This is a genomic window from Streptomyces netropsis (genome assembly GCF_014203545.1).
Lineage (GTDB): Bacteria > Actinomycetota > Actinomycetes > Streptomycetales > Streptomycetaceae > Streptomyces > Streptomyces netropsis.
In genome coordinates, this window is record NZ_JACHJG010000007.1 from 220,676 (window position 1) to 277,763 (window position 57,088).

General features: G+C 69.8%; 53 protein-coding genes, 3 tRNA genes and 1 pseudogene (2 of these 57 cut by a window edge). 26 read left to right on the plus strand and 31 right to left on the minus strand.

Features of this window, described 5'->3' with window-relative positions; all coding sequences use genetic code 11:
• The 6 genes from paaA to FHS38_RS18500 all read left to right on the plus strand — a co-directional run.
• Positions 1-67, plus strand: the 3' end of a protein-coding gene (gene paaA, locus FHS38_RS18475) for a 1,2-phenylacetyl-CoA epoxidase subunit PaaA (protein ID WP_184734711.1). 896 nt of this gene lie to the left of the window's left edge; only the last 67 of its 963 coding nucleotides appear in the window; its start codon lies off the left edge, out of view; its stop codon occupies positions 65-67.
• Positions 64-351, plus strand: a complete 288-nt coding sequence (gene paaB / locus FHS38_RS18480) for a 1,2-phenylacetyl-CoA epoxidase subunit PaaB (protein ID WP_184734713.1) — start codon at positions 64-66, stop codon at positions 349-351. The genes paaA and paaB overlap by 4 nt, the downstream gene beginning before the upstream one ends.
• 26 nt (positions 352-377) lie before the next feature.
• Positions 378-1,079: a 1,2-phenylacetyl-CoA epoxidase subunit PaaC gene (paaC, locus tag FHS38_RS18485; RefSeq protein WP_184735062.1), complete on the plus strand. Its 702-nt coding sequence runs from the start codon at positions 378-380 to the stop codon at positions 1,077-1,079.
• Positions 1,073-1,588 (plus strand): 1,2-phenylacetyl-CoA epoxidase subunit PaaD, encoded by a 516-nt coding sequence (paaD, locus tag FHS38_RS18490; protein ID WP_184734715.1) that lies wholly within the window; start codon positions 1,073-1,075, stop codon positions 1,586-1,588. Before paaC ends, paaD begins: the two co-directional genes overlap by 7 nt.
• A complete protein-coding gene (locus tag FHS38_RS18495) occupies positions 1,589-2,704 on the plus strand; it encodes a 2Fe-2S iron-sulfur cluster-binding protein (RefSeq protein ID WP_184734717.1) in 1,116 nt (371 codons plus the stop codon).
• A 186-nt stretch (positions 2,705-2,890) separates the two neighbouring features.
• Complete coding sequence (locus FHS38_RS18500; RefSeq protein ID WP_184734719.1) at positions 2,891-4,030, plus strand: acyl-CoA dehydrogenase family protein; 1,140 nt, start codon at positions 2,891-2,893, stop codon at positions 4,028-4,030.
• Between the two features lie 59 nt (positions 4,031-4,089).
• Here FHS38_RS18500 and FHS38_RS18505 read toward each other — a convergent pair whose 3' ends face one another.
• The 4 genes from FHS38_RS18505 to FHS38_RS18520 form a co-directional block, all read right to left on the minus strand.
• Entirely contained in the window at positions 4,090-4,437 is a 348-nt protein-coding gene (locus FHS38_RS18505) for a rhodanese-like domain-containing protein (RefSeq protein ID WP_184734721.1), read from the minus strand.
• Positions 4,438-4,447: 10 nt separating this feature from the next.
• On the minus strand, positions 4,448-5,260 hold the full coding sequence (locus tag FHS38_RS18510) for a J domain-containing protein (protein ID WP_184734723.1): 813 nt from the start codon (positions 5,258-5,260) through the stop codon (positions 4,448-4,450).
• A gap of 123 nt (positions 5,261-5,383) precedes the next feature.
• Positions 5,384-6,811, minus strand: a complete 1,428-nt coding sequence (locus tag FHS38_RS18515) for a DUF2252 domain-containing protein (protein WP_184734725.1) — start codon at positions 6,809-6,811, stop codon at positions 5,384-5,386.
• Between the two features lie 148 nt (positions 6,812-6,959).
• Positions 6,960-7,319, minus strand: coding sequence for a winged helix-turn-helix transcriptional regulator (locus FHS38_RS18520; RefSeq protein ID WP_184734727.1), 360 nt, complete (start codon positions 7,317-7,319; stop codon positions 6,960-6,962).
• 133 nt (positions 7,320-7,452) lie between these two features.
• Here FHS38_RS18520 and FHS38_RS18525 point away from each other — a divergent pair, with 133 nt between their 5' ends.
• Positions 7,453-8,100: an FMN-dependent NADH-azoreductase gene (locus tag FHS38_RS18525; protein WP_184734729.1), complete on the plus strand. Its 648-nt coding sequence runs from the start codon at positions 7,453-7,455 to the stop codon at positions 8,098-8,100.
• A gap of 205 nt (positions 8,101-8,305) precedes the next feature.
• Here the strand turns inward: FHS38_RS18525 and FHS38_RS18530 are convergent.
• Positions 8,306-8,389 (minus strand) — tRNA-Leu (locus tag FHS38_RS18530).
• A 349-nt stretch (positions 8,390-8,738) separates the two neighbouring features.
• On the opposite strand from FHS38_RS18530, the gene FHS38_RS18535 reads away from it, so the two are divergent.
• The 6 genes from FHS38_RS18535 to pknB all read left to right on the plus strand — a co-directional run bounded on the left by FHS38_RS18535 (position 8,739) and on the right by pknB (position 16,828).
• Positions 8,739-9,587: an FHA domain-containing protein gene (locus tag FHS38_RS18535; RefSeq protein WP_184734731.1), complete on the plus strand. Its 849-nt coding sequence runs from the start codon at positions 8,739-8,741 to the stop codon at positions 9,585-9,587.
• 10 nt (positions 9,588-9,597) lie between these two features.
• Complete coding sequence (locus FHS38_RS18540) at positions 9,598-10,128, plus strand: FHA domain-containing protein FhaB/FipA (protein WP_130878628.1); 531 nt, start codon at positions 9,598-9,600, stop codon at positions 10,126-10,128.
• Positions 10,129-10,194: 66 nt separating this feature from the next.
• Positions 10,195-11,739: a PP2C family protein-serine/threonine phosphatase gene (locus tag FHS38_RS18545; RefSeq protein ID WP_221495118.1), complete on the plus strand. Its 1,545-nt coding sequence runs from the start codon at positions 10,195-10,197 to the stop codon at positions 11,737-11,739.
• 50 nt (positions 11,740-11,789) lie between these two features.
• Positions 11,790-13,190 (plus strand): FtsW/RodA/SpoVE family cell cycle protein, encoded by a 1,401-nt coding sequence (locus FHS38_RS18550; RefSeq protein WP_184734735.1) that lies wholly within the window; start codon positions 11,790-11,792, stop codon positions 13,188-13,190.
• Complete coding sequence (locus FHS38_RS18555) at positions 13,187-14,641, plus strand: peptidoglycan D,D-transpeptidase FtsI family protein (protein WP_184734737.1); 1,455 nt, start codon at positions 13,187-13,189, stop codon at positions 14,639-14,641. Before FHS38_RS18550 ends, FHS38_RS18555 begins: the two co-directional genes overlap by 4 nt.
• A 162-nt stretch (positions 14,642-14,803) precedes the next feature.
• Positions 14,804-16,828 (plus strand): Stk1 family PASTA domain-containing Ser/Thr kinase, encoded by a 2,025-nt coding sequence (pknB, locus tag FHS38_RS18560; protein ID WP_184734738.1) that lies wholly within the window; start codon positions 14,804-14,806, stop codon positions 16,826-16,828.
• A 178-nt stretch (positions 16,829-17,006) separates the two neighbouring features.
• On the opposite strand, the gene FHS38_RS18565 is transcribed toward pknB, so the two are convergent.
• From FHS38_RS18565 to FHS38_RS18590, 6 genes are all read right to left on the minus strand, one after another.
• Entirely contained in the window at positions 17,007-17,714 is a 708-nt protein-coding gene (locus FHS38_RS18565; RefSeq protein ID WP_229822695.1) for a class E sortase, read from the minus strand.
• Positions 17,715-17,743: 29 nt separating this feature from the next.
• Positions 17,744-18,721 carry a class E sortase gene (locus FHS38_RS18570; RefSeq protein ID WP_373301835.1) on the minus strand — a complete coding sequence of 326 codons (978 nt, stop codon included), beginning with the start codon at positions 18,719-18,721 and terminating at the stop codon, positions 17,744-17,746.
• Positions 18,718-19,356 (minus strand): aminodeoxychorismate/anthranilate synthase component II, encoded by a 639-nt coding sequence (locus FHS38_RS18575; RefSeq protein WP_184734740.1) that lies wholly within the window; start codon positions 19,354-19,356, stop codon positions 18,718-18,720. Before FHS38_RS18575 ends, FHS38_RS18570 begins: the two co-directional genes overlap by 4 nt.
• Positions 19,353-19,529, minus strand: coding sequence for a hypothetical protein (locus tag FHS38_RS18580; RefSeq protein WP_165451561.1), 177 nt, complete (start codon positions 19,527-19,529; stop codon positions 19,353-19,355). Before FHS38_RS18580 ends, FHS38_RS18575 begins: the two co-directional genes overlap by 4 nt.
• A 70-nt stretch (positions 19,530-19,599) precedes the next feature.
• Entirely contained in the window at positions 19,600-20,295 is a 696-nt protein-coding gene (locus tag FHS38_RS18585) for a class E sortase (RefSeq protein ID WP_184734743.1), read from the minus strand.
• 19 nt (positions 20,296-20,314) lie between these two features.
• Entirely contained in the window at positions 20,315-21,079 is a 765-nt protein-coding gene (locus FHS38_RS18590; RefSeq protein WP_184734745.1) for a DUF881 domain-containing protein, read from the minus strand.
• Positions 21,080-21,221: 142 nt separating this feature from the next.
• Here FHS38_RS18590 and crgA point away from each other — a divergent pair, with 142 nt between their 5' ends.
• Positions 21,222-21,479 carry a cell division protein CrgA gene (crgA, locus tag FHS38_RS35470; RefSeq protein ID WP_184734747.1) on the plus strand — a complete coding sequence of 86 codons (258 nt, stop codon included), beginning with the start codon at positions 21,222-21,224 and terminating at the stop codon, positions 21,477-21,479.
• 333 nt (positions 21,480-21,812) lie between these two features.
• On the opposite strand, the gene FHS38_RS18600 is transcribed toward crgA, so the two are convergent.
• On the minus strand, positions 21,813-22,676 hold the full coding sequence (locus tag FHS38_RS18600) for a rhomboid family intramembrane serine protease (protein ID WP_184734749.1): 864 nt from the start codon (positions 22,674-22,676) through the stop codon (positions 21,813-21,815).
• Between the two features lie 128 nt (positions 22,677-22,804).
• Positions 22,805-23,332 (minus strand): peptidylprolyl isomerase, encoded by a 528-nt coding sequence (locus FHS38_RS18605; protein ID WP_184734752.1) that lies wholly within the window; start codon positions 23,330-23,332, stop codon positions 22,805-22,807.
• Positions 23,333-23,559: 227 nt separating this feature from the next.
• Here FHS38_RS18605 and FHS38_RS18610 point away from each other — a divergent pair, with 227 nt between their 5' ends.
• Positions 23,560-24,219 carry a DUF5324 family protein gene (locus FHS38_RS18610; protein ID WP_184734754.1) on the plus strand — a complete coding sequence of 220 codons (660 nt, stop codon included), beginning with the start codon at positions 23,560-23,562 and terminating at the stop codon, positions 24,217-24,219.
• 90 nt (positions 24,220-24,309) lie between these two features.
• Here the strand turns inward: FHS38_RS18610 and FHS38_RS18615 are convergent.
• A tRNA-Ala gene (locus FHS38_RS18615) sits at positions 24,310-24,382 on the minus strand.
• A gap of 118 nt (positions 24,383-24,500) precedes the next feature.
• Here FHS38_RS18615 and FHS38_RS18620 point away from each other — a divergent pair.
• Positions 24,501-25,046, plus strand: a complete 546-nt coding sequence (locus FHS38_RS18620; RefSeq protein WP_130878594.1) for a helix-turn-helix domain-containing protein — start codon at positions 24,501-24,503, stop codon at positions 25,044-25,046.
• A 50-nt stretch (positions 25,047-25,096) separates the two neighbouring features.
• Positions 25,097-26,338: a serine/threonine-protein kinase gene (locus tag FHS38_RS18625; protein ID WP_184734756.1), complete on the plus strand. Its 1,242-nt coding sequence runs from the start codon at positions 25,097-25,099 to the stop codon at positions 26,336-26,338.
• 140 nt (positions 26,339-26,478) lie between these two features.
• Here FHS38_RS18625 and FHS38_RS18630 read toward each other — a convergent pair whose 3' ends face one another.
• The 10 genes from FHS38_RS18630 to dnaA form a co-directional block, all read right to left on the minus strand.
• Positions 26,479-26,613 (minus strand): DLW-39 family protein, encoded by a 135-nt coding sequence (locus tag FHS38_RS18630; RefSeq protein WP_003958712.1) that lies wholly within the window; start codon positions 26,611-26,613, stop codon positions 26,479-26,481.
• Positions 26,614-26,829: 216 nt separating this feature from the next.
• Positions 26,830-26,903: transfer RNA gene (locus tag FHS38_RS18635), tRNA-Ile, on the minus strand.
• Between the two features lie 71 nt (positions 26,904-26,974).
• Positions 26,975-27,628 (minus strand): DUF3566 domain-containing protein, encoded by a 654-nt coding sequence (locus FHS38_RS36120; RefSeq protein ID WP_184735066.1) that lies wholly within the window; start codon positions 27,626-27,628, stop codon positions 26,975-26,977.
• Positions 27,629-28,012: 384 nt separating this feature from the next.
• Positions 28,013-30,649, minus strand: coding sequence for a DNA gyrase subunit A (gyrA, locus tag FHS38_RS18645; RefSeq protein WP_184734758.1), 2,637 nt, complete (start codon positions 30,647-30,649; stop codon positions 28,013-28,015).
• Positions 30,650-30,700: 51 nt separating this feature from the next.
• Positions 30,701-32,749 carry a DNA topoisomerase (ATP-hydrolyzing) subunit B gene (gyrB, locus tag FHS38_RS18650; protein WP_184734760.1) on the minus strand — a complete coding sequence of 683 codons (2,049 nt, stop codon included), beginning with the start codon at positions 32,747-32,749 and terminating at the stop codon, positions 30,701-30,703.
• Between the two features lie 464 nt (positions 32,750-33,213).
• Entirely contained in the window at positions 33,214-33,780 is a 567-nt protein-coding gene (locus tag FHS38_RS18655) for a DciA family protein (RefSeq protein WP_184734762.1), read from the minus strand.
• Positions 33,777-34,901 carry a DNA replication/repair protein RecF gene (recF, locus tag FHS38_RS18660; protein ID WP_184734764.1) on the minus strand — a complete coding sequence of 375 codons (1,125 nt, stop codon included), beginning with the start codon at positions 34,899-34,901 and terminating at the stop codon, positions 33,777-33,779. The genes FHS38_RS18655 and recF overlap by 4 nt, the downstream gene beginning before the upstream one ends.
• A gap of 30 nt (positions 34,902-34,931) precedes the next feature.
• Positions 34,932-35,810, minus strand: a complete 879-nt coding sequence (gnd, locus tag FHS38_RS18665) for a phosphogluconate dehydrogenase (NAD(+)-dependent, decarboxylating) (RefSeq protein ID WP_184735067.1) — start codon at positions 35,808-35,810, stop codon at positions 34,932-34,934.
• A gap of 272 nt (positions 35,811-36,082) precedes the next feature.
• Positions 36,083-37,213 carry a DNA polymerase III subunit beta gene (gene dnaN / locus FHS38_RS18670; RefSeq protein ID WP_184734766.1) on the minus strand — a complete coding sequence of 377 codons (1,131 nt, stop codon included), beginning with the start codon at positions 37,211-37,213 and terminating at the stop codon, positions 36,083-36,085.
• A 1,070-nt stretch (positions 37,214-38,283) separates the two neighbouring features.
• Positions 38,284-40,197 carry a chromosomal replication initiator protein DnaA gene (gene dnaA / locus FHS38_RS18675; RefSeq protein ID WP_184734768.1) on the minus strand — a complete coding sequence of 638 codons (1,914 nt, stop codon included), beginning with the start codon at positions 40,195-40,197 and terminating at the stop codon, positions 38,284-38,286.
• Positions 40,198-40,644: 447 nt separating this feature from the next.
• On the opposite strand from dnaA, the gene rpmH reads away from it, so the two are divergent.
• The 9 genes and pseudogenes from rpmH (at position 40,645) to FHS38_RS18720 (ending at position 47,513) form a co-directional block, all read left to right on the plus strand.
• On the plus strand, positions 40,645-40,782 hold the full coding sequence (rpmH, locus tag FHS38_RS18680) for a 50S ribosomal protein L34 (protein WP_030059672.1): 138 nt from the start codon (positions 40,645-40,647) through the stop codon (positions 40,780-40,782).
• Positions 40,783-40,807: 25 nt separating this feature from the next.
• Positions 40,808-41,176: pseudogene (gene rnpA / locus FHS38_RS18685) on the plus strand (ribonuclease P protein component); the annotation flags it as partial.
• 59 nt (positions 41,177-41,235) lie between these two features.
• Positions 41,236-41,553, plus strand: a complete 318-nt coding sequence (gene yidD, locus FHS38_RS18690) for a membrane protein insertion efficiency factor YidD (protein WP_184734772.1) — start codon at positions 41,236-41,238, stop codon at positions 41,551-41,553.
• Positions 41,554-41,556: 3 nt separating this feature from the next.
• Positions 41,557-42,645, plus strand: a complete 1,089-nt coding sequence (gene yidC, locus FHS38_RS18695; protein ID WP_184735069.1) for a membrane protein insertase YidC — start codon at positions 41,557-41,559, stop codon at positions 42,643-42,645.
• 68 nt (positions 42,646-42,713) lie between these two features.
• Positions 42,714-43,181 (plus strand): Jag family protein, encoded by a 468-nt coding sequence (locus tag FHS38_RS18700; RefSeq protein ID WP_229822690.1) that lies wholly within the window; start codon positions 42,714-42,716, stop codon positions 43,179-43,181.
• Positions 43,182-43,400: 219 nt separating this feature from the next.
• Positions 43,401-44,117 (plus strand): 16S rRNA (guanine(527)-N(7))-methyltransferase RsmG, encoded by a 717-nt coding sequence (rsmG, locus tag FHS38_RS18705; RefSeq protein ID WP_130878583.1) that lies wholly within the window; start codon positions 43,401-43,403, stop codon positions 44,115-44,117.
• 279 nt (positions 44,118-44,396) lie between these two features.
• The gene (locus FHS38_RS18710) at positions 44,397-45,449 is read left to right on the plus strand and encodes a ParA family protein (RefSeq protein WP_184734776.1); all 1,053 of its coding nucleotides are present in this window, start codon (positions 44,397-44,399) and stop codon (positions 45,447-45,449) included.
• The gene (locus FHS38_RS18715; protein WP_184734778.1) at positions 45,446-46,579 is read left to right on the plus strand and encodes a ParB/RepB/Spo0J family partition protein; all 1,134 of its coding nucleotides are present in this window, start codon (positions 45,446-45,448) and stop codon (positions 46,577-46,579) included. The genes FHS38_RS18710 and FHS38_RS18715 overlap by 4 nt, the downstream gene beginning before the upstream one ends.
• A gap of 316 nt (positions 46,580-46,895) precedes the next feature.
• The gene (locus FHS38_RS18720) at positions 46,896-47,513 is read left to right on the plus strand and encodes a GNAT family N-acetyltransferase (RefSeq protein WP_130878580.1); all 618 of its coding nucleotides are present in this window, start codon (positions 46,896-46,898) and stop codon (positions 47,511-47,513) included.
• 139 nt (positions 47,514-47,652) lie between these two features.
• Here the strand turns inward: FHS38_RS18720 and trxA are convergent, their stop codons facing one another.
• The 7 genes from trxA to FHS38_RS18755 form a co-directional block, all read right to left on the minus strand.
• Positions 47,653-47,982 (minus strand): thioredoxin, encoded by a 330-nt coding sequence (trxA, locus tag FHS38_RS18725; RefSeq protein WP_184734780.1) that lies wholly within the window; start codon positions 47,980-47,982, stop codon positions 47,653-47,655.
• 46 nt (positions 47,983-48,028) lie between these two features.
• The gene (gene trxB / locus FHS38_RS18730) at positions 48,029-48,997 is read right to left on the minus strand and encodes a thioredoxin-disulfide reductase (RefSeq protein WP_184734782.1); all 969 of its coding nucleotides are present in this window, start codon (positions 48,995-48,997) and stop codon (positions 48,029-48,031) included.
• Between the two features lie 117 nt (positions 48,998-49,114).
• On the minus strand, positions 49,115-50,056 hold the full coding sequence (locus FHS38_RS18735) for a zf-HC2 domain-containing protein (RefSeq protein ID WP_184734784.1): 942 nt from the start codon (positions 50,054-50,056) through the stop codon (positions 49,115-49,117).
• Positions 50,053-50,742, minus strand: coding sequence for an RNA polymerase sigma factor SigM (sigM, locus tag FHS38_RS18740; protein ID WP_184734786.1), 690 nt, complete (start codon positions 50,740-50,742; stop codon positions 50,053-50,055). Before sigM ends, FHS38_RS18735 begins: the two co-directional genes overlap by 4 nt.
• Before the next feature lie 30 nt (positions 50,743-50,772).
• Complete coding sequence (locus FHS38_RS18745; RefSeq protein ID WP_184734788.1) at positions 50,773-52,464, minus strand: protein kinase family protein; 1,692 nt, start codon at positions 52,462-52,464, stop codon at positions 50,773-50,775.
• A 109-nt stretch (positions 52,465-52,573) separates the two neighbouring features.
• Positions 52,574-54,802: a murein biosynthesis integral membrane protein MurJ gene (gene murJ, locus FHS38_RS18750; protein WP_184734790.1), complete on the minus strand. Its 2,229-nt coding sequence runs from the start codon at positions 54,800-54,802 to the stop codon at positions 52,574-52,576.
• A 45-nt stretch (positions 54,803-54,847) separates the two neighbouring features.
• Positions 54,848-57,088, minus strand: partial view of a DUF6049 family protein gene (locus FHS38_RS18755; RefSeq protein ID WP_184734792.1) — the 3' portion only. It continues 75 nt past the right edge of the window; the window shows 2,241 of its 2,316 coding nt (coding positions 76-2,316); its start codon lies beyond the right edge, outside the window; it ends in the stop codon at positions 54,848-54,850.

Sequence of the window (57,088 nt, forward strand, 5' to 3'; positions counted from 1 at the left end):
GGTGCGCGAGGCCGCCGCCGCGTACGCGGGGAAGCACAGCGAGGCACACCGGGAGGCACAGGCATGACCAGCGCTGATTGGCCACTGTGGGAGGTGTTCGTGCGCAGCAGGCGCGGCCTGTCGCACACCCACGCCGGCAGCCTGCACGCACCGGACGCGGAGATGGCGCTGCGCAACGCCCGCGATCTCTACACGCGGCGTTCGGAGGGCGTTTCGATCTGGGTGGTGCCCTCCGCCGGGATCACCGCCTCCTCCCCGGACGAGAAGGACCCCTTCTTCGAACCGGCGGCAGACAAGCCCTACCGCCACCCCACCTTCTACGACATCCCGGAAGGGGTGCGGCACCTATGACCGGGGCACCCGTGAGCACCGTGCCGCTGAGCGCCGCGCTGGCCCTCGGCGACGACGCCCTCGTGCTCTCCCACCGGCTGGGGGAGTGGGCCGGGCACGCACCCGTCCTGGAGGAGGAGGTCGCGCTCGCCAACATCGCGCTGGACCTGCTCGGCCAGGCCCGGACCCTGCTCTCGCTCGCCGGCGACGAGGACGAGCTGGCCTATCTCCGCGAAGAGCGCGCCTTCCGCAACGTCCAGCTGGTCGAGCAGCCCAACGGCGACTTCGCCCACACCATTGCCCGCCAGCTCTACTTCGCCACCTACCAGGAGCTGCTGTACGGGCAGTTGGCCGCCGGGGACGGCCCCTTCGCCCCGCTGGCGGCGAAGGCGGTCAAGGAGGTCTCCTACCACCGCGACCACGCCGAGCACTGGACCCTGCGGCTCGGGGACGGCACCGAGGAGAGCCACCGGCGGATGCGCGCGGGCCTCGACGACCTGTGGCGGTTCACGGGCGAGCTCTTCGAGCCGGTCGACGGGCTGGACGTCGACTGGACCGCCCTGCGCGACGGCTGGCTGACCCTCGTCACCAAGACCGTGGACCAGGCCACCCTGGCGCTGCCCACCGGGCCCCAGCTCGGCGCCTGGACGGCGGGCGCCGGCCGCCAGGGCATCCACACCGAGCCGTTCGGGCGGATGATCGCCGAGATGCAGCATCTGCACCGCAGCCACCCGGGGGCGACATGGTGACCGCCCCGACCCCGCTCGAGGAAGAGCTCCGCGCCCTGGCCGGTTCCGTCCCCGACCCGGAGCTCCCCGTCATCACGCTGGCCGAGCTGGGCGTACTGCGCGGGCTGCACCTCGTCGGCCCCGGCCGGGTGGAGGTGGAGCTGACCCCCACCTACACCGGCTGCCCGGCCATAGAGGCCATGTCGGCGGACATCGAGCGTGTCCTGCACGACCACGGCATACCCGAGGTGGAGGTCCGCACGGTCCTCTCCCCGCCCTGGACCACGGACGCGATCAGCGCCGAAGGCCGCCGCAAGCTGGAGGAGTTCGGGGTGGCGCCCCCACGGCCCACCGCCGCCCGGCACGAGCAGCACGCCGGTGGCCCGGTGCTCGTGCAGCTCGCCATCCGCTGCCCGCACTGCGGCTCCACCGACACCACCCTGCTGAGCCGCTTCTCCTCCACCGCCTGCAAGGCTCTGCGCCGCTGCGAAGCGTGCCGCGAACCGTTCGACCACTTCAAGGAGTTGTAGATGGCAGCGGCCCGCCACGGCGCCTTCCACCCGCTACGGGTGGCGGCCGTCGACCCGCTCACCGACGACGCGGTCGCCGTGACCTTCGCCGTGCCCCCCGAGCTGCGCCCGGTCTTCCGCTACACCCCCGGCCAGCACCTCGCCTTCCGCCGGACCGTGGACGGCGCCGAGATACGCCGTACCTACTCCATCTGCGGCCAGGTGCCCGGCGCGGACGGACCGGCGGCGCTGAAGGTGGGGGTCCGGCTCGTGGACGGCGGAGCGTTCTCCACCTACGCGCTCAAGGAACTGGCGGTCGGGGACACGGTGGAGGTGATGGCACCGGCCGGCCGGTTCGTGCTGGAGCCGCGCGCCGGACACTTCGCCGCGATCGTCGGCGGCAGCGGCATCACCCCCGTGCTGAGCATGGTCTCCGCCCTGCTCGCGCGGGAGCCCGACGCCCGCTTCTGCCTGATCCGCAGCGACCGCACCGCCTCTTCCACGATGTTCCTGGAGGAGGTCGCCGACCTCAAGGACCGCCATCCCACGCGCTTCCAGCTCGTGCACGCCCTCTCCCGCGAGGAACAGCAGGCGGGGCTGCCGTCCGGGCGGCTGGACGAGGAGCGGCTGTCCCGGCTGCTGCCGGCACTGCTTCCGGTGGACACCGTCGACGGCTGGTTCCTGTGCGGCCCGTACGGGCTGGTGCGCGGCGCCGAGCGGGCGCTGCACGGGCTCGGGGTCGGCCGCGACCGCGTCCACCAGGAGATCTTCCATGTGGATGAGGAAGCGGACGAGGACGCGGACGAGCAGGTGGGCCTGGGGTCGGAGCCGGGCACGGCGGCCGCGGCAGCCGGGGTGTCGGCCAGCACGGTGACCGCGAAGCTGGACGGGCGCAGCGGCAGCTGGCCGGTGCGGGAGGGGGAGTCGCTGCTGGAGACGGTGCTGCGCAACCGCGCCGACGCGCCCTACGCCTGCAAGGGCGGGGTCTGCGGGACGTGCCGGGCGTTCCTGGTCACGGGCGAGGTGCGGATGGACCGGAACTTCGCGCTGGAGCCGGAGGAGCTGGACGCGGGGTATGTGCTCGCCTGCCAGTCGCATCCGGCCACCGAGGAGGTGGAGTTGGACTTCGACCGCTGACGACCCGGTCGGCAGCCCCACCGCCCGCTCACCCTCCCCTACCGGTTCCCAATTCCTGCAACATGTTCTACCTTGACGCCCCATCAGATGCGTCTCCTCCAGGCAGACGCGTCTCCAAGCAGATGCGTCTCAGGGCGCATCGCCGAACGCGTCTTCAGGTGCCAGCGGCGTGTGGGAGGACCGGCAGTGGACTTCACCTTCACCGAGGAACAGCAGGCCGCCGTCGAAGCGGCCCGGGCGGTCTTCGCCGGGGTCACCCCCGACAGCGTGCCCAGCCCCGCGCTCGCCCGGGGCGCGGTGGCCGAGGACTTCGACCGCGCGCTGTGGCGCAGGCTCGCCGACACCGATCTGTTGAGCCTGACCGTCGCCCCCGAGCACGGCGGCGCGGGGCTCGGACCCATCGCCCTGTGCCTGGTGCTGCGCGAGTCCGCGCGAGTGCTGGCCCGTGTGCCGCTGCTGGAGGCGGGTGGGGTGGCGCTCGTCCTCGGAAGGTACGGCGGGGCCGCGGCGGACCGCTTGCTGCCGCTGATCGGCCGCGGAGAGATCGTCGCCACCGTCGCCGCCAACGGCCGTACCGGTCACGACCGGGCCGAGCTGGCCGTCACCGCACGGCCGGAGAGCGCCCGCGAAGAGCAGTGGTCCCTCGACGGCGTGCAGACGGCCGTGCCCTGGGCCCCGGGCGCCGACCGGATCCTGATCCCCGCCCACACCGGCGAGGGCCGCACCGTCCTCGCACTCGTCCCCCGGGACCGGCCCGGGGTGACCCTCGCCGATCAGGTCTCCACCAACGGCGAGCGGTACGCGGAGGTGCGTCTCGACGGTGTGCGGGTCGAGGGCGACGAGGTCATCACGGCCGAGGGCGCGTGGGAGTGGCTGCGTGGGCTGCTCACCGTCGGCACCTGCGCCCTCGCGCTCGGCCTCGGGGAGGCGGTGTCCCGCATGACGGGCGAATACACGGGGAAGCGGGAGCAGTTCGGCCACCCCATCGCCACGTTCCAGGCGGTCGCCGTCCAGGCCGCCGACCGCTATATCGATCTGCGCGCGATGGAGGCCACCCTGTGGCAGGCGGCGTGGCGCATCGAGTCGGGGGCGGACGCGGCACTCCCGGCCGCGGCGGACATCGCCGTCGCGAAGGTCTGGGCCTCGGAGGGGGTTCGCCGGGTCGTGCAGACCGCGCAGCATCTGCACGGGGGCCTGGGCGCGGACACCGACTACCCCCTGCACCGTTATCACGCCTGGGCCAAGCAGCTGGAGCTCTCCCTGGGCCCCGCCGCCGCCCATGAAGAGGCACTGGGCGACCTGCTGGCCGCCCATCCCCTCGGGTGAGGCCGACGCCGACCGCCCGGCCGGGCCGCCCACCCCTGACGACTGGATTGCGCGATCAGCTAGATGACCGCGCCGGGAGCGCCGTTTCCGTCCACGACCGGACGGCCCGCGGCCTCCCAGACCTGCATGCCGCCGTCGACGTTCACCGCGTCCAGGCCCTGCTGGACGAGGTAGGTGGTGACCTGCGCGGAGCGCCCGCCGGAGCGGCAGATGACGTTGATCCGGCCGCCGTCGGGGGCCTTCTCCGTCAGCTCGCCGAACCGGGCGACGAAGTCGCTCATCGGGATGTGCAGCGCGCCTTCCGCGTGCCCGGCCGCCCACTCGTCGTGCTCGCGGACGTCCAGCAGGAAATCGTCGGACGAGAGCGCGTCGACGCCGACCGTGGGTACCCCAGAACCGAAATGCATGTCCCCGACGCTACCCGACCAGCGTGGCCAGGTAGGCCTCCCGCTCGGCGACCTGGGCGAGCAGCTGCTCGGCGATCTCCTCCAGCAGCCCGTCCGGGTCGTCCGGCGCCATCTTGATCATTGCGCCGATCGCGGAGGCCTCCAGCTCACCGGCCACCGCCGACAGCAGCTCCTTGCGCCGGGCCAGCCACTCCAGCCGCGCGTACAGCTCCTCGCTGGGGCTCGGCAGCGGCTCCTCGGGCACCGGTCCGGCGGCCCACTCCGCGGCCAGCTCGGTCAGCAGCGCCGCGTCACCGCCCGCGTACGCGGCGTTGACCCGCACGATGAATTCCTCGCGCCGCTGCCGGTCCGCCTCGTCCCGCGCCAGGTCGGGGTGTGCCTTGCGGACCAGCTCACGGAAGGCACGCCGGGCCTCGTCGCTCGGGCGCACCCGCTTCGGGGGCTGCACGGGCCTCTCCGTGAGCATGGCCGACGCCTCGGGCGAGAGCCCCTCGGAGTCCATCCAGCCGCCGAACAGCTCCTCCACACCGGGCATCGGCTGCACCAGCGCCCGCGCCTCCCGGGCCCGCCGCAGGTCCTCGGCGTCGCCGGTCCGGGCCGCGACGGCCTCCGCGATCCGCGCGTCCAGCTCGTCGAGCCGCGCGTACATCGGGCCGAGCCGCTGGTGGTGCAGCCGGGAGAAGTTCTCCACCTCCACCCGGAAGGTCTCCACCGCGATCTCGAATTCGATCAGCGCCTGCTCGGCCGTCCGCACGGCCTGTTCCAGGCGCCGCGTGTCCGGCTGCTCGGTGTTCTGACTCTGCTCGGCTTCCGGATTCGTCACCCGCCCAGCCTACGAGTTCCCACGCGCCCCGCGGGCCCCCGCGTGCCCCGACGCCCTGTCCCCGCCCCGACCGTGCCCCTGATCCCGGCCGTATCCCCGATCGCCGCTGCGTCCCCGATCCGGCTATATCCCCGTCTCCGCCGCCAGCCGGCCGCCCCGGACCGCCGCCACCAGCTCCGCGTGGTCCGCCTCCGTACGGTCCGCGTACGCCACCGCGAACCGCGCGACCGCCTCGTCCAGCTCGTCCCCCTTGCCGCAGTACCCGGCGATCAGCCGGGGATCGGCGCTGTGCGCGTGCGCCCGGGCGAGCAGCGCGCCCGTCATCCGCCCGTAGTCGTCCAGTTCGGCGGGGGCCAGTGCGGCGGGGTCGACGCTCCCCTTGCGGTTGCGGAACTGCCGCACCTGGTACTGCCGCCCCTCCACCGTCGCCCAGCCGAGCAGCACGTCACTGACGACCTGCATCCGCTTCTGCCCCAGGACCACGCGCTGCCCCTCGTGGCGGGTCTCCGGCGCCGCGAAGCCCGCCTTCGCCGCGTGGGACAGCAGCGCCGAGGGGCGGGCCTCCTTCACCTGGAGCACCAGCGGCTCGCCCCGGTGGTCGAGCAGCAGCACCACGTAAGAGCGCAGCCCCACGCTCCCCGTCCCCACCACCCGGAACGCCACGTCCTGCACCTCGTAGCGCGCGAGCAGCGGGACCATGTCCTCCGGCAGCGTCCCGAGATACGCGCCGAGGGCCAGGGCGACCGACGCCGCCTCGTCGTGCGGGACCCGCCGCAGGACCGGTGGCGCGTCCAGGAAGCGCAGCCCGCCGTCCTCGGTCCGCTCGGTCGCCTTCGCCGCGAACCGCGCGCTCGTGTTCCGCCGGGCCTTCTCCGACACCCGCTCCAGCGTGCCCAGCAGGTCCTTGGCGTCCGCGTGCGAGACGAGCCGTTCGTCGGCGATCGCGTTCCACGCCTCTATCGCCGGCATCCTGGCCAGCAGGCGCATCGTGCGGCGGTAGGCGCCCACCGCGTCCCGGGTGGCCTCCCGGCAGGTGTCCTCGTCCGCGCCCGTCTCCCGGCCCGCCAGCACCAGCGAGGCGGCGAGCCGCTTCACGTCCCACTCCCAGGGCGCGTGGAGGGTCTCGTCGAAGTCGTTCATGTCGATGACGAGGCCGCCGCGGGCGTCGCCGTAGAGCCCGAAGTTCGCGGCGTGCGCGTCACCGCAGATCTGCGCGCCCACCCCCGTCACGGCCGTGCCCACCAGGTCGTACCCCATGAGCCCGGCCGAGCCGCGCAGGAAGGCGAAGGGGGAGGCCGCCATCCGGCCGACGCGGATCGGCGTCAGCTCGGGCAGTCGGCCCGCGTTGGACGCCTCGACCGTCTCCACCGCGCCGGGCCGCCCCGCACCGGCCTCCCACTCGGCGTGCGCGGAGCGCGGCACCCGCGCCCGCAGCGCCTTCCCGGCGGCCTTGGGCGACGATCCCGAGGCGGACGCCGCACCGGCTCCCGAACCCCCCGCCCCACCCGTCACCGATCGCGCGAAACCCGGCACGTGCGGCAGTCGCGTCATCGCGCGCCACCTCCCCCTCCACCCATGGCGCAGCATCACGCGGCGTCAAGCGGCAAGCGTCAACTGCCCCGACGGTACAGCGCGGTACGGGCGGCAGCCGGTGTCCCGGCGTTTCTCCACAGGACACCCACCGGAGGTGTGCGGGAGGTCAGCTGAACTCACGCGGGCACTGCGCGGCGTCCCCCAGATAGCGCTGCGCCCACCGCCCCAGCTCCTTGAGCGCGGGCTCCATTGCCTGGCCCGCCTCGGTCAGCCGGTAGGAGACACGAAGCGGAGGCCCAGACTCCACTTCCCGTACGAGCAGACCGGCCGCGGCCAGCTCCGTGAGGCGGTCGGAGAGCATCCGCTCGCTGATCCCCGGAATGGCCCGTCGCAAGTCGGCGAAGTGCGCGCGCCCCGGCAGCAGGGTGGCCACGATCAGACCCGTCCAGCGTTTGCCGAACAGCTCGAAGACGCGCGTCATGCCCTCGTCCGCCTTCTTGCACGCCTGCTCGCTGTGGTCCGCCATGCCACCAGGGTACTGCGTTCCCCTTAGGTGCTGCGAAAAAGTAAGTGACTGTGCTAATACTAGTTACATACGGAACTACATCTCCGTTCGCCGCAGGCACCCACGGCGATACAGCCCGTTCTTTGGAGAACCCATGGCCACGCTGCTGCACATCGACTCGTCCGCCCTCCCCCAGGGCTCCGCCTCCCGCGACGTCACCGCCGTCTTCCGCAAGACCTGGGAGGAGCAGCACCCCGAGGGCACGGTCGTCTACCGCGACCTCGCCGCGAACCCGCTGCCCCACATATCGGCCACCGCGCTCAGCGTGGGCTCCGTCGACCCGGCCGAGTTCACCGCCGAGCAGCGCGCCGCCCACGACCTGCGCGTCGAGCTGGCGGAGGAGCTGGAGCGGGCGGACGCGGTGCTGATCGGCACCCCCATGTACAACTTCACGATCCCCTCCAGCCTCAAGGCGTGGCTGGACCAGGTGATCATCATGGGTCGCACGGCCGGCGAGAAGCCCTCCGCCGCCGGCACCCCGGTCACCGTCGTCGCCAGCCGTGGCGGCTCGTACGCGCCGGGCACCCCGCGTGAGTCCTTCGAGTTCGTGACGACCTACCTGGAGAAGGTGCTGACCGGCATGCTCGGCCTGGAGGTCGACTTCATCGTCCCCGAGCTGACCCTCGCCGCCACCGTGCCCGCGATGGCCGAGCTGGTCGGCAAGTCCGAGGCCTCCCGGGCCAAGGCCGACGAGGAAGCCGTCACCAAGGCCAAGGCCCTGGTCGCCCGACTCGCCGGCTGACACCGCACGCCGCGCGCTTCGCGCGATCACCTTCGGGCCCGGACGCCTCGCGCCGGGCCCGATGTCGCATCCGTCCCGTGCCGCATGTCACTTCGGCGACACCGCGATCCCGCCGGGGCATCGCCACACCGGACCGGCACCGGACAACGAGAAACGGGCCCCTCCCGGTGATTCTCATCACCGGGAGAGACCCGTTCCCGCTCTGTGCGCGAGGGGGGAGTTGAACCCCCACGCCCTTTCGGGCACTGGAACCTGAATCCAGCGCGTCTGCCTATTCCGCCACCCGCGCATGGGTGCTGTCTGGGACTCTCGCACTTTCTTCGGACTGTCCGCCCGGGTCTTGTGCGTTCGCCTTTCGACATGCAGAACATTAGCACGCTGTGGAGGGTGCCTTCACACCACTTCCCTGCCGCCCGGTCCGCCGGTCCGGCGGGGACCGCACCGGTTGCGGGACACTGACTCACGGCCGCCTCTACGATCCCTAGTGGAGCGCACAGTGGGCGGCGGTGAAGGCGACACTCGTCACTCCTGGCGCCGAAGGGGAACCAGCCGTTTTCCCGACGCGTGGATACGATCAGTAAGCAGTATCAGGAACGACACTGAGCATCAGGAACGTCACTGAGGGAAGGAGGTGCCCCGTGGGAGTACTGAAGCGCTTCGAGCAGCGACTCGAGGGTCTCGTGAACGGCACCTTCGCCAAGGTGTTCAAGTCCGAGGTGCAGCCTGTCGAGATCGCGGGCGCACTCCAGCGCGAGTGCGACAACAACGCCACCATCTGGAACCGTGACCGGACCGTCGTCCCGAACGACTTCATCGTCGAGCTGAGCGCCCCGGACTTCGAGCGGCTCAGCCCGTACTCCGGGCAGCTCGGGGACGAGCTCTCCGGCATGGTCCGCGACTACGCCAAGCAGCAGCGGTACACCTTCATGGGGACCATCAAGGTCCACCTGGAGAAGGCCGACGACCTCGACACCGGGCTGTACCGGGTGCGCAGCCGCACCCTCGCCTCCAGCGAATCGCAGGATCCGCAGGGCCAGCAGCCCGCCGCACCCCGCGGCGCGGCCGGTGGCGGGATCACGCACGGCGCGGGCTATCCGGCTCAGCCGGCCGGTCCGCCGCCGATGCCCGCGTCCCCGCCGCCCGGCGCTCCCGGCCGTCCCGCGCCCCGTGCGGGCGGCCCCGGGCCGGGCGCCGTCCCCGGCACCCAGACCCGCCGTTGGATCGAGATCAACGGCACACGTCACCAGATTTCCCGGCCCACCCTCGTACTGGGCCGCAGCACCGAAGCGGACGTACGGATCGACGACCCCGGCGTATCCCGCCGGCACTGCGAAATCCGGGTCGGAACCCCCGCGACCATCCAGGACCTGGGTTCGACAAACGGCATCGTGGTGGACGGGCAGCACACCACGCGCGCTACGCTCCGCGACGGCTCGCGCGTCGTCGTGGGCAGCACCACCATCGTTTATCGGCAAGCCGAAGGGTGAAGCGGGGGCAATGTCAGAGCTGACCCTCACGGTCATGCGGTTGGGTTTCCTCGCCGTACTGTGGCTGTTCGTCATCGTGGCCGTCCAGGTCATTCGCAGCGACCTGTTCGGCACGCGTGTCACGCAGCGCGGCTCACGCCGCGGTGGACAGGACCGCCAGCCGCAGCGTGCGCAGCAGACCGCGCCGCCGCAGCAGCGACAGCAGCAACAGTCCGGCGGCCGACGTGCGGAGCGCGGCCGACGCGGCGCCCCCACCAAGCTGGTGGTCTCCGAGGGCACCCTCACCGGGACCACGGTCGCCCTCCAGGGCCAGACCATCTCGCTGGGCCGCGCCCACGACTCGACGATCGTGCTGGACGACGACTACGCCTCCAGCCGGCATGCCAGGATCTACCCCGACCGCGACGGCCAGTGGATCGTCGAGGACCTGGGGTCCACCAACGGCACCTATCTCGACCGGACCCGGCTGACCACCCCGACCCCGATCCCGCTCGGCGCGCCGATCCGCATCGGCAAGACCGTCATCGAGCTGCGGAAGTAGTAGGACCATGACGACCGGAGGGTGGGCACCGTGCGGATGTACCCGGAGCCGTCGGGCGAGGTGCGCATGAGTCTGTCACTGCGCTTCGCCGCCGGATCTCACAAGGGGATGATCCGGGAGGGCAACGAGGACTCCGGTTATGCCGGCCCCCGGCTGCTCGCCATCGCCGACGGCATGGGCGGCCAGGCCGCGGGCGAGGTCGCCAGCTCCGAGGTGATCTCCAACCTCGTGTCGCTGGACGACGACGTCCCCGGCTCGGACATCCTGACCTCCCTCGGCACCGCCGTGCAGCGGGCCAACGACCAGCTGCGCGCCATGGTCGAGGAGGACCCGCAGCTCGAGGGCATGGGCACCACCCTGACCGCGCTGCTGTGGACCGGTCAGCGGCTCGGCCTCGTGCACGTCGGCGACTCGCGCGCGTACCTGCTGCGCGACGGCGTGCTCACCCAGATCACGCAGGACCACACCTGGGTGCAGCGGCTCGTCGACGAGGGCCGGATCACCGAGGAAGAGGCCACCACCCACCCGCAGCGCTCCCTGCTGATGCGCGCGCTGGGCAGCGGTGACCACGTGGAGCCGGATCTGTCGATCCGCGAGGTCCGGGCGGGCGACCGCTACCTCATCTGCTCCGACGGGCTCTCCGGCGTCGTCAGCCATCAGACGATGGAGGAGACGCTCGCCAGCTACCAGGGCCCGCACGAGACCATCCAGGACCTGATCCAGCTCGCCCTGCGCGGCGGTGGCCCCGACAACATCACCTGCATCGTCGCGGACGTGCTGGAGATCGACGGCGGCGACACCCTCACGGCGCAGCTCAACGACACGCCCGTGATCGTGGGCGCGGTCGCCGAGAACCAGCTCCAGCTGGGCGACGACGGCGCCATGCAGACCCCGGCCGGCCGCGCCGCGGAGCTGGGCCGCGCCAACCGGCCCGTGCCGCCGCAGGGCCCCGGCGCTGCCGCGGGCGGCTTCGGCCCGCCCGGCAGCGGCGACCCGGCCATAGGCGGCTCGCCGGACGGTGCCTTCGGCTCGTTCTCCGACGAGGACTTCGTCAAGCCGCCCCGCGGTGGCAAGTGGCTGAAGCGGTCGCTCATCATCGCCGTGGTGCTCGGCGTCGTCGGCGGCGGTCTCTACGCCGGCTACGAATGGACCCAGACGCAGTACTACGTGGGCGCCAAGGACAACGACCACGTGGCCGTCTACCAGGGCATCAACCAGGATCTGGCGTGGGTGGGCCTCAGCAAGGTCTACGAGGACCACCGCGAGATCGAACTCAAGTACCTCCCCGTTGACCAGCGCACCCGTGTCGAGGACACGATCGCGGTCGGCAGCCTCGACCAGGCCCGGCAGAAGATCAAGGACCTGGGCACGCTCGCCGGCGCCTGCAAGAAGGCCGACGAGCGGCGCAAGGCCGAGCAGCAGCAGCGGGAGACCGAGAAGCAGAACGGCGACAAGACGGGCAACGCGCCCGGTGCCGCCCAGGACGACCCGAAGGCCCCGAAGGCCGGGGACCGGACGAACGTCCAGGCCACCCCGGTCCCGTCCCCGGGTCCCACCCTCAGCGAGGAAGAGCAGAAGTTGGTCCCGCAGTGCAGCAGCGCTCAGCAGTAAAGCCGTAGGGGGCCATCAAAGCCATGCCATCAATGCCATCCATGCCATCCATGTCGTCGAACACCACCAACACGACGACGATCAGCACCGCGGGCCCGCCGAGCCGGCGCAACACCGAGCTGGCGCTGCTCGCCTTCTCGGTGCTCATCCCGTGCTTCGCGTACGCCAACGTCGGTCTCGCCCTCGACGGCGAGATGCCCTCCGGCATGCTCGGCTACGGCCTCGGCCTCGGCCTGCTGGCCGGTGTCGGCCATGTGGTGGTGCGGAAGTTCGCCCGCTACGCCGACCCGCTGCTGCTGCCGCTGGCCACCCTCCTCAACGGGATCGGGCTGGTCATCATCTGGCGGCTCGACCAGGCGCCGCGGCTGATGGCGAAGAAGTTCTTCCACCCCAGCGCGCCCAACCAGCTGCTGTTCTCGGCACTCGGCATCGCTCTCTTCGTGGCAGTCCTGATCTTCCTCAAGGACCACCGCATCCTCCAGCGCTACACCTACATCTCCATGGTCGTGGCGCTGATCCTGCTCGTCGCGCCGATGTTCTTCCCCGCGAAGTTCGGTGCGCGCATCTGGATCACGATCCCGGGTCTGGGCTCGCTGCAGCCGGGTGAGTTCGCGAAAATCATCTTGGCGATCTTCTTCGCCGGCTATCTCATGGTGAAACGCGACGCCCTGGCCCTGGCCAGCCGCCGCTTCATGGGGCTCTATCTGCCGCGCGGCCGGGACCTCGGTCCCATCCTGGTCGTCTGGGCGGTCAGCATCCTCATCCTCGTCTTCGAGACCGACCTCGGTACTTCGCTGCTGTTCTTCGGCATGTTCGTCGTGATGCTCTACGTCGCGACCGAGCGCACCAGCTGGATCGTCTTCGGTCTGCTGATGTCGGCCGGCGGCGCGGTCTTCGTGAACACCTTCGAGCCGCACGTCCAGCAGCGCGTCGACGCCTGGCTGCACCCGTTCGACGCGTTCAAGGACGGCTCGTCCGACCAGATCGCCCAGGCGCTGATGGCCTTCGGCTCCGGTGGCGTCTTCGGCACCGGCTGGGGCCAGGGCCACTCCGACCTCATCGGCTTCGCCGCCAACTCCGACTTCATCCTCGCCACCGTCGGCGAGGAGCTGGGGCTGGCGGGCGTCATGGCCATACTGCTGATCTACGGGCTGATCGTGGAGCGCGGTCTGCGCACCGCCCTCGCCGCCCGTGACCCGTTCGGCAAGCTGCTGGCCTGTGGTCTGTCCGCCGCGTTCGGCATCCAGGTCTTCGTCGTCGCCGGCGGTGTCATGGGTCTGATCCCGCTGACCGGTATGACCATGCCGTTCATGGCGCAGGGTGGTTCGTCCGTCCTCGCCAACTGGGCCCTCGTCGCCATCCTCGTCAAGATCAGCGACACCGCGCGCCGCCCGGCCCCGGCCCCCGCACCGTCCCCCGACGCCGAGATGACCCAGGTGGTCCGCCCGTGAACAAGCCCGTGCGCCGGATCGCGATCTTCTGTGGCCTTCTCGTCCTCGCCCTGATGATGCGCGACAACTGGATCCAGTTCGTCCAGGCCGAGGAGCTCAAGACCCACGAGAACAACCGCCGGGTCCTGATCGCCCGCTACAGCCAGCCGCGCGGCAACATCATCGTCGACGGCCAGACGGTCACCGGGTCCAAGGAGACCGACAACACCGACTTCAAGTACAAGCGCACATACAAGAACGGCGAGATGTGGGCCCCGGTCACGGGCTACGCCTCGCAGGTCTACGGCGCGAACCAGCTGGAGAAGCTCGACGACCCGGTGCTGACCGGCGACGACGACCGGCTGTTCTTCAACCGCACGGTCGACATGATCACCGGCAAGGGCAAGAAGGGCGGTGACGTGATCACCACCCTGAACGCCAAGGCCCAGGAGGCCGCCTTCAAGGGCCTGGGCAACAAGCGCGGTGCCGTCGCCGCGCTCGACCCGCGCACCGGCAAGATCCTCGCCCTCGCCTCCACGCCCTCGTACGACCCCTCGCGCATCGCGGGCAGCGACGACGAGAAGGCGTGGAAGGAGCTGACGAGCGACAAGAACCAGCCGATGCTGAACCGGGCGCTCAAGCAGACCTACCCGCCGGGCTCGACCTTCAAGGTCGTCACGGCCGCGGCCGCGCTGCAGAACGGTCTGTACAAGGACGTCGACTCCAAGACCGACTCGCCGCTGCCCTGGACGCTCCCGGACACCCGTGTGCAGCTTCAGAACGAGGGCAACATCCCCTGCAAGGAAGCCTCGCTGCGGGTCGCTCTCCAGTACTCCTGCAACACGGTCTTCGGCAAGGTCAGCGCCGACCTCGGCAACAAGAAGATGATGGACCAGGCGGAGAAGTTCGGCTTCAACAACCCGAAGCTCGACACGCCCGTCCGCGCCGCCGAGAGCGTCTACCCCAAGGACAACCGCCCGCAGAACGCCATGGCGGGCATCGGCCAGGCCTCCAACCGCGCCACGCCGCTGCAGATGGCCATGGTCGCCGCCGCGGTCGCCAACAACGGCAAGCTCATGGAGCCGTACATGGTCGACAAGCTGCGCGCCCCGAACCTCAACGTGATCGAGACGCACACGCCGAAGCAGCTGAACCAGCCGCTCAGCTCGGAGAACGCGCAGAAGCTCCAGTCGATCATGGAGACCGTGGTCGAGAAGGGCACCGGAACCAACGCCCAGATCGACGGCGTCACCGTCGGCGGCAAGACCGGTACCGCCCAGCACGGCGTCGACAACAGCGGCAACCCGTACGCGTGGTTCATCTCCTACGCCAAGGGGAAGGACGGCTCGCCGGTCGCCGTCGCCGTCGTCATCGAGGGCTCGGAGACCACCCGTGACGACATCGCGGGCGGCAAGCTCGCCGCGCCGGTCGCGAAGGGCGTCATGGAGGCGGTACTCAAGACGGAGAAGTGACACCGCTCACCTCCGTAGCCGTCCGGCCTCCGCGACGGTACCGGTCGTATATCAGGTGACGGTGGCGCCCAGGAGGCGCACGGTGCTCCGGGTACGGTATGCCCGGACAGCACACCGCCGGACCCACACCGGTGCGGTCAGGAAAACGGAAGGGCTGGAGCTATGGAAGAGCCGCGTCGCCTCGGCGGCCGGTACGAGCTGGGCTCGGTGCTCGGCCGTGGTGGCATGGCCGAGGTCTACCTCGCCCACGACACCCGGCTCGGCCGCACCGTCGCCGTGAAGACGCTCCGGGTGGACCTCGCCCGGGACCCGTCCTTCCAGGCCCGGTTCCGCCGTGAGGCCCAGTCGGCCGCCTCGCTCAACCACCCGTCGATCGTCGCCGTCTACGACACCGGCGAGGACTACGTCGACGGGGTCTCGATCCCGTACATCGTCATGGAGTACGTGGACGGGTCCACGCTGCGCGAGCTGCTGCACTCCGGCCGGAAGCTGCTTCCCGAGCGCTCGCTGGAGATGACCATCGGCGTCCTCCAGGCGCTCGAGTACTCCCACCGCGCCGGCATCGTCCACCGCGACATCAAGCCGGCGAACGTCATGCTGACGCGCACCGGCCAGGTCAAGGTCATGGACTTCGGCATCGCCCGTGCGATGGGCGACTCCGGCATGACCATGACGCAGACCGCGGCCGTCATCGGCACCGCCCAGTACCTCTCCCCCGAGCAGGCCAAGGGCGAGCAGGTCGACGCGCGGTCCGACCTGTACTCCACCGGCTGTCTGCTGTACGAACTGCTGACGGTCCGGCCCCCGTTCGTCGGCGACTCGCCCGTGGCCGTCGCCTATCAGCACGTACGGGAAGAGCCGAACCCGCCGAGCACCCACGACCCCGAGATCACGCCCGAGATGGACGCCATCGTCCTCAAGGCGCTGACCAAGGACCCGGACTACCGCTACCAGTCGGCCGACGAGATGCGCGCCGACATCGAGGCGGCCCTCGACGGCCAGCCCGTGGCCGCCACGGCCTCGCACGCCGCGGGTGGCTACGGCGCCCCCGGTGGCTACGGCGACGACCAGCCGACCACGATGCTCCGCCCGCAGGACCCGGCGGGGCAGACCTCCATGCTGCCGCCCGTGCGCGACGACGACGGCGGCTACGGCTACGACGACCGCGACGGCCGGCGCGGCGGTGGCAAGAAGAGCAACCTCTCGACGATCCTGCTGGTCGTCGCGGGCATCCTGGTGCTCGTCGGGGCGATCTTCATCGGCAAGTCGCTCTTCAGCGGCGGTGGCAACAACGATCGGGTGACGGTGCCGACCCTGACCGGCGAGTCGCTGGCCTCCGCCCAGAAGATGGGGGAGAACGGCGACTTCAAGGTCACCCAGGACGGCGAGACGTTCTGCGACCAGCCCAAGGGCAAGGTCTGCGACCAGAACCCCAAGGCCAACGCCAAGGTGGACCGCGGTTCCGAGGTCAAGGTCGTGCTGTCCAAGGGCACGGAGAAGGTCTCCGTGCCGGATGTCCGGGGATCCAAGTTCGAAGAGGCCGAGGCGGAGCTCAAGGCCAAGGGCTTCACGGTCCGGCAGAAGCAGGTGGAGTCCGACCGGACCGCCGGCATCGTGATCGACCAGGACCCCAAGGGCAGCACGAAGGCCGAGAAGGGCACGGAGATCACCCTCTCCGTCGCCTCGACCCCGGCGTCCAAGACCGTCCCGTCCGTCGTCGGCCAGCCCTTCGACGCCGCGAAGAAGCAGCTCACCGACCTCGGCTTCAAGGTCGTGAAGGACGAGGAGGAGTCGGACCAGCCACCGGGCAACGTCGTCCGGCAGAGCCCCGACGGCAACACCACCGCGCAGCCGAACTCCACGGTCACGCTCTTCGTCGCCAAGGCGGGCCAGAAGACCAGCGTGCCGGGTGTGGTCGGCCAGAAGCTCAAGGACGTCAAGAAGACGCTGACGGACGCGGGTCTGAAGGTCGGCAACATCACCGGTCCGCAGGACGACAACGCCATGGTGATGATCTCCGACCCGGTGGGCGGCACGCAGGTCCCGAAGGACACGCCGGTCAACCTCACCACCATCGCCGGCGCCCCCGGCGACACCGGCACCCCGGGCAACCCCGGTACGCCGGGCACCACCGGCGGTGACACCGGAGGCGGCCTCTTCGGCGGCCCGTTCGGCCGACGCCACTGACGCTCCGCGGGATGTCTGCCACCCCTACGGCGGCGGGCGCCCTGCGGGCGCGTCCTCAATCGCCGGACGGGCTGCATTTGCAGCCCGTCCGGCGTTTGAGGACACAGCACAGCAGCCCGTCCGGCGATTGAGGACACCACCGCGCAGCGGAGGTGTACACGCCACGGCCGGCCAGGCCCTAGCTCAGTTCCTTGGGCCGGGTGCGCTTGCTGTCGACCTTCTCGGTGCGCTCCAGCTCCGCCCAGACGATGTAGCGGTAGTCGGAGGTGTAGACGGGCGTGCAGGTCGTCAGGGTGAGGAAGCGGCCGGGCTTCTTCGCGCCGGACTCCTTCGGCAGCGGGTCCAGGACCTCGACGTTGTACTTCGAGGTCTCCCGCAGCTCGGAGTAGACCTTGTAGACGTACCAGGTGTCGCGCGTCTCGAAGACGACCGCGTCGCCGGCCTTGACCTTGTGGATGTTGTGGAACTTCGCGCCGTGGCCGTCCCGGTGGGCGGCCAGGGTGAAGTTGCCCTTCGCGTCCCACGGCATCGCGGACTTCACCGGCGCGCGGTAGAACCCCGCCACGCCCTCGTTGAGGATCTTGCTGCCGGTGCCGCTCTTGACGAGCACCTCGCCGTTCTTCATCGACGGCACGTGCAGGAAGCCGATGCCGTCCTTGGTGTCGAGGGCGCCCGGGCCCTTGGCCCAGTTCTCGCGCACGTGGTTGCCCTGCTTCTTCGACTCGCGGTCGGCCAGCACGTTCGTCCACCACAGGGAGTAGACGACGAACAGCGCCAGCAGGACGCCCAACGTGATCAGCAGTTCACCGAAGAGGCTGACGGCGGCGGCGATCTTCCCCCGTGGGCGGGTCAGGCGTTCGGGCTCGTCGTCGTCGATCCGTGCCACCGCGTCGTACCCCGATTCGCTCTGCTGTTTCACCCGACGAGGGCGTCCGGCCTTCCCTTGCTCCGGGGCCGCTCGTCGACCATCTTGCCCCAGACGATCATTCGATACGTACTGGTGAATTCCGGGGTGCAGGTGGTGAGAGTGAGGTAGCGGCCGGGCCCCTGGAAGCCGGATCCCACCGGCACAGGGGCGATGACCCCGACGTTCGCCGGCGGCGTCTGATCCAGGCGGCTCGTCATCTCATACGTGTAGAAGGTGCTGCTGGTCTCCACGACGATCTTGTCGCCGGGACGCAGCCGGTTGACGTAGCGGAACGGCTCGCCGTGGGTGTTGCGGTGCCCGGCGAGCGAGAAGTTGCCCTTCGCGTCCCAGGGCATCGCGGTCTTGAGCGGGCCCTCGGCGTAGTGCCCGACCATGCCCCGGTCGAGCACCTTGTGCTTGCCGATGCCCTCGGCGATGGGGGCCTTCACGTCCAGCTTCGGGATGTAGATGATCGCGAAGCCCTGGCCGGGTGAGAACGCCCCGGCGGCCCGGTCCTCCCCGCCGCTCTCCTCCCAGGCGTGCTGGAGGTTGTTCGCGGCTCCGCCCGCCTGGCGCTGGGCGATCACGTTCGTCCACCACAGCTGGTAGGCGACGAACAGCAGCATCAGCGCGCCCACGGTGATGAACAGCTCGCCCGTCAGCCGGCTCACGATCACCCCGACGCTGTCCTTGCGCGCCCGCTGCGCCCGCCGGGCCGCTTTGCGCCGCTCCGCGCGCCCCCCGGTGGGCGGCCCCGCGGCCGGCTCCCGGACCCGGCGCAGCGTCATCGTCGCGTGGTCCTCGGGGGGCAGCGGCTGTGACACCGCCCGTGCGGGGCCCTCCGCGCCCGCTACGGGCTCTGTGGGGCCCATCGGGGCCGCCGGGTACCAGGAGGGCTCCTGGTGCTGTTGTGGCGTCAGCCACGGGCTCTGCTCGGTGTCTTGTGGCGTCAGCCACGGGTCCCGCTCGGGGCGGAGCGAGGTCACGCCCCGGCCTTGCCCACCACCGGGGCGAGCCCCGCCGAGCGGTCCACCGCCCCCGCGTCACCACAGGCGACCAGCCAGTTGGCGAGCATCCGGTGCCCCCACTCCGTGAGCACCGACTCGGGGTGGAACTGCACCCCTTCGACCGGCAGATCGCGGTGTCTGAGCCCCATCGCGACGCCGCTCTCGGTCCAGGCGGTGATCTCCAGCTCGTCCGGCCAGGTCTCCCGCTCGACCGCGAGGGAGTGATAGCGGGTGGCGGTGAACGGCGACGGCAGCCCCCGGAAGACGCCCGTCCCCTCGTGGGTCACCAGGGAGGTCTTGCCGTGCAGCAGCTCGGGCGCCCGCCCGACCACCCCGCCGTACGCGACCGCCATCGACTGCATCCCCAGGCACACCCCGAAGACCGGCACCCCGGTCTCCGCGCAGTGCCGCACCATGTCGATGCAGACGCCCGCCTGCTCCGGCGCGCCCGGGCCGGGGGACAGCAGCACCCCGTCGAAGCCGTCCTGCGCGTGGCGCAGCTCGACCTCGTCGTTGCGCAGCACCTCGCATTCGGCGCCCAGTTGATAGAGGTACTGGACGAGGTTGAAGACGAAGCTGTCGTAGTTGTCCACGACGAGGATGCGTGCGCTCATCGGTTCACCGCCATTCCGTTGTCGACCGTCACATCGTTGAACGGCAGCAGCGGTTCCGCCCAGGGGAAGACGTACTGGAAGAGGACGTACACGATCGCCAGCACGAGCAGCAGCGAGATCAGCGCCCGCACCCATGCGTTGCCCGGCAGATGACGCCAGATCCAGACGTACATGCTGTCCCTACTCGCCGATGACGTAGTCGATTGCAGCACCAGACTAAAGGGCGGCACCGCCGGTGGGTGGTCAGCCGGACAAAGCCGTCGGCCTGCCGTCGGCGATGGGCGAGGTGGCGTCCAAGTGCGCCCAGACGATCAGCCGGTGGCTGTGTCCCCACTCGGGTTCACAGGTCGTGAGGGTCAGATAGCGGCCCGGTCCGCGGTAGCCCGCCTTCGCCGGCACCGGGTCGATGACGCCGAGGTCGTCGGGCCGGGTGCGGTACGGGGGGCGGTCGACGCGGTAGGTGAACCAGGTGGTCCCGTCCGTCAGCACCACCGCGTCGCCGGGCCGCAGCCGGGGGACGTCCTTGAAGGGGTCGCCGTGCGTGCGACGGTGGCCGGCGACGGCGAAGTTGCCCGTCGCGCCGAGGCGCGCGGTGCGCTCGTAGTGCCCGAGGCCCTTCTTGAGCAGCTCGGGCCCGGTGCCCTCCAGCACGGGCTTGGCCCAGCCGGCGCCGAAGCGCGGGACGTACATGACGGCGAAGGACGCGCCGGGCGGGCGGGCCTTCGCCGGGGGCGGCGGCGCTCCGGCGGCGGCCTCGCCGGCGCGCCCGGCGACCGGCCCCGTCGACCACGCGTCCTGGAGCCGGCCGATCTCGTCGTTCATGGCGCTGTCGGCGCGGACTCCGGTCCAGTACAGGACGTAGACGACGAACAGGACGATCAGCGTGCCGACGGTGACGCAGAGCTCGCTGAGCGTTCGGACGACCAGTCGTACCCTCACCGGCCGGCCCCCTCCCGGGTCACCCCATGGGCTTCGCGTAGTGGAGATCCACTGTGCCCGAGTAGCCGGGAAGAGTCACCGCGTCGTGCTGGTCGACTTTCCAGCCGAGCCCGTAGGCGTTCACGTACTGGAGGTAGTTCTGGATCGTGGGGGAGGTGTCGAGGGCCCTGCGCAGCAGCCCGCGGTCGCCGACGGCCGTCACCTTGTACGGCGGAGAGTAGACGCGGCCCTGGAGGATGAGCGTGTTGCCGACGCAGCGCACCGCGCTGGTGGAGATCAGCCGCTGGTCCATGACCTCGATGCCCTTGGCACCGCCGCGCCACAGGGCGTTGACGACGGCTTGGAGGTCCTGCTGATGGATCACCAGGTCGTTGGGCTGGGGCTGGGGGATGCCGGGGATCCGGGCGGTGGCGTTGGGCGGCGCGTCGGTGAGGGTCACCGTCAGGCCCGTACCGCTGAGCTCGGTGGTGCCGGCGGCGTGCTCCAGGGCGTTGAGTTTCTTGTCCTGGGCGGCGGTGTTGCCGTTGTCGCGGCGGGCGAGCGCGTCGACCTTGGAACGCATGCCCGCGGCGCTGTCGTCGAGGTCGGCGTTCTTGCGGCTGCGCTCCTGAATGAGGTCGGAGAGTCGCAGCATCGAGTCGTCGGTGCGGATGTTGGTGCCGCGGGCCGTATTGAAGCTGGTGAAGAAGAGAAGCCCGGCGAGCGCAAAGACTCCGGCGGTCAGCAGCCGCACCGGTCGGAATCGCCGGGAAGGCGTGCTGGTGGAGTCCGCAGAATTACTCAACGTACCCTTATCCTCTCCGACGCCGCGGAAGCACTACGCTAACGGACGCCCGGGGGAACGAAGCGCTCCCGTCGCTCCCGCCCCGGCAGCCAGCCTTGTATCCCCCGCGCGGTTACGCAGCGCATCGACAGGAGAGTTCCTCGTGCCGAAGTCACGGATCCGCAAGAAGGACGACTTCACTCCACCGCCGGTGAAGACACAGAATCTGAAGCTGGGCAGCAGCGGACGCGGCTGGGTGGCCCCACTGATGCTGGCCATGTTCCTGATCGGGCTGGCCTGGATCGTGCTCTTCTACGTGACGAGCGGCGACATGCCGGTGGAGTCCCTGCGCAACTGGAACATCGTGGTGGGCTTCGGCTTCATCGCGGCGGGGTTCGTGGTCTCCACGCAGTGGAAGTAGCGCCGGGACCGCACCCGGGGGAGACCGTGGCGCGACCCGTCGGGAACGCCTCGGCGCAAGCCATCCCCTGAGCCTTCCAGCGAGTTATCCACATCCTCGTCCACAGTGGGGAAAACTCAGAAGATCTGTGGATAACTTCCTCGGCGTTGACGCCGGTGTGACTGATCGCAAGCACTGCGTATCGTCGTCGCACCGGCGTCTTCCAGCGGAAACACGGCCCCGCACGGCCGGGAACACGCGTTCCCCACATCGTGCACAAGATCCGACGCTCGCTGTGGACAACCGCCGCTCATCTGTGCCGCCGCTGCCCGATCCGGTGGTCCCGGGACCCGCTCAGCCCGCGAGCTGGAGCGTCCGTACGGCCACCACCGCGACGATCACCAGCAGCGCCGCTCCACAGGTCGCGTACTGCACCAGCGCCCGTTTGTCCCGGGGGGCGTGCACCAGGCCGAAGGCCACCGCCGTGCCCACCACCAGGCCGCCGACGTGCGCCTCCCAGGAGATGTTCGACCAGGTGAAGGTGAAGATCAGATTGAGCACGAGCAGCGCGACGACCGGGCGCATGTCGTAGTTCAGCCGCCGCAGCAGCACGGCCGTCGCGCCCAGCAGACCGAAGATCGCACCGGAGGCACCGAGCGAGGGCTGGTTCGGCGCGGCGACGAGATAGGCCAGCGCGCTGCCGCCCAGACCGGACAGCACGTACAGCGCCAGATAGCGGACCCGGCCGAGCGCGGCCTCCAGCGGCGGGCCGAGGAACCACAGCGAGAGCATGTTGAAGGCGATGTGCATCGGCTCCTGGTGCAGGAACGTCGCCGTCAGCAGGCGGTACCACTGCCCCTCGGCGACCCCTTCCAGCGGGGTGAAGGGCGTGAGCGCCGCCCGGCCGAAGAGCTCCAAGTCGTCGACGACCCGGTCGCCGACGCTCAGCACCACGATCCACAGGGCGACGTTCATCCCCAGCAGGATCTTGGTCACCAGTCGCGGATCCGCGACATGGGTGCCGCCGGCGATCGTGCGCGGCGTCTGCGCCCGCGGGTGGTGGCCCGTGCCGGAACCGCCGGCCACGCACTCCGGGCACTGGAACCCGACCGAGGCGCTGACCATGCAATCCGGGCAGATCGGCCGCTCGCAGCGGACGCAGCGGATACCGGTCTCCCGGTCCGGATGCCGGTAACAACCGACAGCCTGGTCGTTCATGCTCTCCCCTTGCCCCGGTCGGCGGACCGGTATGCGAGACACGGCCCCGCCCGTCATACGGACGGGCGGGACACGGGGTTCCCGTACGGGAGCGAGCCCTCGCGACGAGACCCGGCGGGTGACGAGACCTAGCGGGTCTCGATCACGACCGACTCGATGACGACGTCGTTGACCGGGCGGTCGGTGCGCGGGTTGGTCTGGGCGGCGGCGATCGCGTCCACGACCTTCTTGCCGGCCTCGCTGACGACCTCGCCGAAGATGGTGTGCTTGCCGGTCAGCCACGTGGTGGGCGACACGGTGATGAAGAACTGCGAGCCGTTGGTGCCCGGGCCGGCGTTGGCCATGGCCAGCAGGTACGGCTTGTTGAAGGACAGGTCCGGGTGGAACTCGTCCGCGAACTTGTAGCCGGGACCGCCGGTGCCGTTGCCGAGCGGGTCGCCGCCCTGGATCATGAATCCCTCGATGACGCGGTGGAAGACCGTGCCGTCGTACAGCTTGTCCGTGGTCTTCTGGCCCGTCTCCGGGTTCACCCACTCGCGCTCACCCTTGGCGAGCTCGACGAAGTTCTTGACCGTCTTCGGCGCGTGGTTCGGCAGGAGCCGCACCTCGATGTCCCCGTTGTTGGTCTTCAGGGTGGCGTAGAGCTGCTCGGCCACGATCTACCTTCCATAGTCTTCGCTGACAGCCACCGATCCTCGCACGGACGGGATCGCGGCGAGTAGCCACCAAACCGCCGCGCGCGGCGGCAAAAGGTGGCATTGTCGAACGAAGCTCCCCCATGACCCGAATGCCCGCCCTCACATGCCGGACCACGCACGTCCAGGCATGATTTTCCACTGGGTGGAAAGGCGAAAAACCGTACGCCACCGAGGAGGAGGTTCTCGTGACCCGCAAGGACAGCGTGCTCGCCGCGACCAGCACGGCGAAGGACAGCGTGCGGCACGCCGCGGAGGTGGTGGCGCCCTACGCCGGCACGGCCAAGGACGCGGCCGTGCACTTCGCGCACGAAGCTCGTGCCCAGCTCGCGCCGAAGGTGGAGGCCGCCGCGCGGCAGGCCAGGATCAGCGCCGGCGAGCAGTACCACGCCCACCTGGCACCGCGGCTCGAACATGCCCGTGGCTCCCTCCCGCCGAAGGTGGACCAGGCCGCCGTGCGCGCCCGCGCCGCCGCCGAGCCGGTCCGGGACGAGGCGGTCTCCCGGGGCGCGGCCACCCTCGCCGCGCTGCGCGGCCAGGTGTCGGCGGCCGACGTCGAGCGGCTCGTGAGGCGGCGCGACCGGCGCTGCCGGATGGGCCGGGCGGCCAAGCGGCTCGCGGTGCTCGGGCTGCTCGCGGGCGGCGCGTTCGCCGTATGGAAGTGGTGGGACAAGCAGGCCAACCCCGACTGGCTGGTCGAGCCCCCGGCCCCCACCGAGATCGCCGACCGCGCCCCGCTGAGCTCGGTCGACGGCAGCGGCGCGGCCCTGGACCCCGAGGTGCAGGCCAAGCAGGCGGAGGCCGAAGCAGGCAACGGCCCGGCCGAGGAGCGCGGCGACCAGCGCTGACCTGCCATAACGGCGCGGGAACCCCGCGCGGGCGACAAAAAGCCGCGAGGCGGAAGACCCTAAGGTCTTCCGCCTCGCGGCTTGTGTTTGTGGAGCCTAGGAGAGTCGAACTCCTGACATCCGCCATGCAAAGACGGCGCTCTACCAACTGAGCTAAGGCCCCTTCGCCGATCAGGATACCCGGTACCGGCGCTCTTTCCCGACCGGGTATCGCCGGGGCCTACCGCTCTCCGTAGGATGCACCGCAAGATTCGCGGCAGCGAAGCGAAGGGGAGAGCGAGATGGACGCAGCACAGCAGGAAGCCACCGCCCGTGCACGGGAGCTACAGCGCAGCTGGTACGGGGAGCCTTTGGGGGCGCTCTTCCGCCGTCTCATCGACGATCTCGGCCTGAACCAGGCCCGTCTCGCCTCCGTCCTCGGCCTGTCCGCGCCCATGCTCTCGCAGCTGATGAGCGGTCAGCGGGCGAAGATCGGCAACCCGGCCGTGGTGCAGCGGGTCCAGGCGCTGCAGGAGCTTTCCAGCCAGGTCGCGGACGGCAGCGTGAGCGCCGCCGAGGCCGCGGAGCGCATGGAGGAGGTCAAGAAGACCTCCGGCGGATCGGTCCTCAACTCCACCCAGACGACGGCCAGCAGCGGCGCGCCGACCGTCCGCCGGGTGGTGCGCGAGATCCAGTCGCTGCTGCGGTCCGTGGCCGGTGCCGGGGACATCATCGACGCCGCCGGGACGCTCGCCCCCACCCACCCCGAACTCGCCGAGTTCCTCCGGGTCTACGGCGCCGGACGGACCGCCGAAGCCGTCGCGCACTACGAGGCGCACCAGAGCTGACCGTGCCGGGGTGGGACTGAGCGGGGCTGGGGCGGGGGCGAAGCGGCGCGATGGGTGAGGTCTTCGCCGGTCGGTACGAGCTGGTGGACCCGATCGGACGCGGCGGCGTGGGGGCCGTGTGGCGGGCGTGGGACCAGCGCCGACGGCGATATGTGGCGGCCAAGGTGCTCCAGCAGAGCGACGCCCACACGCTGCTGAGATTCGTCCGGGAACAGGCACTGCGGATCGACCATCCCCATGTGCTGGCGCCGATGAGCTGGGCGGCGGACGACGACAAGGTGCTGTTCACCATGGACGTGGTGAGCGGTGGCTCGCTCGCCCATCTCATCGGTGACTACGGGCCGTTACCGCCGCGGTTCGTGTGCGTGCTGCTCGACCAATTGCTGTCCGGGCTCACGGCGGTGCACGCGGAGGGCGTGGTGCACCGGGACATCAAACCGGCCAATATCCTCCTGGAGGCGACCGGGACGGGACGTCCGCATTTGCGGCTCTCCGATTTCGGGATCGCCATGCGCAAGGGCGAGCCGCGGCTGACGGACACCAACTATGTGATGGGCACGCCCGGTTACTTCGCCCCGGAGCAAATGCTGGGCGAGGAACCGGATTTCCCCGCCGACCTCTTCGCCGTCGGCCTGGTGACCCTGTATCTCATCACGGGCCGCAAACCCGACGCCGAGGCGCTCGTACGACGCTTCACCGAGCACGGCACGCCGAACGCGCCCGAGGACGTGCCGGAGCCGCTCTGGCAGGTGATCGCGAATCTGCTGCAACCCGATCCGTACGCGCGCTTCCGCACGGCCACGGGGGCCCGGAAGGCCCTCGCGGCCGCGGTGGAGCTGCTCCCCGAGCCCGCCCCGGACGAGGAGCCCATCGAGGTCTTCGACCAGCTCGGCCCGCTGCCTCCGGGCTTCGGCCCGAACGGCCCCTGCCCGGGGCGGGATCCGGCGCCCGACGCGGACGAGGAACCCCCTCCGGCAGCCCCCGCGGAGCCCGATCCGGAATCCGGTGCGGAACCCGGTACGGAATCCCGGCCCGCACCCCGCTCGGAGCCCGAGCCCGCGGCCCTGGCGCCCCCTCAGCCCGCCTATCCGCCCACGCGGCCCTACACCGCCCCGCAGCCGCTCCCGCGGCCCGTTCCCCCGCCTCCCGGCACCCCGGCCGGCGGGGCCGTCCCCGCACCCCCGCCGGGGCGGCCGAAGCGGCCGGGACCGCCCCCGAAGGTGGCGGTCCCGGTGTTGGTCTTCGCGCTGCTCTGCCTGGCGGTCGGCATCTGGGCGCTCACCGTCAGCTGATTCACTTTCGCAATCATTTTATTTGCGTTAGCGAATATCTGTCGTGTCGCCGGGGACGCCGGACGCGTATCGCGGGGACCCCGAAAGACGAAGGGGCCCGGCCGCTTCAGCGGCCGGGCCCCTTCGAGGACTCGTTTGTCTCACACACCCGAACCTGCGGGCACGGAGTCGGTCGCCTCCGTCCACAGATCCTGCTCGGCGCGATCCGCCTGGATCTGGCGGTACACGAGGAGTCCGCCGATGGCGGCCAGTGCGACCAGGAGCAGCTTCTTCACCGCGCGACCTCGTCTTTCCTTGACGTAAGGGGACCTCTGGTGGCCGATGATACACACCGGCCGATACCGATCGGTTACCTGTGCCGGACCCTTGCCGGGTCCTCTGTGACCTGAAACACCATCCCCGACACCATCGCCGCGACGGCCCCAACTCCCCCTCCGGGGAAAACAGATCGGCCCGGGCGGAGAATTCTCCGTCCGGGCCGATCGTGCCGGTGGGGCTAACAGGACTTGAACCTGTGGCCTCTTCCTTATCAGGGAAGCGCTCTAACCGTCTGAGCTATAGCCCCGCGCTGCACCGAAAGATTAGCGCACCTTGGGCCCAGTCCCAAAATCGGCCGGGCCCAGGTCCGGGTGGACGTTATTCGTCCTCGGCGAGCGTCAGCTCCACGCCGCCGACGAAACCGGCGGAGAGGTTGTAGATGAAGGCGCCCAGCGTCGCCAGGGCGGTCGCCAGCACCACGTTGATGACCGCGATCACGGAGGTGAACAGCAGGACGCGGGGCAGCGACAGGAAGGACTGGAGGTCGAAGCCGCCGCCCTCGCTGGAGTCCGTGGCGTCGCTGATGGTGCCGCCGACGGCCGAGAAGACGCCCATGGCGTCCATGACCCCCCACAGCACCGCCGCCGCCACGATCGTGCAGATGCCCAGCGCGATCGACAGCAGGAAGCTGACCTTCATCACCGACCACGGGTCGGCCTTGGCCACCCGCAGCCGTGCCTTGCGCGTACGCGGCGCCGGACGGGGCGCGGAGCGCTGCTGCGGGACCGAGGCGCCCGGCTGCGGCCCGGCGGGCCGCTCGGCCTTCACAGGGGCCTTGGCGGGGTTCTTGGCGGCCTTGGCCGCGCTCTTGGGGGCAGTGCCCTTGGGAGCGGAGCCCTTGGGGGCCGGCGCGGCCCCCTCGGCGCCCCCGGCAGCGCCCGCGGCGGAAGCGGAAGCAGAAGCGGAACGCTCCGCCGGAGGCTCGTAGGCCTTCGGCGGGTGGTAGGGCTTCGGGTCCTTGGTGTCCGTCACAGGGCCCCCCTTGGTCTCGGCGGTGGTGCCGCCCTTGGCCGCGGGTGTCTCCCCGCCCTCGGCGGCGGACGCGGTCCCGCCCTTGGCGACGGTGCCGGCGTCCTTGGCAGCGGTGTCAGCAGCTTTGGCAGCGGTATCCGCAGCCTTGGGAGCGGCGTCCGCCCCCTTGGCCGCGGTGTCGGCACCCTTGGCGCCGGTGTCAGCGCCCTTGGCCGCGGTGCCCGCGACCCTGGGGTCGGGGACGGCCGCCCCGCCCTTGGCCCCGGAAGTATCCGCGGATACGCCGGAGCCACGGGCGCCGGCTTTATCGGTTGCGGGTCCGGCGGGACTGCGCCGCTTGGCACCCGCACCGCCTGCCGCGGCGCCCGTGGCTCGACTCACGAATTACTCCTCGGTGTCCTCGGCCGGGGGCTCCGTGCCCTCGGCCACCTCGGGCCCGTCGCCTGCGGCTGCGTCGGCCAACTCTTCGACCTCTTCAGCCTCGCGACCGGCCTCGGCGTTCCTGGCGATACCCACAACGGCATCGCGCTTGCCCAAGTTGATCAGCTGGACGCCCATGGTGTCACGGCCCGTTTCCCTGACCTCGTTGACCCGGGTGCGGATGACACCGCCCCCGAGCGTGATGGCCAGGATCTCGTCGGTCTCCTCGACCACCAGGGCACCGACCAGCGAGCCACGATCCTCCACGATCTTGGCGGCCTTGATACCGAGGCCACCTCGACCCTGAACGCGGTACTCGTCGACGTTCGTCCGCTTCGCGTATCCACCGTCGGTGGCGGTGAAGACGAAAGTACCGGCCCGGACGACATTCATCGAGAGCAGCTCGTCACCCTCGCGGAAGCTCATGCCCTTGACGCCGGAGGTGGCGCGGCCCATCGGGCGGAGCGCTTCGTCCGTGGCGGTGAACCGGATCGACTGGGCCTTCTTGCTGACCAGCAGCAGATCGTCCTCGGCCGAGACCAGCTCCGCGCCGATCAGCTCGTCCTCGGCACCGCTGTCCGTCTCGCGGAGGTTGATCGCGATGACACCGCCGGAGCGGGGCGAGTCGTAGTCCTTGAGCGGGGTCTTCTTCACCAGACCGGACTTGGTGGCCAGCACCAGGTACGGGGCGACGTCGTAGTCGCGGACGGCGAGGATCTGGGCGATCTTCTCGTCCGGCTGGAAAGCCAGCAGGTTCGCCACGTGCTGACCGCGCGCGTCCCGGCCGGCGTCCGGCAGCTCGTACGCCTTGGCGCGGTAGACCCGGCCCTTGTTGGTGAAGAAGAGCAGCCAGTGGTGCGTGGTGGAGACGAAGAAGTGGTCGACGATGTCGTCCTGCTTCAGCTTCGTGCCCCGGACGCCCTTGCCGCCGCGCTTCTGCGAGCGGTAGTCCTCGGTCTTGGTGCGCTTGACGTAGCCACCGTTGGTGATGGTGACGACGATGTCCTCCTCGGCGATCAGGTCCTCGATGGACATGTCACCGTCGAAGGGGATCAGCTTGGAGCGCCGGTCGTCGCCGAACTTCTCGACGATCGCGTTGAGTTCCTCGCTGATGATCATCCGCTGCCGCTCGGGCGAGGCGAGGATCGCGTTGTACTCGTTGATCTTCGCCTGGAGCTCGTCGTGCTCGGCGGTGATCTTCTGGTGCTCCAGGGCCGCCAGACGGCGCAGCTGCATCTCCAGGATCGCGTTCGCCTGGATCTCGTCGATCTCCAGCAGGCCCATCAGGCCCTCACGCGCGATCTCGACCGTGTTGCTGCGTCGGATCAGCGCGATGACCTCGTCGATCGCGTCGAGCGCCTTGAGCAGACCGCGCAGGATGTGGGCGCGCTCCTCGGCCTTGCGCAGCCGGAAGCGGGTGCGCCGGACGATGACCTCGACCTGGTGGGTGACCCAGTTGCGGATGAAGGCGTCGATCGAGAGGGTGCGCGGCACCCCGTCGACGAGCGCCAGCATGTTCGCGCCGAAGTTCGTCTGGAGGTCGGTGTGCTTGTAGAGGTTGTTGAGCACGACCTTCGCGACGGCGTCACGCTTGAGCACGACGACCAGGCGCTGGCCCGTACGGGAGGAGGTCTCGTCGCGGACGTCGGCGATGCCGCCGACCTTGCCGTCCTTCACCAGGTCGGCGATCTTCTGCGCGAGGTTGTCCGGGTTGACCTGGTAGGGCAGCTCGGTGACGACCAGGCACTGACGGCCCTGGATCTCCTCGACGGCGACGACCGCGCGCATGGTGATCGAGCCACGGCCGGTGCGGTAGGCCTCCTCGATGCCCTTGCGGCCGACCACGAGGGCGCCGGTCGGGAAGTCGGGGCCCTTGATCCGCTCGATGAGCGCCTCGAGCAGCTCCTCGGAGCTCGCCTCGGGGTTGGCCAGGAACCACTGGGCTCCCTCGGCCACCTCGCGCAGGTTGTGCGGCGGGATGTTGGTGGCCATACCGACCGCGATGCCCGCCGAACCGTTGATCAGCAGGTTCGGGAAGCGGGCCGGCAGGACCGTCGGCTCCTGGTTGCGGCCGTCGTAGTTGTCCTGGAAGTCGACGGTCTCCTCGTCGATGTCCCGGAGCATCTCCATCGACAGCGGCATCATCTTGCACTCGGTGTACCGCATGGCGGCGGCCGGGTCGTTGCCCGGGGAACCGAAGTTGCCGTTGGAGTCCACCAGCGGCATGCGCATCGACCAGTGCTGGGCGAGGCGCACGAGCGCGTCGTAGATCGAGGAGTCGCCGTGCGGGTGGTACGTACCCATGACGTCACCGACGACGCGGGCGCACTTGTAGAAGCCCTTCTCGGGCCGGTAGCCGCCGTCGTACATCGCGTAGAGCACCCGGCGGTGGACCGGCTTGAGGCCGTCCCGCACATCGGGGAGCGCACGCGAGACGATCACGCTCATCGCGTAGTCGAGGTACGAGCGCTGCATCTCGGTCTCGAGCCCGACGGGCTCGACGCGCATCCCCACGCCCTCGAGGGGGGCGGGCGCGCCCTCGGGCGTCACCTCGGGGATCACGGGAGCGGGGGCAGGGGTATCGGGAGTCTCGTCGGCCATTGCTGTTCAAAGTCCTTTCGCGCTGCGGCTGTTTCTCGTGGGCCGACAGGCTCAGATGTCGAGGAAGCGGACGTCCTTGGCGTTGCGCTGGATGAAGGAGCGCCGTGCCTCGACGTCCTCGCCCATGAGCACCGAGAACAGGTCGTCCGCCTGGGCCGCGTCGTCCAGGGTGACCTGGCCGAGCACGCGGTGGTCGACGTCCATCGTGGTGATGCGCAGCTCCTCGGCGTTCATCTCGCCGAGACCCTTGAAGCGCTGGACCGAGTCGTCCTTGATCCGCTTGCCGTTCTCCCGGCCGAGCTGGATGAGCGCGTCGCGCTCGCGGTCGGAGTAGGCGTACTCGAAGTCGTCCCGGCCCCACTTGATCTTGTACAGCGGGGGGCGCGAGAGATAGACGTGCCCGGCCTCGACCAGCGGCCGCATAAAGCGGAAGAGGAAGGTGAGCAGCAGGGTGTTGATGTGCTGGCCGTCGACGTCGGCGTCCGCCATCAGAATGATCTTGTGATAGCGGAGCTTCGAGATGTCGAAGTCCTCGTGCACACCGGTGCCGAAGGCGGAGATCAGCGCCTGGACCTCGGTGTTCTGCAGGATCTTGTCGATCCGCGCCTTCTCGACGTTGAGGATCTTGCCGCGGATCGGGAGGATCGCCTGGTACTGCGGGTTGCGGCCGGACTTGGCCGAGCCGCCGGCGGAGTCACCCTCGACGATGAAGATCTCGCACTTCGTCGGGTCGTTGGACTGGCAGTCGCTGAGCTTGCCCGGCAGCGACGCCGACTCCAGCAGCCCCTTGCGGCGGGTCAGATCGCGGGCCTTGCGGGCCGCCACACGGGCGGTCGCGGCCTGGATCGACTTGCGGATGATGTCCGCGGCCTCGTTGGGGTTGCGGTCGAGCCAGTCCGTGAGGTGCTCGTGTGCGACCTTCTGGACGAAGGTCTTCGCCTCGGTGTTGCCGAGCTTCGTCTTCGTCTGGCCCTCGAACTGCGGCTCACCGAGCTTGACGGAGATGATCGCGGTCAGACCCTCGCGGATGTCCTCACCCGTGAGGTTGTCGTCCTTCTCGCGGAGCAGCTTCTTGTCGCGGGCGTACCGGTTGATCAGACCGGTCAGGGCCGCGCGGAAGCCCTCCTCGTGCGTACCGCCCTCGTGGGTGTGGATGGTGTTGGCGAAGCTGTAGACGCCTTCGCTGTACTGGCTGTTCCACTGCATCGCGATCTCGACCGAGAGCATGCGCTCCTTGTCCTCGGCCTCGATGTCGATGACGGTCGGGTGGATCAGCTCGCCCTTGCGCGAGTTGAGGTACTTCACGAAGTCGACGATGCCGCCCTCGTAGTGGTAGTCCACCATGAGGGGCTTGCCCTCTTCGTCGACGTGATCGGCGCGGGTGTCCGTCAGCGCGATCCGCAGGCCCTTGTTGAGGAACGCCATCTCCTGGAAGCGCCGCGACAGCGTCTCGAAGGAGTACTCGGTGGTCTCGAAGATGTCGCCGTCGGCCCAGAAGGTGACGGAGGTGCCCGTCTCGTCGGTCGCCTCGTTCTTCTGGAGGGGGGCCGTGGGGACGCCGAGCTTGTAGTCCTGCGTCCAGCGGTAGCCGTCGGTCTTGACCTCGACCGCGACGCGCGTCGACAGGGCGTTGACGACCGAGACGCCGACGCCGTGCAGACCACCGGAGACGGCGTAGCCGCCGCCGCCGAACTTGCCGCCCGCGTGCAGGACTGTCAGCACGACCTCGACGGCGGGCTTTCCCTCGGAGGGGACGATGCCGACCGGGATGCCTCGGCCGTTGTCCACGACGCGCACACCGCCGTCGGGAAGGATCGTCACATCGATGGTGTCCGCGTGACCGGCCAGCGCCTCGTCGACGGAGTTGTCCACTACCTCGTACACAAGGTGGTGCAGGCCGCGCTCACCGGTCGAGCCGATGTACATACCGGGCCGCTTGCGGACCGCGTCCAAGCCTTCCAGGACGGTGATCGCGCTGGCGTCGTACGACGCCGTCTCACCGCCGGGGGCGCCCGTTGGGGCGCCCTCGCTCTGAGAAGGGGTGGTGTTCTCGTTGGGGTTGCCGGAATCGGCCACGAAGCGCCCTTTCTGGCACAGCACAGGCCTTCCCCGGTCTACGGCGGGGAGACCCCACCCTGGGCAGGCAGGAGAGGCTGCGTCGTTCTGCGTTGGTCGGCATGTCCCGCGAGCCGGCGGGATTGCTACCAGTCTACCGGTAGCGCTGACATGAATGGGGGTTTGGCGGTGCCTGAGTCCGCATGTGCCGCCCTGAACCGGCATCAGCCGACTCCCTATATGGGCCCTGGGGCTCCAAGAGGCTCACAGCGGCACTCAGCGCTTCCGAGTGTCAACCACCCGCTACCGTGAGCGCAGTCTCAGGTCGGGGTGCGGCGGTTCGGCCGGGGACGGGCAGTGACGGCATCCCCCGGACACCGCTCGCCCCGCCCGATATCAGGGGCCTCAAGCGTCAACGCGGACGTCAATACGGCTCGCCGCCCCACCCGTCCGGGCGGCGGCGGCCGACGGCTGAATACAGCGGGTCCGGCAGTGGTCCGGTGGCCCCGTCAGCCGTACGTGTCGCCCGGGCCGGTGCTCCCGGGGGCGCGCAGCGGCCCGTACCGGCGGGCGGGACCGCCCGGCCCCAGCACCTTGATCATCTTGACCGTGCCCTGCCCCAGATCGGCGTTGAGCCGGGCCACCAGCTGCGGGGCCAGCAGCCGCAGCTGCGTCGCCCACGCCGTCGAGTCGCACTGGACGGTCAGCACCCGGGCGTCCTCGTCGTACTTCTGCGGCTCGCAGTGCAGCGCCACCTCCGGGCCCACGATCTGCGGCCAGCGGCCCATCACGCCGCCCACCGCCGCAGGTGTCTCCCAGCCGCGCTCGGTGATAAGCCGGTTGATCGCGGCGCCCAGCGACAGCGGGTCCCGGCCGTCGGCGCGGGCGCCGGAACGCAAGCCCCCGCGGCGCGCCTGCTTCTTCTGCTGGGCCGCGTTGCCGCGCGCCCGTGCCTGTTCCTTGGCGGCGCGCAGCGCCACCCGCGCCAGATCGACGCCGGAGTGCTCCGGTGTCTTCGGCTGCTGCGGCGACGGATCCCCCGCCGTCCCCGGCGCCTCGGGTCGCTGCTCGCTCATACCCGCTCGACCGAACCTTCCGAGACCGCGTACCGCGCGCCCACCAGGACACCCGGCACGTCGTCGTCCACCGCGGCCGTCACCAGCACCTGCTCGCCCTGGGCGACCAGCTCGGCCAGCCGCTCCCGGCGTCTGGCGTCCAGCTCCGCGAAGACGTCGTCCAGTACCAGGATGGGCTCATTGCCCTCGGAGCGCAGCAGCTCGTACGAGGCGAGCCGCAGCGCCAGGGCGTACGACCAGGACTCGCCGTGGCTCGCGTACCCCTTGGCGGGCAGTTGCCCCAGGCGCAGCAGCAGATCGTCGCGGTGCGGGCCGACGAGCGTGACCCCGCGCTCGATCTCCTGCTTGCGGGACTCGGCGAGCGCGGCGAGCAGCACCTCGTACAGCTCCTCGCGGCTGTGCGCGCCCTCGCTGCCGGCCGGACCGCGGTAGTCGAACGCGACCGGGCCGCCGCCGGGCGCCAGCTGCTCGTACGCCTTGTCGGCGAGCGGGCGCAGCGTGGCGATCAGGTCGAGCCGCTGTGCCAGCAGTTCCCCGCCGACGCGGGCGAGGTGCTGGTCCCAGATGTCGAGCGTGGAGAGGTCCAGTCCGCGGCCGCCGTGCCGACGGGCCATGGCCGCGGACTTCAGCAGGGTGTTGCGCTGCTTGAGGACGCGCTCGTAGTCGGAGCGCACGCCCGCCATCCGCGGGGAGCGCGCGGTGATCAGCTCGTCGAGGAAGCGGCGGCGTTCGCCGGGGTCGCCCTTGACCAGTGCGAGGTCCTCGGGCGCGAACAGCACCGTGCGCACGATGCCGAGCACGTCACGGGGTCTGACCTGCGAGGATCGGTTGATGCGGGCCCGGTTGGCCTTGCCCGGGTTCAGTTCCAGCTCGATCAGCTGCTGCCGCTCGCCCTGGGTGACGGCGGCCCGGATGATCGCCCGCTCGGCCCCCATCCGCACCAGCGGCGCGTCGGAGGAGACCCGGTGGCTGCCGAGGGTCGCCAGATAGCCGACGGCCTCGACGAGATTCGTCTTGCCCTGGCCGTTGGGCCCCACGAAAGCGGTGACGCCCGGGTCGAGCGGGACCTCGACCCGGGCGTACGAGCGGAAGTCGGCCAGCGACAGATGCGATACGTGCATGGTTGCGAGCCGACCTCCCCCGGCTACCGCTTACTTCTTGTTCTCGACCGCGTGGCCGCCGAACTGGTTGCGCAGCGCGGCGATCATCTTCATCTGCGGGGAGTCGTCCTGGCGGGACGCGAAACGGGCGAAGAGCGACGCGGTGATCGCGGGCAGCGGCACCGCGTTGTCGATCGCGGCCTCCACCGTCCAGCGGCCCTCGCCGGAGTCCTGCGCGAAGCCGCGCAGCTGGTCCAGGTGCTCGTCGTCGTCCAGGGCGCGGACGGCCAGGTCGAGCAGCCAGGAACGGATGACCGTGCCCTCCTGCCAGTTGCGGAAGACCTCGCGCACGTCGGTGACGGAGTCCACCGCCTCCAGCAGCTCCCAGCCCTCGGCGAAGGCCTGCATCATCGCGTACTCGATGCCGTTGTGGACCATCTTGGCGAAGTGGCCCGCGCCGACCTTGCCCGCGTGGACGGCGCCGAGGTCGCCCGCCGGCTTGAGCGCGTCGAAGATCGGCTGAGCCTTCGCCACGTCCTCGGCGTCGCCGCCGTACATCAGGGCGTAGCCGTTCTCCAGGCCCCAGACGCCGCCGGAGACACCGCAGTCCACGAAGCCGATGCCCTTGGCGCGGAGCTCCTCGGCGTGCTTCTCGTCGTCCGTCCAGCGGGAGTTCCCGCCGTCGACGACGACGTCGCCGGGCGACAGCAGCTCGCCGAGCTCGTCGATGGTGGACTGGGTCGCGGCACCGGCCGGGACCATGACCCAGACGACGCGCGGACCCTTCAGCGAATCCACAAGCTCCTTGAGGCTGTGGACATCCGCGAGGTCCGCGTTGCGGTCGTATCCGATGACGGTGTGGCCTGCACGGCGAATGCGCTCGCGCATGTTGCCGCCCATCTTGCCGAGACCGACGAGACCGAGCTCCATCATGATCCTCTATGCCGTAGTCGTTGCGTTTCGTACCTGACCTGAGCCCGAGCCTACGCCCGAGGGTTCGTGCACACCTGTGGGCTCAACCGCTCACCGGATGGAACGGGCCGGTGGTGACGGTAGGCCCCGTCACCACCGGCCCGAAAAGCATCCGCGCCGAGCTTATGACCCGGCTCAGCCGGGGAGTGGCACCGGCATTCTGCGGCACTGCGAGGGGCGACCCTCGCGCTCCCCACCGGTGGGCCACCGCGCCGGGCGCGTCACCCGGCTCAGCCGGAGAGGCGCACCGGCATGATCAGGTACTTGTACGCCTCGTCCGCCTCGGCGTCCAGCGCGGGCTTGCCGCTGAGCAGCGCCGGCTTGGTGGAGGTGGTGAAGGACAGCTGGGCGACCGGCGAGTCGATCGCGGACAGGCCCTCGAGCAGGAAGCCCGGGTTGAAGGCGATCGAGATGTCGTCGCCCTCGAGCCGCGCGTCGACCCGCTCCACAGCCTGTGCATCGTCGCTGGAACCGGCTTCCAGGATCAGCACGCCCTGCTCGAAGCTGAGCCGCACCGGGGTGTTCCGCTCGGCGACGAGGGCCACGCGCTTGACGGCCTCGACGAAGGGGGCCGTCTCGATCACCGCGACGGAGTTGAACTCGGTCGGGAAGAGCGTGCGGTACTTCGGCAGGTCGCCCTCGAGCAGTCGCGTGGTCGTACGGCGACCGGCGCCCTCGAAGCCGATGAGGCCCTCGCCCGCGCCGGAGCCGGACAGGGCGATCGAGACCGTGTCGCCGCCGCTGAGCGACTTGGCGGTGTCGAGCAGCGTCTTGGCGGGCACCAGGGCGACAGCGGAGATGTCCGGGGTCTCGGGCTTCCACATGAACTCGCGGACCGCGAAGCGGTAGCGGTCGGTGGAGGCCAGCGTGACGGTGTCGCCCTCGATCTCGATCCGCACACCCGTGAGCACCGGCAGGGTGTCGTCACGGCCGGCCGCGATGGCGACCTGGGCGGCGGCGGAGGCGAAGACCTCGCCCGGGACGGTGCCCGTGGCGGTCGGCATCTGCGGCAGCGCCGGGTATTCCTCCACAGGCAGTGTGTGGAGTGTGAATCGCGAGGAGCCACAGACGACGGTGACCCGCACGCCGTCCGTGGAGATCTCCACAGGCCTGTTGGGAAGTGCGCGGCAGATGTCGGCGAGCAGCCGGCCGGAGACGAGGACGGTGCCGTCCTCCTCCACATCCGCCTCGACCGAGACGCGGGCCGAGACCTCGTAGTCGAAGCCGGAGAGGCTCAGGGAGCCCTCCTCCGCCTTCAGCAGCAGGCCCGCGAGGACGGGCACCGGCGGACGGGCCGGGAGGCTGCGGGCCGCCCAGGCCACTGCCTCCGCGAGTACATCGCGCTCCACCCGGATCTTCACCGGAACCGCCTCCTGCTTGTTGCTGGCTCGCCCTGCTGGCGTCGTTCGTCGGCTGAGTTGCCGGAGACCAGTCTGACGCACGCCACCGACAGTCGGTGCGGCTCGGGGTCAAGTCGAGCCGAGGGCCGGGCCACGGTCCGCGGCCGAGTTGTGCACAGGACCCACTTCGAAACCATTTCCCCGCTAGAACTCTGTGGTCGTAGTAGTAGGGGCTGTGGAAACGGTGGAAAACTGCCTTTGCCCAGGTCAGCACCGTTTTTTTGTCCACCGGGCCTGTGGGTGGAGGCGGTGGATAAACAGGGTCTTCTGTGGACCGCGGAAAGTTCTGCACACCCGGTGCACAGGCAGGGCCCACTTCTCCCCAGGGCCGTCCCCAGTTTTACCCACGTTCCCCACAGCCCAACCCGGCACCTTGGTGTGACGCCTTTCACTCGGCGCGGTGACCTCGGGCGTTTCGTTGCCGAACAGTGGACAGGGGTGTGGAAACCCTGTGTACAACAGTGATCTTCCTGTGGGCGGTCGGTGGACAACGGTCGGGACCCCTGTGGGTGATCCCGTCGTCCACAGGCTGTGGAATCCCGTCGGCCACAAATCCACACCCCTCTGACCTCCCCTGATGGCCTATCAACAGGGCTGCCTGTGGACATGATCTGGATAACTCATGAGTCCCCAGGGTGTGGACGGTGGGTCGGGCGCGAATCTGTGGAGAACCGGCACCCGAGGGTCCGTATTCGAACAGGTCGATGGGTGCGGAGGGCCTCCGGACGGCTTCCGGAGGCCCTCGAGAGGGCTCCCGGCAGGGCGAAACGGCGCTTCGGGCACCCTCCGAGGGTGCTTCCGGGCGCGATTTCCGGGTGCGTCGGCGTTCGGCTGAGGGCCTCTGACAGAACTCCACACAGCACTTCCCCACAGAACATTCACCGTCGGCTCGTCGGCTCGTCGGCTCGTCGGCTCGTCGGCTCGTCGCGCTGTCGCGCCCGGGACCGTCCGCCACAGCGCGAAGGGCCCGCTGACGCCCCCGTAGATGCCTACGGGCGCGTCAGCGGGCCCTCGTGCGGCTGTGGTTCCGGTCAGCCGTTCTTGATGCGGTTGGTCAGCTCGGTGACCTGGTTGTAGATCGAGCGCCGCTCGGCCATGAGCGCACGGATCTTGCGGTCCGCGTGCATCACGGTCGTGTGGTCACGACCGCCGAACTGCGCGCCGATCTTCGGCAGCGACAGGTCCGTCAGCTCTCGGCAGAGGTACATCGCGATCTGCCGCGCCGTCACCAGCACCCGGCTGCGCGAGGCTCCGCACAGGTCCTCGACCGTGTGCCCGAAGTAATCGGCGGTCGCGGCCATGATGGCGGGGGCCGTGATCTCCGGCGAGGCGTCCTCGCCGCCCGGGATCAGGTCCTTGAGGACGATCTCGGTGAGCCCGAGGTCGACGGGCTGCCGGTTGAGGCTCGCGAAGGCGGTGACGCGGATCAGCGCCCCCTCCAGCTCCCGGATGTTGCGCGAGATCCGGGAGGCGATGAACTCCAGGACCTCCGGCGGGGCGTTCAGCTGCTCCTGCACGGCCTTCTTGCGCAGGATCGCGATCCGGGTCTCCAGCTCCGGTGGCTGGACGTCCGTGATCAGGCCCCACTCGAAGCGGTTGCGGAGCCGGTCCTCCAGGGTCACCAGCTGCTTGGGCGGCCGGTCCGAGGACAGCACGATCTGCTTGTTGGCGTTGTGGAGGGTGTTGAACGTGTGGAAGAACTCCTCCTGCGTCGACTCCTTGCTCGCGAGGAACTGGATGTCGTCGACCAGCAGGATGTCCATGTCGCGGTAGCGCTTGCGGAACGCGTCCGCCTTGCCGTCGCGGATGGAGTTGATGAACTCGTTGGTGAACTCCTCGGAGCTCACGTAGCGCACCCGCGTGCCCGGGTAGAGGCTGCGTGCGTAGTGCCCGATGGCGTGCAGCAGGTGGGTCTTGCCCAGTCCCGACTCCCCGTAGATGAACAGGGGGTTGTACGCCTTGGCCGGCGCCTCGGCCACGGCCACCGCGGCCGCGTGCGCGAAGCGGTTGGACGCGCCGATGACGAAGGTGTCGAAGAGGTACTTCGGATTCAGCCGCGCGGTCGGCTCGCCGGGGCCCGACGCGGGCGCGGGCTGGGCGGAGAGCGGACCGGGCTTGGGCGGGCCGCCCTGGCCGCCGCCGCGGGAGTGGCTGTCGGGCAGCTCACGGCGCTGCTGCTCGTACGGGCGCTCGGGCGCACCGGAGCGGTAGTCCGACTGCTGCTCGTACGGCTTCTGCTGCTCGTAGGGGGACGGGGAGTGCTGCTGGCCGTGCTGCGAGGCGTACGGGTCGCGCTCGCCCTCCTGGAAACCGCCGAGCCGGGGCTGCTGCCAGCCGTAGTCGCCGCGGTCCTGCGCCGGCGGGCCGGGCGGGGCCGAGTGACGCGGCCAGGCGCCCGGGTCGGTGCGCTGCTGCTGGTAGTCCGGGTAGGCGGGGCGGACGGACGGCAGCTCCTCGGCGGGGGACTGGCGGCCGTAGCTCTCACGGCCGTCGTAGCCGCCGTGGTTGTCGTAGTTCTCGTAGGCGTCGCGGCTGTCACGGCTGTCACGGCCGTCGTACGCGTCGCGGACGCGGTCCGCGGAGTCGTCGTAGCGCGACTGCTGTCGGTCCTGCCGGTCCTGGTGCTGGGGGGCGGGCGCCTGGGCGGGCGGCTCGCCGGCGGAGTCGTCGACGGTGATCGCGATCCGGATGGGGCGGCCGCACTCGCGGCTGAGGGTTTCGCTGACGATCGGGGCGAGCCGGCCCTCGAGGACGCCCTTGGCGAATTCATTGGGCACGGCGAGCAGCGCGGTGTCGGCCACCAGCGCGAGCGGCTGACACCGCTTGATCCAGTGCTCGTCCTTGCTCTCCACGCCCCCTTGGCCGCCTTGGCCCCGCCCCTCTCCGAGGAGCTGTTCGAGCACGCGCGGCCACACTGCGGCAAGATCGGCAGGCAGGTCAGCCACAGGGCACGCTCTCTCAGTCACTGGGGGCGCCCCTGGAGTCCCACGAATGTGTGGTTCTCGGGACGGGCGGGAAGGATTCGGAGTTCAGTCACGGTAGTCAGGGCGAGGCGCACGGTTCAAGTCGTTGTCCACAGGGTGTGTACAAATGTGCCATGAGGAGGGGCCTCGCGCGGCATGAGGCCTGCCTGGCGACTTCCCGGCCCGCGGGAGGCTACGGTGTATCCCTGGTGCGCTGCCGGTTTGACCGGATGGCGTAACCGCGCGTACCGTGACCAGGTCGAGTTGTCGATGGCTGCTGCCGCCTGCCTCCGATGGGCAAGGGCCGCGTTCTTATCGGGATCGTGGTCATGAAGCGGTGCACTTGGGCGTATTGCGAGCTTCTCGTGGGCGCACGGTGACAGCCAGGCGGTGTCCCGCCATCACACGATTCATTTCTGGAGCCCCCGAGTGAGCAAGCGCACCTTCCAGCCGAACAACCGCCGCCGCGCGAAGACCCACGGTTTCCGCCTGCGCATGCGTACCCGTGCCGGCCGCGCGATCCTCGCGGCTCGCCGTGGCAAGGGTCGCGCAAGCCTGTCGGCCTGATCAGCCTGACGTCAAGGTCCATGACGTGCTGCCTTCCGAGTCTCGGCTGAGGCGGCGCGAGGACTTTGCGACCGCGGTTCGCCGAGGACGCAGGGCCGGGCGCCCGCTCCTCGTCGTCCACCTTCGTAGCGGTACAACGGACCCGCACACGCCTGAGGAGAATCCTCCTCAGGCGCGTGCGGGTTTCGTCGTGAGCAAGGCCGTCGGCGGTGCCGTCGTCCGCAATCTGGTCAAGCGGCGTCTGCGCCACCTCATGCGTGACCGGCTGGATCTTTTGCCCGCCGGTAGCCTGGTGGTGGTGCGGGCCCTGCCAGGTGCGGGTGAAGCGGACCACAGCCAATTGGCCCGTGATCTCGACACTGCGCTGCAGCGGCTGCTGGGAGGGGCACCGCGAAGCAATCCCCCGGGGGGCGACCCCCGGAGCCCCGGACGAGAACCGGGAGGGAGCGCACAGTGAAGTACCCGCTGCTCTGGTTGATCAAGATTTACCAGTGGACCATCAGCCCGCTGCTGGGCCCGGTCTGCAAGTACTACCCATCGTGCTCGCACTACGGCTATACGGCCATCGACGTGCATGGCGCGGTCAAAGGGACGGTGCTGACGGCCTGGCGCATCCTGCGCTGCAACCCGTGGTCGCTCGGTGGCGTCGACCACGTCCCTCCCCGGAAGCGTCCGGTCTGGCATCAGCGGCTGAGGGGCCGCCTGGGTGGGCATCCCGCTGTGGATCCCGCCGCACAGCCCGAGACTCAGCCCAACGCCCAAGGAGCCTGAATGTTGGACACGATCCTCGGTCCTCTTTATTACGTTGTTTCCTGGATCATCGTCCAGTTCCACACGCTGTACAGCCTTGTCTTCGACAAGGACAGCGGCTGGGCGTGGGGTCTGTCCATCGTCTCGCTGGTGGTACTGATCCGTATCTGCCTGATCCCGCTCTTCGTGAAGCAGATCAAGGCGACGCGGAACATGCAGGCGCTCCAGCCGAAGATGAAGGCGATCCAGGAGCGCTACAAGAGCGACAAGCAGCGCCAGTCCGAAGAGATGATGAAGCTCTACAAGGAGACGGGCACCAACCCGCTCTCGAGCTGTCTCCCGATTCTGGCCCAGTCGCCCTTCTTCATCGCGCTGTACCAGGTGCTGAACCACATCGCGCAGGGCAAGGTCGTCGGTGTCATCGACGCCGAGCTGCTGGAGAGCGCCCGTAACGCGCACATCTTCGGCGCCCCGCTCTCCGTGAAGTTCATGGACAGCGCGGCCAAGGTCGAGGCCCTCGGCGCCTCCCTCACCGATGTCCGCGTGGTCACGGTCATCATGATCGTGCTGATGTCGGCCTCGCAGTTCTTCACCCAGCGCCAGCTGATGACGAAGAACGTCGACCTCACGGTGAAGACGCCGTTCATGCAGCAGCAGAAGATGCTGATGTATGTCTTCCCGATCATGTTCGCCGTCTTCGGTATCAACTTCCCGGTCGGTGTCCTGGTCTACTGGCTGACCACCAACGTGTGGACCCTGGGCCAGCAGATGTTCGTCATCCGCCGTAACCCCACTCCGGGCAGCATCGCCTTCACCCAGCGCCAGGAGCGGCTGCGGGCCAAGGGCAAGATCGTTGAGGCCCCGGAGGAGATCGAGGCGAAGAAGGCCGCCGAGGCCGCGCGCGCCAACCGTCAGCAGCCCAAGCGGCAGCCGAAGGCCAAGCGCCAGCTCGCGGGCACCGGCACGCAGACGTCCACCGGAGACGAGAAGACTTCGCTGGAGAAGAAGCAGCCCGAGGGCACCAAGCCCAAGCCGGCCGGCGGCTCGCGCAGCGCCAAGTCCGGGCAGCGCAAGGGCGGCCCGCAGCGGCCCAAGCACCCGACCAAGAAGTGATGAAGGAGTCCACTGTGACGGACACACAGCGTGAGACCGGTGCGGCCGCTGCTGAGGGCACCGACACCATGTCCCGCCTGGAGCAGGAAGGCGAGATCGCGGCCGATTACCTCGAGGGTCTGCTGGACATCGCCGACCTCGACGGGGACATCGACATGGACGTCGAGGCCGATCGCGCCTCGGTGTCGATCATCAGCGACTCGACCAGCCGTGACCTCCAGAAGCTGGTGGGCCGTGACGGTGAGGTGCTGGAGGCGCTCCAGGAGCTGACGCGTCTCGCGGTGAACCGGGAGACCGGTGACCGCAGCCGTCTCATGCTCGACATCGGGGGCTTCCGCGCCCGTAAGCGCGAGGAGCTCTCCGAGCTGGGTGCCAAGGCCGCCGACGAGGCCAAGAGCACCGGTGAGCCGGTGAAGCTCGACCCGATGACTCCTTTCGAGCGCAAGGTCGTCCACGACGCGGTGGCCGCCGCCGGACTGCGCAGCGAGTCCGAGGGCGAGGAGCCCCAGCGCCGAGTGGTTGTACTCCCGGCCTGACCCGGTTCCCACTTCCAGGTGTGTACGGCCCCGTCTGCTCGCAGGCGGGGCCGATCCTTGTCAGGCTGATAGTCAGACTCTGATCTTCTCGTCAGACACTGATCTTCAGAGACTTTCGCTGCGCAGCCACCATGGGTGTGCGGCAGCTTTTGGTGTGCAGGGGCTTCCCGACCGTGTGCGGGGCCTCTTAGACAACGTCGTACGGAAGGACGGTTCCCCGTGGAAGAGGCAGCGGAGCTCCCCCCCGCGCCCCCCGAGGCGCAGGCGGTATTCGGCGACCGCTTCCCGGAGGCCGTCCGCTACGCGGAACTGCTTGCCGACGCGGGCGTGAAGCGCGGCTTGATCGGCCCCCGTGAGGTCCCGCGACTCTGGGAGCGGCACCTGCTGAACTGCGCGGTGCTCTCCGAGGCCGTGCCGGACGGCGTCTCGGTGTGCGACGTGGGCTCGGGTGCCGGGCTGCCGGGCATCCCGCTGGCGCTGGTCCGCCCCGACCTCCAGATCACGCTTCTGGAGCCGCTGCTGCGCCGTACGACCTTCCTCCAGGAAGTCGTCGAGCTGCTGGGCCTGGACCATGTCACGGTCGTGCGTGGCCGGGCCGAGGAGATGCTCGGCAAGGTGCAGCCGGTGCATGTGGTGACGGCGCGTGCCGTGGCCCCGCTGGACCGGCTGGCCGGCTGGGGAGTGCCGCTGCTGCGTCCGTACGGCGAGATGCTCGCCCTCAAGGGCGATACGGCCGAGGAGGAGCTCAAGGGCGCCCGGGCGGCGCTGAGCAAGCTCGGGGTCGTCCGTACGTCGGTGCTGCAGGTCGGTGAGGGCATCGTGGATCCGCTGTCCACCGTGGTGCGGGTCGAGGTCGGGGAGAGCCCGGGCGGTGTGCGCTTCGCGGCCAAGCGCGCCAAGGCGGCGCGGGTCAGCCGGACGCGTCGCCGTCGCTGATCCGAGGTAGCTGTTGCCCGGGTCGCCAGGCCGGTGACTCGGGCAATGCTCCATACAAGCTGCCAAAACTACGCATAACGGAGTGTCGTCGCGGGGTAGCGGTGTGTGCGGTGCATCGTGTTTCACGTGAAACGCCGCTCCCTGCTCAAAGGAATCATCGGCCGTGGCCGTGCGGCCGCACCGCGCGACCGCCGTCCGGCCCACGACGCGGGTTTGTCCACAGGTGACGTGGATTCATCCACAGGAGAACGGGCCTCGCTGGTTCACGACCCCGAAAGCATGGCAGGCTCTGTTTATTGCGAGCCTGATGTCGAGGAGAGTGAATCCTTGCGGTCCGACGCCAACATCGCGGGGCCGATGGCCGACCCGGTCCCCGGTCCCCGTCCCGCCGACTCCGAGCTAGGGGCTGCCCCCGGTCCCCTGGCTGCCGGGGAGGTCGTTTCACGTGAAACGCCACCTCCCCCGATGCCCAGGCCGGAGCAGACCCGGGTGATGGTGGTCGCCAACCAGAAGGGCGGGGTGGGCAAGACCACCACCACCGTCAATCTGGCGGCCTCTCTGGCGCTGCACGGCAACCGGGTGCTGGTCGTCGACCTCGACCCCCAGGGGAATGCCTCCACGGCGCTGGGGATCGACCACCATGCCGATGTGCCCTCGATCTACGACGTCCTCGTGGACAGCAAGGCACTCTCCGATGTGGTGCAGCCGGTCGCCGATGTGGAGGGCCTGTTCTGCGCGCCCGCCACGATCGACCTCGCCGGTGCCGAGATCGAGCTCGTCTCGCTCGTAGCCCGGGAGAGCCGCCTGGACCGGGCGATCAAGGCCTATGAGCAGCCGCTGGACTACATCCTTATCGACTGCCCGCCCTCGCTGGGCCTGCTGACGGTCAACGCACTGGTCGCCGGAGCCGAGGTGCTGATCCCGATCCAGTGCGAGTACTACGCGCTGGAGGGCCTGGGCCAGCTGCTGCGCAACGTCGAGCTGGTGCGGGGGCATCTCAACCCCAAGCTCCATGTGTCGACGATCCTGCTCACCATGTACGACGGCCGGACGAGGCTCGCCTCGCAGGTGGCCGACGAGGTGCGGACCCACTTCGGCAAGGAGGTGCTGCGTACGAGCATCCCGCGCTCGGTCCGTATCTCCGAGGCGCCCAGCTATGGGCAGACGGTTCTGACGTATGACCCGGGTTCCAGTGGTGCGCTGTCCTATCTGGAAGCGGCCCGGGAGATCGCGCTGCGGGGGATCGGCGTGCACTACGACGGCAGCAGGGCCCATCTGGTGGGCCGCCAACATCAGCAAGACCAGCACAGCATGTCGGAGGGGCTTCAGTGAGTGAGCGACGTAGGGGACTGGGCAGAGGGCTCGGTGCCTTGATTCCGCCGGCGCCGAAGGGATCGGACAACGGCGGTTCCGCTGTGGTGTCCGGCGCGACGTCGTCGACCGTGGTGCCGGTGCTGACGGCCGAGCGGGGGGTGGCCGCCGCGAAGGTGACCACGCTTCCGATGGATGAGGTCTCCGGCGGGTCCGCGAGGGGGGCGTCCGTTTCACGTGAAACGGAGAATCGGGTCCCTGCGGCAGCCGATGTGCCCGCAGTGGAGGAAGCGGCCGGGGCGCACTTCGCCGAGCTGCCCCTCGACTCCATCACGCCCAACCCTCGCCAGCCCCGGGAGGTCTTCGACGAGGACGCTCTCGCCGAACTGGTCACCTCGATCCGTGAGGTCGGGCTCCTCCAGCCGGTGGTCGTACGGCAGCTGGCGCCGGAGCGCTACGAGCTCATCATGGGTGAGCGCAGATGGCGGGCGTGCCGTGAGGCCGGACTGGAGAAGATCCCCTCCATCATTCGGGCGACCGACGACGAGAAGCTGCTGCTCGACGCGCTCCTGGAGAATCTGCACCGGGCCCAGCTGAATCCGCTGGAAGAGGCCGCCGCCTACGACCAGCTGCTCAAGGACTTCAACTGCACCCACGACCAGCTGGCGGACCGGATCGGTCGTTCGCGTCCGCAGGTCTCCAATACGCTGCGGCTCCTTCGGCTGTCTCCGGCCGTGCAGCGTCGGGTCGCGGCCGGGGTGCTGTCCGCCGGACACGCCCGGGCACTCCTCTCGGTCGATGACTCGGAGGAGCAGGACCAGCTCGCCCACCGCATCGTCGCCGAAGGGCTTTCGGTCCGCGCGGTCGAGGAGATCGTGACCCTGATGGGCTCGCGGTCGAAGGGCTCGGCGAAGTCGAAGGGCCCTCGGGCAGGGGGCCGGGTTTCCCCGGCGCTGACCGATCTTGCTTCTCGGCTGTCGGACCGCTTCGAGACCCGGGTGAAGGTGGACCTCGGGCAGAAGAAGGGAAAGATCGTCGTCGAGTTCGCCTCGATGGACGATCTGGAGCGGATCCTCGGGACGCTGGCCCCGGGTGAGGGACGCGTCCTGGAGCAGAAGCTCACGGGTACGGAAGAGGGCGACGCGGAGTAGAGCACCTTCGCGGGCGTCGCTTCGGCGATCGTTTCAAGGGCGGGTCGTGTTTCACGTGGAACACGACCCGCCCTTTGCCATGTCCAGCTATCCGGTCAATCGCCGCGCGGATACCATGCGTTGAGGTATGGCACATCCACGTTGGACACAGTTCACGGAGGGACGGCGCCATGCGAACGGTGAACCGGGCCGGACTGGTGGCAACAGGATTGGGCCTGGGGGCAGTCGGCGGCTTCGTCGGCAGCCTCTTCAGGGAACGCAGTGCGTTGCACGCAGCCCGGGGTATGGCTCGCGAAGGAAGTGAGGTTCTGGCTCCATGGGGCGTCGGCTCGTACCGCTCACGCTGGACAATCTCCCGGATCTCCCCAAGCGCTGTCGCGCCTGTGTCTTCTGGGAGTTGGACCCCGTCAGCGGTGAGGCCGCGCTGAGGGCCGGACGTCCGGAGCTGGAGAAGGAAGCCTGGATCTCCGCCGTGCTGCTGGAGTGGGGCTCCTGCGGTCGGGTGGTGTACGTCGACGATGTGGCCGTGGGCTTCGTCCTCTACGCACCGCCGGCCTATGTGCCCCGGTCGACGGCCTTCCCCACGAGCCCGGTCGCGGCGGACGCCGTTCAGTTGATGACCGCGTGGCTGATGCCGGGCTATCAGGGCCAGGGGCTGGGCCGTGTGATGGTGCAGACCGCGGCCAAGGACGCGCTCAGGCGTGGCTTCAAGGCGATCGAGGCCTTCGGCGACGCCCATTGGTCGGAGCCGGCGTGTGTGCTGCCCGCCGACCATCTGCTGGCCGTGGGCTTCAAGACGGTACGGCCGCACCCGCGCTATCCCCGGCTGCGGCTGGAGCTACGAACGGCGCTCTCCTGGAAGGAGGACGTCGAGCTGGCACTGGACCGGCTGCTCGGGGCGGTCCAGAAGGAACCCGCACTGCGGCCGCTCTAGAGCTGACCGCCCGCGAGCTCGACGAAGACGCCGATGGGCCCGCACCTCGGAGGAGGTATGGGCCCATCGGCGTGCTGCTGCTGTTTCACGTGAACCGCTGTTTCACGGCAGTGGCTGTTTCACGTGAAACAGCCACTGCTTACTTGGCGCTGATGAAAGCGTCGAGGTCGCGCTCGAGGGCGACCTTCGGCTTGGCACCGACGATCGTCTGGACGACCTCGCCGCCCTGGTAGACGTTGAGCGTCGGGATCGACATGACGCCGTACTTCGCGGCCGTGGCCGGGTTCTGGTCGATGTTCAGCTTGACGATCTCGATCTTGTCACCGTGCTCGGCGGCAATCGCCTCCAGGGACGGGGCGATCTGGCGGCACGGGCCGCACCACTCGGCCCAGAAGTCCACGAGGACGGGCTTGTCGCTCTTGAGGACGTCCTCGTCGAAGGTGGCGTCGGTAACGGTCTTGAGAGCCACGGAGGTCTCCTTACATCTTCTCTGCGTGGGGCGGGGTGGGGGCGGGTCAGGCGGTCTGCTCGGGCTCTCGGACGCTGTCGCCGTCCGAGAGGGAGGCGAGGTACCGCTCGGCATCCAGGGCGGAGGAGCAGCCCGTGCCGGCAGCGGTGATCGCCTGGCGGTAAGTGTGGTCCACGACGTCGCCCGCGGCGAACACGCCGGTGAGGTTCGTGCGCGTCGAGGGGGCCGAGACCTTGAGGTAGCCCTCGTCGTCCAGGTCCAGCTGGCCCTTGAACAGCTCGGTGCGCGGGTCGTGACCGATCGCGATGAACAGACCGGTCACCGGCAGCTCGGAGGTCTCACCGGTCTTGAGGTTGCGCAGCGTCAGCCCGGAGAGCTTGTTCTCACCGTGGATCTCCGCGACCTCGCTGTCCCAGACGAAGGAGATCTTGGGGTCTGCGAAGGCACGCTCCTGCATCGCCTTGCTGGCGCGCAGGGCGTCACGGCGGTGCACGACGGTGACGGACTTGGCGAAGCGGGAGAGGAAGGTGGCCTCCTCCATCGCCGTGTCGCCGCCGCCGATGACGGCGATGTCCTGGTCCTTGAAGAAGAACCCGTCACAGGTGGCGCACCAGGAGACACCGCGGCCGGAGAGCTCGTCCTCGCGGGGCAGACCGAGCTTGCGGTGCTGGGAGCCGGTGGTGACGATCACGGCCTTGGCACGGTGGACGGTGCCGGCGGAGTCGGTGACCGTCTTGATCTCGTCACTGAGGTCGACCGCGATGACGTCGTCCGGGATCAGCTCGGCGCCGAAGCGCTCGGCCTGGGCCCGCATGTTGTCCATCAGGTCGGGGCCCATGATGCCGTCACGGAAGCCGGGGAAGTTCTCCACATCGGTCGTGTTCATCAGCGCGCCACCGGCCGTCACGGCGCCCTCGAAGACCAGCGGCTTCAGCGAGGCACGGGCGGTGTAGAGCGCGGCCGTATAGCCCGCAGGCCCGGAACCGATGATGATCACGTTGCGGACGTCGCTCACGGGTGTCTTCCTTGTCTCTGCCGACTGCTGTCTGGGGTCCTGATGGGGTTCACCCCACCCAACGGATCCTACGGGGCGAGCATTCCCGTCAGGCGACAGCTCACGTGGAGAGACGGCTCAACTACGCGGCACGGTCTGGTTCGCCAGCACCTTTCCGGGCGACGAGGGCGAGGCAGTGACGCAGGTGGCGGAGACCACATAAGCGTCGACGAGTGCCTCGTTCTCGGGGTGCGGGAGGACGAGGAGGTAGGCCTCTTCGCCCTTGTACCGCTCCGGATGCGCGGCCAGGATCGCCTCCGAGCGCTTGGTGCCCTGCTGTACACAGGCAGGGGCGGTGGTGCCGGAACCGAACAGCGTCGTGTTGGGGGAGTTCGGAGCGCTCATCCCCCGCGTCTCGGCGTTCTCCGTGCCCTTTTGCGTCTCCAGCAGTTCGCTGACGCGCGTCTTCAGTTCACCGGAGCCGAGGACGATCGCCGTCGGGGACGGCGCGGCCTTGGGGGCGTCCGCTTGATCGTCGCTCCCACTGTTGAGCACGAAGAAGCTGCCCGCGCCGAGCACGGCCGCCGCACAGGCGGAGCCGAGCAGTACCTTCGGCCAGCGGCGGGCCCGACGGCCGCGCGGCCCGGAGGACGGGGGCGTCTGCCGACCGGGGCCGGTCGTGGCGCGAGGCCGGGCCGGGGGGCGGTCGTCCGTTTCACGTGAAACGGACACGGGACCACTCATCACGGTTTCACGTGAAACGAGGTCCCCCACGCTCTCCGTGTTGTCCACACCCTCCACGGTGGACGGGGTCGCAGGAACGGTGGCCGCGAGGAGCGCTTCGGCCGCAAGTGCCGCGTCGATCCGGCCGGCGACATCCGCCGGCATCCGGAGCGGGCCGGGGAGGGTCCCGAGCAGCCCGCGGATCTCGTCCAGCGAGTTCCGGACGTCGTCGCACAGCTCGCAGTCGGCCAAGTGCTCCCGCACATCCGCGGTCCGTGAGGGGGAGAGGACACCCTCGGCGAGTGCGGAGATCTCCGCGACCTCCGGGTGCTCATCCGTGCCGGTCGTTGAAGTCACGCTCGCCCACCTCCGCCCTTCACTGGATCCGCGTCGTTCTGTCCTGCCGGTGGTGGGACGGATGTCCCCTGCGACCGGTTCCTTCCCCCCTTGATGGGTGGGCTACCCCTGCCATCAGGGCGCAGATGGGTGAGCATCGGCAGCAACCGGGCCCGTCCCCGGGCGCATCTGCTCTTCACCGTGCCGGTGGGGACGTCCAGGACCTTTGCCGCCTCGGCGACGGGATAGCCCTGCATATCGACGAGAACGAGGGCGGCACGCTGCTCGGGGGGCAGCGTTGCCAGGGCCTGGAGCAGTTCGCGGTGCAGATCGCCGCGCTCCGCGGGCGCGGCCGCGGACTCATGGGGTTCGAGGAGTTGCTCGAGCCGCTCGGTCTCGGCGAGCGGCGAGGTACGTCGCGAGGCGGCCTTGCGGGCCCGGTCCAGGCAGGCGTTGACGGTGATGCGGTGCAGCCAGGTGGTCACGGCGGACTGCCCACGGAAGGTGTGAGCGGCCCGGTAGGCGGAGACCAGTGCGTCCTGAACGGCGTCGGCGGCCTCTTCCCGGTCGCCGAGCGTACGCAGCGCCACCGCCCAGAGCCGGTCGCGGTGGCGCCGCACTATCTCGCTGAAGGCGTCGGGGTCGCCTTTGACATGCATGGTGAGGAGATCGGCGTCGCTCGCACCGCCATGTGTGACGTCGTCCAACGTCGAGTCCCTCCCCCTGGGGCCTGGCGGCTAACTGGTCACCTTGATTTCCGAGATCTTGCCGCGGTAATCGCCGTCACTGGTCTGCGGAAGGTTCGTCAGCCAGACCAAAACGTACCGCGCCTTGAGGCCCTTGCCCGCCTTGAGATTGACTTCGCTACCGGATCCCTTGGCGACCTTCTTGAAGTCGTCGAGGGAATCGGGCAGGACGTCATCGGAGGAAGCGGACGCCCTCAACTCGACGGACGTGTCACCGCCGAGGAAGGTCACCTTCACATTCCCGACCTGTCGCATCTTGCCCAGGTCCAGAATGATGCCGGCGCCGGGCTTGAGATTGCCGAAGGTGGAGTAGCCCCTGTAGGCGTCGGTCGACCAAGCGGTGTTCGGGTCGCCGTCGTACGCCTTGGGGAGGTCGCGCGGCTTTTCTTGACCATCGCCCCGTGGGTCGAAGTCCTTGGCTCGCTGAATGTCGATCGGCTTGCCGGCATTCCCCTTCGGCATGCCGTCACCCGTCGACTGCGAGTGCTGGTCGTCCTTCGACTCGTCTCCGTCCTTCAGGAGCGTGTCCGCGAGCTGCCAGCTGCCGAGGCCCAGGGCCGCGATGAGAAGGGCCGAGACGCTCCACTTGAGCGCCCTGCCCGTGCGGCTCTGGAGCGGGGGCGGGGGGACGGGCACGGCCTGGGTGGCGCGGCCGGAGTGCTGCGGCGGCTGCCCGTAGGTGCCGCGCTGATAGTTCGTGCGCTGATAGGCCGGAGGAGTGGCGAAGGCCGATTCCGGCGGCCGGATGCGCGGCATCGCGGCGACCGCCTTGGCCAGTTCTTCCGGAGTCGTGCACGGCTGTTCCTGCCGTGACGCGGTGGCCCCGTCATTGACGAGTGCGCGCATCGCGAGCTCGGAGAGGCCTCGGTGGACGCCGGCGCGGACCTGGTCGGGGGCGATGAGGCCGACGCCCTTGGGTAGCCCGGACAGCCCGTGGGCGTTGCTCTCGTAGGGCCAGCGCTGGGTGAGGGCGGCGTACAGCAGGGCGCCGATGGCCTCGGTGTCGGTGCGCTGGGGGTGCTCGGACGTGATCCCCCGGAGGGCAGCCATCACGGCGAGGCCGCGGATCCGGTACTGACCGGACTCGGTACGCAGGACCGAGCCGGGGTGGAGACGCAGATGGGCGAGGCCCTCACGGTGGGCGGCCGCCATGGCCTGGGACACCTGGCTCACGAGCTGGTAGGCGTCGTGCGGCTCCATCGGGCCCGAGGCGAGGAGGGGGGTCAGTTCGGTGGCGTCGGGCAGCCACTCGTGGACGACGTAGACGAGGTCGTTCTCCTCGACGGCGTCGAGGACCTGGACGAAGCGGGGGTCGCCGAGCAGTGCGGCCGAGCGGGCTGCGGCGAGCACCGGGCGGGCCCGCGGGTGGTCCGCCGGCAGCAGGTGGACGCCGACGGCGCGGCGCAGTTTCTCGTCGACCGCACGCCAGCTGCTGAATCCCTCCAGACGGGTGACGCACTCCTCCAAGCGGTACCGCTTGGCGAGCTTGTGACCGCTGTGCAGCTCGGGCGGTTGTGCGGCGCGTGCGGGGCTCTCGGGCTCCGCACGCTCGGTGTCCTTGTGTGTGCCGACCTTGTTCTCGGCCTCCACCCCGTCGGTCGTGGCCTTGTCCGCCTTGGCGGTCAACGGCTTGTCACCGTTGTTGTCAGCCACGTCGACGGCAGCCGTGCTCCGTTCCGCCACCGTCGTTCCTGCCTCCCCATCCGTTGCACGCTGTCCACAGCCACGACAATTGTGCCCACAGTCCGGCGCTATGCACGACACGCGGCGGCGGGCGATGGTTGTGCTCCCGTCAGCGGCCGAGCCGTCCACGGACCATACCGACCATGGCAGTCAGCTCCTCGATGCGCATCCGCTTCGCGGCGATGTAGAACACGATGATCAGGATGAGACCACCACCGGCCAAGGCGGCGAGCGATCCGAGAGCACCGCTGCCGAGAACCTGACCGATTCCGTACGCGATGGCTCCGCCGATCAGGGCGGCGGGGATGCACGCGCCGATGAGGCGGGCGTAGGTACGGACGACGTGCGAGCCGTCCAGGTCGCCGCCCAGGCGGGTACGCAGTCGGCGCCAGGCGACACCGACACCGATGGCGTACCCCAGACCGTAGGCCGCGGCCATGCCGGCCACGGCCCAGCGGGCGGGCAGTACGAAGTAGGCCAGGGTCGAGGCGGCGGCGTTGACCGCGGCGACGATCACCGTGTTGTAGAAGGGGGTCCGGGTGTCCTCGTAGGCGTAGAAGCCGCGCAGGATCACGTACTGGATCGAGTACGGGATGAGCCCGAGGCCGAAGGCCATCAGCACGTAGCCGATGTTGGTGGCGCCGTCCGATCCGGAGCCGGAGAACATCAGCGTGGCCATGGGGAGGCCGAGCGCGAGGAACGCGAACGCGCAGGGCACGATGGCGACGGCCGAGGTGCGCAGACCGTAGGAGATGTCGTCCCGGACGGCGCTGACCTCCCCGTCGTGCGCGGCGCGGGAGATACGGGGCAGGACCGCGGTCATCACCGAGACCGTGATGATGGCCTGCGGCATCTGCCAGAGCTGTAGGGCGAAGTTGTACGCGGTGATGCCGGTGCCGGGGTGGCCGGCCTTGTCGGCGATGTCACCGGCGCGGGTGGCGAGCTGGGTGACGACCACCATGCCGAGCTGGTTGGCGAGGACGAAGAAGAACGTCCACTTGGCGAGGCCCGCGGCCTTGCCGAGGCCGTGGCCGCGCCAGTCGAAGCGGGGCCGGATCCGGAACCCCGCGTCACGCAGGTACGGGATCATCGCCAGCGCCTGGACGGCGAGCCCCAGCAGGGTGCCGATACCGATCAGCCGGACGGCCTCGGGGGAGATGGAGGCGGTGCCGATGCCGCTGGCGGAGGCGGTGCCGAAGACCCAGATGAAGGATCCGAAGGTGGCGATGATGACGATGTTGTTGAGGACCGGGGTCCACATCATCGCGCCGAAGTGGCCGCGCGCGTTGAGGATCTGGCCCAGGACCACGTGCAGGCCCATGAAGAACATGGTCGGGAGGCAGTAGCGGGCGAACGCCACGGCGACGTCCATCTGGTCCGGGTGGGACGCGATGCTCGGCGACATCATCCGGATGAAGAGCGGTGCACCGAGGACACAGATGGTGGTCACGGCACCCAGGAGGACCACGACCAGGGTGAGGAGACGGTTGGCGTAGGCCTCGCCGCCGTCCTCGTCGTTCTTCATCGCCCGCACGAGCTGCGGAATGAAGACCGCGTTCAGCGCGCCGCCGCCGACGAGGATGTAGATCATCGTCGGCAGGGTGTTGGCGACCTGGTAGGTGTCGCTGAGGGTGGCCACGCCGATCGCGGCCGCCATGACGAGGTTGCGGACGAAGCCCAGGATCCGGGAGACCAGGCTGCCCGCCGCCATCAGCGCGCTCGACTTCAGCAGGCTGGAGGCCTTGCCGCCGCCCTTCGGCTTGGCCGCGGGCGTCACCGCCGGTTCCGGCTCGGGGTCCGGGGCGGGGGCCTGCGGGGGCGTCGAGGGGTACTGACCGGGGGACGGGATCTGCTGCCCGGACGGGCGCTGCGGCTCGTACGGCTGCTGCTGGTCGCGGTACAGGTGCGCGAAGGCGTCGCGCTCGGGGCGCTCGTCCGAGGCCTGGCCGACGAGGCCGCCCACTCCGGCGAACTGGGTCGTGGGCTCGTCGCCGTACGGGCGCGCGGGAGCCTCCGGCTGGTGCGGCGGCGCGGGCGCCCACAGCTGGGGGTCGGGACCCTGCTGGGACGCGGGCGGCTGCTGGTAGAGCGGCTGGGTGGGCTGGTAGGGCCCGGCCGCCGGCGGGTTCGCGGCCCGGTCGTAGAGCGCGTCGGTCACCGGGTCCTGCGCGGCCGGGTCGTGCTCCGGGTAGGGGTTGGAGGAGTACGCGTCCCGCAGGTAGGGGTCCTGGGCGTACGGCCGCCCCTGGCGGCCCGGGGCAGGCTGGCGCGGCGGGTACTGGTCCCGCTGCTCACCGCCCGCGCCCTGACCGCGGTCACCGTCGTACGGCGCGTTCATCGCTACCCCACCTCATCGTCCGCGGCCGTCCGGCCCCACTACACGTCAACGGTCCACTTTCTCACCTGAGCCGGATGGGTCACTGTTCTGCGATCCGGTGTCCGGACCCGGGTCACCCGGCTGCTCGGGACGGCCGTCGTCCGGCCCGCTGTCCCCGGTGTCTCCCTCGTCACCGTCCGGCCCGTCGCCCTCGGCGCCACGAGCGGCGGACCGCTTGCGCTGAAGATAGATACGGAGCCCGGCGAGAACCAGAAGGAGCACACCACCTGCGATGACCAGGAGCACCATAGGGGTGATGGACGTGACATGCACAGTGAACTTCACCGGTGCGCCGTAGGGCTCACCGTCGTCCGTGTAGAGCTGGGCGGTGACCTGGACGGGACCGTTGGCGTTCGCGCGCGTCTCGAATTTGACGGTCTGGCTGCGCCCGCCCTCGATCTTGACGTCCTGGGACTCGTCGACCTTGAGGCGATTCGGCTGGCTGGACTTGAGGACCAGCTTCAGGCCGTCGATCCGTTGCAGCAGACCGTTGTGGACCGACACCGGGATCGTCGCGCTGCGCCCGGAGAGGGTCATGTCGGACTTGCTGATGAGGTTGACCGTGCGGGTCAGCTGGTCCAGATAGGACTGCACGGCGTTGCGGAAGTCCGCGGCGCCACGGCGGTCGCCGCGCCAGGACGTGGACATCTCCCGCATGATCGCGCTGCCGAACGGGGTGACCACCCGGTCCTGTGAGGTCAGGATCACCTTGAAGCTGTCCAGGGCGTTCTGGGTCCGTTGGATCTCCTGGAACGCCTCGGTGGTCAGCTCCTGCGAGCGCAACGAGCCCGGGTACGAGCCGGGTCCGGGCACCTGCTGGTTCGCGGACGCGTCCGGCTTGGCCTTCGCGGCGTCCCCGAGGTCGCGGGGTTGCGTCCAGCGGCCGTCCGACAGCGCGCCGATCGCGGTGGCCATCGCCTGTGCCTGGCTGGTCGTGGGCATCCGCTGCGGGGCCACGACGATGCTGCGCTCGTCGTCCGGGGCCTGCTTGTTGATCAGGAGGCTCTGGGCGAGGAACCGCTGCACGGCGAGCGAGGCGTCGTGGGCCCGGAGCATGTCGCCCTGGAAGACGGTGGAGAGCCGCGCGTCCGCGACGACGGCCGTGTTGCCGCTGCCGATCTGCCGGGCCGCCGAGGGGGTGTAGGGGGTTCCGGCGGGGTCACGGAGGCTGTCGCTGCGGGCGATGACGTTGTGGGCACCGGCCGAGGTGGCGACGTCGACGATCGAGGTGTCGACCGCGCCGTCGACGGGCCAGGCGAAGTCCGTGCGCGGCTTCACACCGAGGATGGTCTCCACGGTGGTCGAGGCCAGCTCGGTGGCGGACTGGAGGTGGCTGAGGATGCCGGAGACGTCCTTGCCGCGGTGGGCGAGCGAGGCGAGATCCGGATCACCGAAGGGCAGCGCCACCACCTGGTGGCCCGCCACGGCGTCCTGGAGCTTGTAGAGCCACTGTTTGGCGACCGCCTGCCCCTTGCCGGGGGTGCTCTTGCCTTCCGGCGCGTCGATCCCGTAGCTCTTCGTCATGGCCTCGACCGCGGCCAGCAGATCCGGGTCGATCACCCAGGTGATCGGCAGGCTCTTGCCCAGCGTGACGAGCTGGTACAGCCGGCCGCCCGGCGCCAGCTCCTTCGCGAGGTCGTCGTTGGGGAAGATGGGGGTCTGCTGCTGGTCCGACTCGGTCCGCGCGGTGAGGTGGGTGGCGGAGATGAGCGGCCACATGAACGTGACCTGCGTCTTCTTGCCCTCGGTGGCGGACGGCTGCCAGGGGAGCACGGTCCGCTGTATGCCCAGCACCCGCTCGTACTGCTGGTCGCTGGTCTGCCCGGAGAGGGAGACACCGAGCTGGTAGACGCCGTCGCGGCCGAGGTCCAGATCCTTCACCGGGACGGAGAGGGTGAAGTCCCGGCTGACCCCGGGAAGCAGCTTGTCGATCTTCTGCCGGTGGTTGCCGCCGACCTCGTTGCCGTCGGTGCCCGGTGAGTAACCGGTCCGCTGGCCGAGATCGTCGATGTCGCTGCGGCCGCCGATCTGCGGGCCCACCCGCAGGGCCACGTGGGCGCCGAAGATCGTCGATTTGCCGTGGTTGGTCACCGTGCCGGAGATGGTGAGCGTGTCGCCCTGCTTCGGGGCCACGGGGGTCACCGAGTCCACGGCCACGCCGACCGTGCGGGAGCCGCCGTTGTCCGCGTGCGCGGCGGGGGCCGCCGGCAGCTGCACGAGCCCGAAGACCAGCAGCACTCCCAGGAG

Excerpts from the sequence above, each read along its gene's own strand:
- paaB (WP_184734713.1), top strand. The coding sequence starts at position 64 with ATGACCAGCGCTGATTGGCCACTGTGGGAGGTGTTCGTGCGCAGCAGG.
- paaD (WP_184734715.1), top strand. The coding sequence starts at position 1,073 with ATGGTGACCGCCCCGACCCCGCTCGAGGAAGAGCTCCGCGCCCTGGCC.
- FHS38_RS18495 (WP_184734717.1), top strand. The coding sequence starts at position 1,589 with ATGGCAGCGGCCCGCCACGGCGCCTTCCACCCGCTACGGGTGGCGGCC.
- FHS38_RS18505 (WP_184734721.1), bottom strand. The coding sequence starts at position 4,437 with ATGCATTTCGGTTCTGGGGTACCCACGGTCGGCGTCGACGCGCTCTCG.
- FHS38_RS18515 (WP_184734725.1), bottom strand. The coding sequence starts at position 6,811 with ATGACGCGACTGCCGCACGTGCCGGGTTTCGCGCGATCGGTGACGGGT.
- FHS38_RS18520 (WP_184734727.1), bottom strand. The coding sequence starts at position 7,319 with ATGGCGGACCACAGCGAGCAGGCGTGCAAGAAGGCGGACGAGGGCATG.
- FHS38_RS18525 (WP_184734729.1), top strand. The coding sequence starts at position 7,453 with ATGGCCACGCTGCTGCACATCGACTCGTCCGCCCTCCCCCAGGGCTCC.
- FHS38_RS18540 (WP_130878628.1), top strand. The coding sequence starts at position 9,598 with ATGTCAGAGCTGACCCTCACGGTCATGCGGTTGGGTTTCCTCGCCGTA.
- FHS38_RS18545 (WP_221495118.1), top strand. The coding sequence starts at position 10,195 with ATGAGTCTGTCACTGCGCTTCGCCGCCGGATCTCACAAGGGGATGATC.
- FHS38_RS18550 (WP_184734735.1), top strand. The coding sequence starts at position 11,790 with ATGTCGTCGAACACCACCAACACGACGACGATCAGCACCGCGGGCCCG.
- pknB (WP_184734738.1), top strand. The coding sequence starts at position 14,804 with ATGGAAGAGCCGCGTCGCCTCGGCGGCCGGTACGAGCTGGGCTCGGTG.
- FHS38_RS18575 (WP_184734740.1), bottom strand. The coding sequence starts at position 19,356 with ATGAGCGCACGCATCCTCGTCGTGGACAACTACGACAGCTTCGTCTTC.
- FHS38_RS18580 (WP_165451561.1), bottom strand. The coding sequence starts at position 19,529 with ATGTACGTCTGGATCTGGCGTCATCTGCCGGGCAACGCATGGGTGCGG.
- FHS38_RS18600 (WP_184734749.1), bottom strand. The coding sequence starts at position 22,676 with ATGAACGACCAGGCTGTCGGTTGTTACCGGCATCCGGACCGGGAGACC.
- FHS38_RS18620 (WP_130878594.1), top strand. The coding sequence starts at position 24,501 with ATGGACGCAGCACAGCAGGAAGCCACCGCCCGTGCACGGGAGCTACAG.
- FHS38_RS18625 (WP_184734756.1), top strand. The coding sequence starts at position 25,097 with ATGGGTGAGGTCTTCGCCGGTCGGTACGAGCTGGTGGACCCGATCGGA.
- gyrA (WP_184734758.1), bottom strand. The coding sequence starts at position 30,649 with ATGGCCGACGAGACTCCCGATACCCCTGCCCCCGCTCCCGTGATCCCC.
- FHS38_RS18655 (WP_184734762.1), bottom strand. The coding sequence starts at position 33,780 with ATGAGCGAGCAGCGACCCGAGGCGCCGGGGACGGCGGGGGATCCGTCG.
- recF (WP_184734764.1), bottom strand. The coding sequence starts at position 34,901 with ATGCACGTATCGCATCTGTCGCTGGCCGACTTCCGCTCGTACGCCCGG.
- gnd (WP_184735067.1), bottom strand. The coding sequence starts at position 35,810 with ATGGAGCTCGGTCTCGTCGGTCTCGGCAAGATGGGCGGCAACATGCGC.
- FHS38_RS18700 (WP_229822690.1), top strand. The coding sequence starts at position 42,714 with ATGTCCCGCCTGGAGCAGGAAGGCGAGATCGCGGCCGATTACCTCGAG.
- FHS38_RS18710 (WP_184734776.1), top strand. The coding sequence starts at position 44,397 with ATGGCAGGCTCTGTTTATTGCGAGCCTGATGTCGAGGAGAGTGAATCC.
- FHS38_RS18720 (WP_130878580.1), top strand. The coding sequence starts at position 46,896 with ATGGGGCGTCGGCTCGTACCGCTCACGCTGGACAATCTCCCGGATCTC.
- murJ (WP_184734790.1), bottom strand. The coding sequence starts at position 54,802 with ATGAACGCGCCGTACGACGGTGACCGCGGTCAGGGCGCGGGCGGTGAG.